This window comes from Pseudomonas graminis, assembly GCF_900111735.1.
GTDB classification, from domain to species: domain Bacteria; phylum Pseudomonadota; class Gammaproteobacteria; order Pseudomonadales; family Pseudomonadaceae; genus Aquipseudomonas; species Aquipseudomonas graminis.
This window is the reverse complement of record NZ_FOHW01000044.1, coordinates 1-41,987: the sequence shown is the minus strand read 5'-3', so window position 1 is coordinate 41,987 and position 41,987 is coordinate 1. Positions and strand designations below refer to the sequence as shown.

General features: G+C 61.4%; 42 protein-coding genes. 22 read left to right on the top strand and 20 right to left on the bottom strand.

The genetic code is table 11. The features are described 5' to 3' along the window. The coding region (locus BMY98_RS23275) for a transposase (RefSeq protein ID WP_139214484.1) at positions 1-245 on the bottom strand (245 nt) is incomplete at its 3' end. A gap of 206 nt (positions 246-451) precedes the next feature. Between BMY98_RS23275 and mpl the strand changes: the two genes are divergently transcribed. The 3 genes from mpl to BMY98_RS23260 are packed head-to-tail and all read left to right on the top strand — an operon-like array spanning position 452 to position 2,707. Further along, a complete protein-coding gene (mpl, locus tag BMY98_RS23270) occupies positions 452-1,801 on the top strand; it encodes a UDP-N-acetylmuramate:L-alanyl-gamma-D-glutamyl-meso-diaminopimelate ligase (RefSeq protein WP_074892729.1) in 1,350 nt (449 codons plus the stop codon). After that, positions 1,798-2,427: a flavin prenyltransferase UbiX gene (gene ubiX, locus BMY98_RS23265; protein ID WP_074892728.1), complete on the top strand. Its 630-nt coding sequence runs from the start codon at positions 1,798-1,800 to the stop codon at positions 2,425-2,427. The genes mpl and ubiX overlap by 4 nt, the downstream gene beginning before the upstream one ends. Continuing rightward, positions 2,420-2,707, top strand: a complete 288-nt coding sequence (locus BMY98_RS23260; protein WP_074892731.1) for a YceK/YidQ family lipoprotein — start codon at positions 2,420-2,422, stop codon at positions 2,705-2,707. Before ubiX ends, BMY98_RS23260 begins: the two co-directional genes overlap by 8 nt. 252 nt (positions 2,708-2,959) lie before the next feature. Here the strand turns inward: BMY98_RS23260 and BMY98_RS23255 are convergent, their stop codons facing one another. From BMY98_RS23255 to BMY98_RS23245, 3 genes are all read right to left on the bottom strand, one after another. Next, complete coding sequence (locus BMY98_RS23255; RefSeq protein WP_074892727.1) at positions 2,960-3,601, bottom strand: oxidoreductase; 642 nt, start codon at positions 3,599-3,601, stop codon at positions 2,960-2,962. Between the two features lie 236 nt (positions 3,602-3,837). Continuing rightward, positions 3,838-5,532 carry a C13 family peptidase gene (locus tag BMY98_RS23250; protein WP_074892726.1) on the bottom strand — a complete coding sequence of 565 codons (1,695 nt, stop codon included), beginning with the start codon at positions 5,530-5,532 and terminating at the stop codon, positions 3,838-3,840. 161 nt (positions 5,533-5,693) lie between these two features. Next, positions 5,694-6,149: a MaoC family dehydratase gene (locus tag BMY98_RS23245; RefSeq protein ID WP_074892725.1), complete on the bottom strand. Its 456-nt coding sequence runs from the start codon at positions 6,147-6,149 to the stop codon at positions 5,694-5,696. 287 nt (positions 6,150-6,436) lie between these two features. On the opposite strand from BMY98_RS23245, the gene BMY98_RS23240 reads away from it, so the two are divergent. The 3 genes from BMY98_RS23240 to BMY98_RS23230 are packed head-to-tail and all read left to right on the top strand — an operon-like array spanning position 6,437 to position 8,128. Then, positions 6,437-6,799, top strand: a complete 363-nt coding sequence (locus tag BMY98_RS23240; protein WP_074892724.1) for a CidA/LrgA family protein — start codon at positions 6,437-6,439, stop codon at positions 6,797-6,799. Between the two features lie 2 nt (positions 6,800-6,801). After that, complete coding sequence (locus BMY98_RS23235) at positions 6,802-7,512, top strand: LrgB family protein (protein WP_175514208.1); 711 nt, start codon at positions 6,802-6,804, stop codon at positions 7,510-7,512. 10 nt (positions 7,513-7,522) lie between these two features. Next, positions 7,523-8,128 carry an LON peptidase substrate-binding domain-containing protein gene (locus tag BMY98_RS23230; protein ID WP_074892722.1) on the top strand — a complete coding sequence of 202 codons (606 nt, stop codon included), beginning with the start codon at positions 7,523-7,525 and terminating at the stop codon, positions 8,126-8,128. Positions 8,129-8,207: 79 nt separating this feature from the next. Here BMY98_RS23230 and BMY98_RS23225 read toward each other — a convergent pair whose 3' ends face one another. Continuing rightward, positions 8,208-9,524: a bifunctional DedA family/phosphatase PAP2 family protein gene (locus BMY98_RS23225; RefSeq protein ID WP_074892721.1), complete on the bottom strand. Its 1,317-nt coding sequence runs from the start codon at positions 9,522-9,524 to the stop codon at positions 8,208-8,210. A gap of 4 nt (positions 9,525-9,528) precedes the next feature. Continuing rightward, positions 9,529-10,212, bottom strand: a complete 684-nt coding sequence (locus BMY98_RS23220) for a DNA-3-methyladenine glycosylase (protein ID WP_074892720.1) — start codon at positions 10,210-10,212, stop codon at positions 9,529-9,531. A 705-nt stretch (positions 10,213-10,917) separates the two neighbouring features. Here BMY98_RS23220 and BMY98_RS23215 point away from each other — a divergent pair. From BMY98_RS23215 to lipA, 12 genes are all read left to right on the top strand, one after another. After that, complete coding sequence (locus BMY98_RS23215; protein WP_074892719.1) at positions 10,918-12,192, top strand: glutamate-5-semialdehyde dehydrogenase; 1,275 nt, start codon at positions 10,918-10,920, stop codon at positions 12,190-12,192. 82 nt (positions 12,193-12,274) lie between these two features. Further along, complete coding sequence (gene nadD, locus BMY98_RS23210) at positions 12,275-12,919, top strand: nicotinate-nucleotide adenylyltransferase (RefSeq protein ID WP_139214564.1); 645 nt, start codon at positions 12,275-12,277, stop codon at positions 12,917-12,919. 66 nt (positions 12,920-12,985) lie between these two features. Next, positions 12,986-13,405 carry a ribosome silencing factor gene (gene rsfS, locus BMY98_RS23205; RefSeq protein WP_065988378.1) on the top strand — a complete coding sequence of 140 codons (420 nt, stop codon included), beginning with the start codon at positions 12,986-12,988 and terminating at the stop codon, positions 13,403-13,405. A gap of 9 nt (positions 13,406-13,414) precedes the next feature. Then, positions 13,415-13,882 (top strand): 23S rRNA (pseudouridine(1915)-N(3))-methyltransferase RlmH, encoded by a 468-nt coding sequence (gene rlmH / locus BMY98_RS23200; protein WP_074892717.1) that lies wholly within the window; start codon positions 13,415-13,417, stop codon positions 13,880-13,882. 31 nt (positions 13,883-13,913) lie between these two features. Beyond that, entirely contained in the window at positions 13,914-15,812 is a 1,899-nt protein-coding gene (gene mrdA / locus BMY98_RS23195; RefSeq protein WP_074892716.1) for a penicillin-binding protein 2, read from the top strand. Positions 15,813-15,843: 31 nt separating this feature from the next. Beyond that, on the top strand, positions 15,844-16,947 hold the full coding sequence (gene rodA, locus BMY98_RS23190; protein ID WP_065988478.1) for a rod shape-determining protein RodA: 1,104 nt from the start codon (positions 15,844-15,846) through the stop codon (positions 16,945-16,947). Positions 16,948-16,964: 17 nt separating this feature from the next. Then, a complete protein-coding gene (gene mltB / locus BMY98_RS23185) occupies positions 16,965-17,975 on the top strand; it encodes a lytic murein transglycosylase B (RefSeq protein ID WP_074892714.1) in 1,011 nt (336 codons plus the stop codon). Beyond that, positions 17,975-19,018 (top strand): septal ring lytic transglycosylase RlpA family protein, encoded by a 1,044-nt coding sequence (locus BMY98_RS23180; protein WP_074892713.1) that lies wholly within the window; start codon positions 17,975-17,977, stop codon positions 19,016-19,018. Before mltB ends, BMY98_RS23180 begins: the two co-directional genes overlap by 1 nt. A gap of 204 nt (positions 19,019-19,222) precedes the next feature. Continuing rightward, positions 19,223-20,383, top strand: a complete 1,161-nt coding sequence (locus tag BMY98_RS23175) for a D-alanyl-D-alanine carboxypeptidase family protein (RefSeq protein ID WP_074892712.1) — start codon at positions 19,223-19,225, stop codon at positions 20,381-20,383. A gap of 98 nt (positions 20,384-20,481) precedes the next feature. After that, entirely contained in the window at positions 20,482-20,757 is a 276-nt protein-coding gene (locus tag BMY98_RS23170; RefSeq protein WP_074892711.1) for a DUF493 domain-containing protein, read from the top strand. Continuing rightward, positions 20,757-21,404: a lipoyl(octanoyl) transferase LipB gene (gene lipB / locus BMY98_RS23165; protein WP_074892710.1), complete on the top strand. Its 648-nt coding sequence runs from the start codon at positions 20,757-20,759 to the stop codon at positions 21,402-21,404. The genes BMY98_RS23170 and lipB overlap by 1 nt, the downstream gene beginning before the upstream one ends. 79 nt (positions 21,405-21,483) lie before the next feature. Then, the gene (gene lipA, locus BMY98_RS23160; protein ID WP_167355787.1) at positions 21,484-22,467 is read left to right on the top strand and encodes a lipoyl synthase; all 984 of its coding nucleotides are present in this window, start codon (positions 21,484-21,486) and stop codon (positions 22,465-22,467) included. A 251-nt stretch (positions 22,468-22,718) separates the two neighbouring features. Here the strand turns inward: lipA and BMY98_RS23155 are convergent, their stop codons facing one another. From BMY98_RS23155 to leuS, 5 genes are all read right to left on the bottom strand, one after another. Continuing rightward, positions 22,719-24,056, bottom strand: a complete 1,338-nt coding sequence (locus BMY98_RS23155; RefSeq protein ID WP_074892708.1) for a lytic murein transglycosylase — start codon at positions 24,054-24,056, stop codon at positions 22,719-22,721. 86 nt (positions 24,057-24,142) lie between these two features. Then, entirely contained in the window at positions 24,143-24,301 is a 159-nt protein-coding gene (gene arfA, locus BMY98_RS23150; protein ID WP_037017982.1) for an alternative ribosome rescue factor ArfA, read from the bottom strand. Positions 24,302-24,397: 96 nt separating this feature from the next. After that, entirely contained in the window at positions 24,398-25,435 is a 1,038-nt protein-coding gene (gene holA, locus BMY98_RS23145) for a DNA polymerase III subunit delta (protein ID WP_074892707.1), read from the bottom strand. 42 nt (positions 25,436-25,477) lie between these two features. Further along, positions 25,478-26,083, bottom strand: a complete 606-nt coding sequence (locus tag BMY98_RS23140) for an LPS-assembly lipoprotein LptE (RefSeq protein ID WP_074892706.1) — start codon at positions 26,081-26,083, stop codon at positions 25,478-25,480. A gap of 88 nt (positions 26,084-26,171) precedes the next feature. Next, positions 26,172-28,778 carry a leucine--tRNA ligase gene (leuS, locus tag BMY98_RS23135; RefSeq protein WP_074892705.1) on the bottom strand — a complete coding sequence of 869 codons (2,607 nt, stop codon included), beginning with the start codon at positions 28,776-28,778 and terminating at the stop codon, positions 26,172-26,174. Between the two features lie 300 nt (positions 28,779-29,078). On the opposite strand from leuS, the gene BMY98_RS23130 reads away from it, so the two are divergent. The 3 genes from BMY98_RS23130 (at position 29,079) to BMY98_RS23120 (ending at position 31,590) form a co-directional block, all read left to right on the top strand. Further along, positions 29,079-29,450 (top strand): hypothetical protein, encoded by a 372-nt coding sequence (locus BMY98_RS23130; RefSeq protein WP_074892704.1) that lies wholly within the window; start codon positions 29,079-29,081, stop codon positions 29,448-29,450. Between the two features lie 85 nt (positions 29,451-29,535). Further along, positions 29,536-30,297 carry a YdcF family protein gene (locus BMY98_RS23125; protein ID WP_074892703.1) on the top strand — a complete coding sequence of 254 codons (762 nt, stop codon included), beginning with the start codon at positions 29,536-29,538 and terminating at the stop codon, positions 30,295-30,297. A gap of 816 nt (positions 30,298-31,113) precedes the next feature. After that, positions 31,114-31,590, top strand: coding sequence for an REP-associated tyrosine transposase (locus BMY98_RS23120; protein WP_074892702.1), 477 nt, complete (start codon positions 31,114-31,116; stop codon positions 31,588-31,590). Positions 31,591-32,016: 426 nt separating this feature from the next. Here the strand turns inward: BMY98_RS23120 and lnt are convergent, their stop codons facing one another. From lnt to miaB, 5 genes are all read right to left on the bottom strand, one after another. Further along, entirely contained in the window at positions 32,017-33,537 is a 1,521-nt protein-coding gene (gene lnt / locus BMY98_RS23115; protein WP_074892701.1) for an apolipoprotein N-acyltransferase, read from the bottom strand. Positions 33,538-33,564: 27 nt separating this feature from the next. Then, positions 33,565-34,407, bottom strand: coding sequence for a CorC family transporter (locus BMY98_RS23110; RefSeq protein ID WP_065988361.1), 843 nt, complete (start codon positions 34,405-34,407; stop codon positions 33,565-33,567). 5 nt (positions 34,408-34,412) lie between these two features. Beyond that, entirely contained in the window at positions 34,413-34,943 is a 531-nt protein-coding gene (ybeY, locus tag BMY98_RS23105) for an rRNA maturation RNase YbeY (RefSeq protein WP_074892700.1), read from the bottom strand. Next, complete coding sequence (locus BMY98_RS23100; protein WP_074892699.1) at positions 34,936-35,952, bottom strand: PhoH family protein; 1,017 nt, start codon at positions 35,950-35,952, stop codon at positions 34,936-34,938. Before BMY98_RS23100 ends, ybeY begins: the two co-directional genes overlap by 8 nt. A 263-nt stretch (positions 35,953-36,215) precedes the next feature. Further along, positions 36,216-37,544, bottom strand: a complete 1,329-nt coding sequence (gene miaB, locus BMY98_RS23095; RefSeq protein ID WP_175514207.1) for a tRNA (N6-isopentenyl adenosine(37)-C2)-methylthiotransferase MiaB — start codon at positions 37,542-37,544, stop codon at positions 36,216-36,218. 131 nt (positions 37,545-37,675) lie between these two features. Between miaB and BMY98_RS23090 the strand changes: the two genes are divergently transcribed. Further along, a complete protein-coding gene (locus tag BMY98_RS23090; protein ID WP_065988358.1) occupies positions 37,676-38,002 on the top strand; it encodes a DUF1820 family protein in 327 nt (108 codons plus the stop codon). Positions 38,003-38,008: 6 nt separating this feature from the next. Here BMY98_RS23090 and BMY98_RS23085 read toward each other — a convergent pair whose 3' ends face one another. The 4 genes from BMY98_RS23085 to BMY98_RS23070 form a co-directional block, all read right to left on the bottom strand. Further along, positions 38,009-38,575, bottom strand: a complete 567-nt coding sequence (locus tag BMY98_RS23085) for a tetratricopeptide repeat protein (RefSeq protein ID WP_074892697.1) — start codon at positions 38,573-38,575, stop codon at positions 38,009-38,011. A 401-nt stretch (positions 38,576-38,976) separates the two neighbouring features. Continuing rightward, positions 38,977-40,260 carry a glutamate-1-semialdehyde 2,1-aminomutase gene (hemL, locus tag BMY98_RS23080; protein WP_074892696.1) on the bottom strand — a complete coding sequence of 428 codons (1,284 nt, stop codon included), beginning with the start codon at positions 40,258-40,260 and terminating at the stop codon, positions 38,977-38,979. A 57-nt stretch (positions 40,261-40,317) separates the two neighbouring features. Then, positions 40,318-40,944, bottom strand: coding sequence for a thiamine phosphate synthase (gene thiE / locus BMY98_RS23075; protein WP_074892695.1), 627 nt, complete (start codon positions 40,942-40,944; stop codon positions 40,318-40,320). Between the two features lie 23 nt (positions 40,945-40,967). Next, positions 40,968-41,765 (bottom strand): hydroxymethylpyrimidine/phosphomethylpyrimidine kinase, encoded by a 798-nt coding sequence (locus tag BMY98_RS23070; protein WP_074892694.1) that lies wholly within the window; start codon positions 41,763-41,765, stop codon positions 40,968-40,970. Between the last annotated feature and the right edge of the window lie 222 nt (positions 41,766-41,987).

The following is a 41,987-nucleotide window of genomic DNA, read 5'->3' as shown; positions in this document are numbered from 1 at the left end:
TCCGTCTTGAGCTGCCGGTTTTCCTGCTCCAGCTGCCGAATGCGCTGCTGCTCAGCCGTCAGCGGGTTTCCTATCCCGGCCTGGCCCAACTGTTCAGCGTCGTATTGGCGGATCCACCGTCGCACGGCCGTCTCACCGAGATTCTGGTCCTGGCAAACCTGCGGAACGGTCAGGCCCTGATCCCTGACCATCTTCACGACTTCCAGTTTGTAGCTGTCATCAAACCTGTTGCGTTTTCTGGTCATGAAAAACTCCTCGATAAATGTATTTTCCACTTATCGAGGTGTCCGGGGAAATTAGACCACTGCACCATCAATCCTGCGCTGTGACGCCTGACGCCTTCCCGGCTAAAGCCGGTCCTACCATGGCGTTCACTCGCTCTCGGTAATTCCCCCGTGCGCATCCACCGCCTTGTACGCTAACCTGCGGCCCATGTTCTAAGAGGTCGGTCATGCACATTCATATTCTGGGTATCTGCGGCACGTTCATGGGTTCGCTGGCGGTGCTCGCCAAGGATCTGGGCCATAAAGTCACGGGCTCCGATGCCAACGTCTACCCGCCGATGAGCACGCAGCTCGAAGCGCAGGGCATTGAGTTGATGCAGGGTTACGACCCTTCGCACCTTGAGCCGGCACCAGATCTGGTGGTGGTCGGCAACGCCATGTCGCGGGGTAATCCGGCGGTCGAGTATGTCCTGAACAAGGGCCTGCCCTACGTTTCCGGCCCGCAATGGCTGGCCGATCACGTTCTTCGCGGTCGCTGGGTACTGGCCGTCGCAGGCACCCACGGCAAAACCACCACCAGCAGCATGCTCGCCTGGGTGCTGGAACACGCCGGCATGGCCCCGGGCTTCCTGATCGGCGGCGTGCCTCAGAACTTCGATGTCTCGGCGCGCCTGGGCGATACGCCGTTCTTCGTCGTCGAGGCGGATGAATACGACAGCGCCTTCTTCGACAAGCGCTCCAAGTTCGTCCATTACGGCCCGCGCACCGCCATCCTCAACAACCTGGAATTCGATCACGCCGACATCTTTCCGGATCTGCCGGCCATCGAGCGTCAGTTCCACCACCTCGTGCGCACCATCCCGAGCGAAGGCCTGGTCATTCACCCGACCACCGAGCCCGCCCTTGAGCGCGTGATTCAAATGGGCTGCTGGACGCCGGTGCAAACCACGGGCGAGGGCGGCCAATGGCAGGCGAACCTGCTTAGCGAAGACGGTTCAAAATTTGAAGTGCTGTTTGAAGGTGCGGTCCAAGGCGTCGTTGACTGGGGCATGACCGGCCAGCACAACGTGGCGAATGCCTTGGCGACCCTCGCCGCCGCCCGCCACGTTGGCGTCGTGCCGCAGCAGGGCGTCGACGCGTTGAGTGCGTTCAAGAGCGTGAAGCGGCGCATGGAAAAGGTCGCGGAAGTACGCGGCATCACGATTTATGACGACTTCGCCCATCACCCGACCGCCATCGCCACCACGCTGGACGGTCTGCGCAAAAAGGTCGGCGATGCGCCGATCATTGCCATCGTCGAGCCGCGTTCCAACTCCATGAAGCTCGGCGCCCACCGCGACGGTCTGCCGGAAAGCGTGGTCCAGGCCGATCAGGTGGTCTGGTATGCGCCGGCCAATCTGGGTTGGGATCTGGCGGCAACCGCTGCGCAGTGCGCCATTCCATCGTTGGTGTGCGACAGCCTCGACGGCATCATCGACCTTGTGAAAAGTCAGGCCCAGCCCGGCACCCACGTGGTCATCATGAGCAACGGCGGTTTCGGCGGCCTGCACGGCAAACTCGCGGAGGCCCTGCAATGAGCGGCCCTGAACGCATTACCCTGGCAATGACCGGCGCGTCAGGTGCGCAATACGGTCTGCGCCTGCTGGACTGTCTGGTGCGCGAAGACCGCGAAGTGCATTTCCTCATCTCCAAGGCCGCGCAGTTGGTCATGGCCACAGAGACCGACGTCAACCTGCCGCCCAAACCGCAGATGATGCAGGCCTTCCTTAACGAATACACCGGCGCGACGGCGGGCCAGATTCGGGTGTACGGCAAGGAAGACTGGATGTCGCCGGTGGCGTCCGGTTCCGGTTCGCCGAGCGCAATGGTGGTGGTGCCGTGTTCGACCGGCACCTTGTCGGCAATCGCCACGGGCGCCTGCAACAACCTCATCGAGCGTGCGGCAGACGTGACGTTGAAGGAGCGCCGGCAGTTGATTCTGGTGCCCCGCGAGGCGCCGTTTTCCAGCATCCATCTGGAGAACATGCTCAAGCTGTCGAACATGGGCGCGGTGATTCTGCCGGCGTCGCCCGGTTTCTATCACCAGCCGCAGACGATCGACGATCTGGTGGATTTCGTCGTGGCGCGGATTCTTAATCTGCTCAACGTCCCGCAGGACATGCTGCCGCGTTGGGGCGAGCATCATTTTGGCGCCGATGAATAAGCTCGTCGTCATTGCCCTGGGCCTGTTGCTGACGACGGGCTGCTCGACCGTGCGCACCCTCGACGCCAATCAGCCGGGCGCGCCAGTCGTGTACGCCGGTACTCGGCTGGATCTGTACGCGATACAAGGCGGCTGCTGCGAGAAGGATCGCTTCGGCACCGAGGCGCCGAAATACCCGATGCTCGACCTGCCCGGCAGCGCGCTGCTCGACACGCTGCTGCTGCCGTTGTCGATTCTGACGGCGCTGGGTGTGGGGTTTCAGGCTACAGGCGGAATGTAATGCGATCCCTGTAGGAGTGAGCTTGCTCGCGATTGCGACATGACTGGCCCTGTGAGGGTGACTGTCAGAACGCATTCGCGAGCAAGCTCACTCCCACAGTGTGGCGCGGTGTCGGGGCCGAACGCATTCCATGTAGGAGTGAGCTTGCTCGCGATTGCGACATGACTGGCCCTATAAGGGTGACTGCCAGAACGCATTCGCGAGCAAGCTCACTCCTACACAGTTTTTGCTGTCAGCTTGAGCAGCGCTCAGTCACTTCCCCAACCGCCGCAAATCATCCGACTCAACCACCCGCACGCCGTCCTGCTCTTCCAGCGCCAGGCGCCATAGCGCGCGGGCGAGGTTGCAGGCTTCGATGCCGCCGTATTTGCCGGGGATCAGCTTGGCGAGAGGCGCGGCCAACTGTTCCACAAACCGTTGATCCTGCCGCTCTCCAATCAATAGCGACGGCTGGGCGATGGTCAGTTGCGGCCAGCCCTGAAGCTTCAGCGCTTCTTCCATCTCGCCTTTCACGCGGCTGTAAAAGATGCTCGATTGCGGGTCGGCGTTTACGGCGCTGATCACCAGCAAATGACGCGCCCCCAACTCGCGGGCACGTTTGCCGAACGCCACGACCAGGTCGAAGTCCACGGCCCGGAACGCTTCCTGGGAACCGGCCTGCTTGATCGTGGTGCCGAGGCAGCAGAAAGCGATATCAACGGGGCCTTCCAGCGCGGGCAGCAGGTTTTGAAGCTCGCCGACCGGGTTTTCCAGGCGTGGATGTTCAGCCAGAGGACGACGGCTGGGGGCGAGAAGGCGGGTGACAGTGGGTTCGTTAAGCAGGCGGTCGAGCAAGTGCTCGCCAGTCAATCCGGTAGCTCCGGCAAGCAAAATGTGCTGAGGCGTCAAGTACATGATCTTTCTCCCTTGATACGCCACAAGCATAGGCGCTGTACCGGAACAGACTGCGGGCGCAGCGGGAGGGTTTCACAAAAACACATGAAATCTTGGCGCATCCCGCATTTGAGGGTGCATCACTGCGTAGGAGCCGGCTTGCTGGCGAACCCGATCGAGCATTCAACCTTGCAGCGCCTGAACGAATGCGTTTGCCAGTAAGCCGGCTCCCAGAGGTTCCGCGTCAACGGCGGCACTCAGCGCCGCACCGTATTCAATGCCCGCTCCGCCTGACTCTTGCGCAGCTGCCGCCAATGGTTGACCACGCCTTTAGGCGCCCACATCTGCGGCTCGGAGGCTTCGAAGCTTTCGTCCGTCTCGCGCTGGGCGACGATGTCTTTCGCCTCATTGAACGCTTGCACCAGATCATCGGTTTCCACCAGCGCCTTGCCGAACAGCGCCTCGCCGAAGTAGGTGAAATCAGCCTCTTCAGAACAGCCAAAAGACACCCGGTCCTCACGCGAGGCCGTAATCACCATTGTCCGCTCGTCCTTGATCGCCGGGATGAAACCGCCCGAATAGCACGCGGAAATCACCACCACCTTGTCGCGATTTTTCAGCGGTGCGAGCACGCCGGCCATCTCGTTGGCGGGCAGGTCGGACAGCTCCAGACGCGGCTGATCCAGCACCAACTCGTGTTCATGGGTGCCGTGGCTGGTGAGATAAATAAAGATCAAATCTTCCGGGCCGCTGCGCTTGGCCAGCGTCTGCACGGCGCGGCTGATGGTCTCGCGCGTGGCCAGCGGTCGATCGGCCATGTGGTCGCGATGGTTGACCAGCGTGATCTGCCCGAACGCACCGAAGCGCGTCGCGAGCAGCTTGTTGACGTAATCGGCCTCGCGCAGGAAAACGCTCTGCTTGCCATCGCCACCCACGACGAGGCTGTACAGCTCGATGGCCGGCGTGGAGGCGGGCACGGCGGCGAGCGCCTTCTCGACCAGGGCGCCCTGGGCGAGCAAGCCCATTTCCAGCGGATCCGGCAGCAGTTTGCCGGCGGCGTCGCGCACGCGCTGGCCGTTGGACCAGGTGCCGCTCTGGACTTCGCCGTCCGCCGTGGTCAGCACGCCGCTGCCGTGATAGTTGTCGTTCTCGAACTGGCCGATGTACACGCTGCCGTCCGGGAGCTTCAGGCTGCCTGAGCCTGCGAAGCGCCAGTTCTTGAAGTCCCCTTGATAGCGCGTGCCGTCGGAGCCAATCAGCTCGCCCTTGCCGGTAAACGCACCATCCTTGAACTGCCCCGACCAGACATCGCCATCGGCGTTTTCGTAGCGACCGCGACCATTGAGCTGGTTGTTATGGAAGCCGCCAACGTACTGATCGCCATCGGCGCTGTTGAAATTGCCCGTACCTTCAAGCTGGCCGTCGACGAACTTGCCGCTGAACTGGTTGCCCGCCGAGTCGTTGCGCTGGCCTTCGCCGTTGGGTTTGCCGTGGGCGAACTGGCCTTGATATTGGCTGCCGTCGTCCAGTTCCAGATGCCCGGCGCCGTCATACAGATCGGCCTTGAACTCGCCGCGATAACTCATGCCGTGCTCTTTCAGCGTGCCTTCGCCGTCGCGCCGCCCCAGCTTGTAGCCGCCGACGTAACTGCCGGCGCTGGTCGTCAGCGAGCCCTGGCCATGGAAAAGCCCGTCCTGAAAGCCACCGCGGTACACGTCACCGTTGCTGGCGTGCCACTCGCCCTGACCGTTCCATTGCCCACTCTTGAATTCCCCGGCGTACCAGCTGCCATTGGGGTAATCGATACGGCCTTTGCCCTGCAGCACGCCATTGATCACGTCGCCGCGATAGCGTCCACCGTCGGGCAGGCGAGCGTCCGGGGGCAGCAGCGATTCGCCGTCGCCGCAAGCGGTAAGAAGGAAGGTCAGGGCCAAAGGAGCAAACGCGCGCATGGTAAATCCCGAAAATAAGATGTTTCGGCGTGATCTGATCGCGTACGTGTATCGAGTCGCTCACACAGCCGCAGCGAGTATGCCGCAGCGAGGAACGCTCATGAAACAGTCTGTTACGACTGTTTCATGTTTCGGGAGGGTTAACGGAGGTGCGGCGGGGGTTACACGAAGCACAGCGAAAGCGGTTCAGCAACGAACGCAGGCTTGTCCAGGCCTTCGATTTCAAGCGTTGCAGTGGCTTTGAGCAGCCATTGGCCGGGCTTCTTTTCGGTCACTTCAGCCAGAGTGACTTTTAGACGAACGCGCGAATTCACTTTCACCGGCTGAATGAATCGCACGCTGTCCAGGCCATAGTTGATCGCCATCTGCATGCCTTCGGGCACGACCATCAAAGACTCCATCAGCTTGGGCATCAGCGAAAGCGACAGAAACCCGTGGGCGATGGTCGAACCGAACGGGGTTTGCGCTGCTTTGACCGGATCGACGTGGATGAACTGAAAGTCGCCGGTGGCCTCGGCGAACAGATTGATGCGCGCCTGATCGATGGTCAGCCAGTCGGAGCATCCCAGGTCCTTGCCTTCATAGCGTTTGAGTTCTGCAACGGGTACGTGGGGCATCGCTACTCTCCTTGCCAGTTATTGTTTTCGCGCGGGATCTTCACGGGCAGGCCCCCTGACACACCGCGCTCGCAGGTTTGCTGCCGCTTCGCGTCAGATCGCGAGCAAGCTCACTCCTACAGTTTGAACCGCAGTCGACGAGGTGGCGTCGGCGCTGTTATTGCTTGGCATTGCAGATCAGCACGCCGCACTGCGTGGGTCAACGTGCCCTCAACTGGCGAATACCACCCCATAGGCAGCGCGGGTGGCGTGTCTATAATGTCGCCGCGAATCTGCTGGAGTTTTCTATGTTGCTAAGAGGCCTGACCTGGCTGGTGCTGTTCCAACTGATCGGAACCGCGCTCAATCACCTGTTTCTGTCGATCCTGCCCGGCCCGATCATCGGGCTCGTGCTGTTGATGATCTACCTGATGACCCGGGGCGAAGTCAGCGAACCCATCAGCCTGGCCGCCAGCAGTCTGCTGCGCTACCTGCCGTTGCTGCTGGTGCCGCCCGCCGTGGGTGTGATGGTGTATGCCGACCAGATCGCCGAAGACTTCTGGGCAATCGTCGGCTCGCTGTTGATTTCCCTGATGGTCTCGCTGACCTTCGCCGGCTGGCTGATGCAGAAACTCATCGACCGTCAGGCCAGTCGCCGGGAGCCATCATGAGTCTGGACTGGCACGGCGCCTGGATGTCCGTGATCCATCACCCCTTGTTTGGCATCGCCATTACCTTGGGCGCTTATCAACTGGTGCTCGCAGGCTACGAGAAAACCCGTTGGGTGTTTTTGCAACCAGTGCTCATTTCGATGCTGGTGGTGATTGGCGTCTTGGTGAGCTGCGGACTGTCCTACGTCGAGTACCGCAAAAGCACCGAAATCCTCAGCATTCTGCTCGGGCCCGCCACGGTTGCGTTGGCCGTGCCGCTATATTTGAATCTGCGGCGCATCCGGCAACTGTTCTGGCCGGTATTGACTACGCTGGTGGTGGGCGGCGTGCTGGCCACCGGGCTGTGCGTCGCGCTGGGCTGGATGCTTGGCGCTAATCACATGATCCTGATGACCATGGCGCCCAAGTCTGTAACCTCGCCGATCGCCATGCTCGTCGCCGAGCAGATTGGCGGTGTGGCGGCGCTGGCGGCGGTGTTTGTGTTGATAACCGGCGTGATCGGCGGCATATTCGGCCCCGGCTTGCTGACCCTGGCGCGGGTAAATAGCCCGGAAGCCCGAGGCATGGCCCTTGGGCTGACGGCTCACGCGGTGGGTACGTCGGCGGCCCTGCAGGAAAGTGAGGAATGCGGCGCCTTCGCGGCGCTGGCAATGAGTTTGATGGGTGTCGCCACGGCCTTGTTCCTGCCGTTGGCGGTGTCTCTGGTTGCTTGAGGATGGGTTTATGTCGTTGCCGTTGTTTCCACTGCCACTGTTTCCACTGAACGCCGTGCTGTTCCCGGGGTGCGTGCTCGATCTGCAGCTCTTCGAGGCGCGCTACCTCGACATGATTAGCCGCTGCATGAAGCAGGGCGAAGGCTTTGGCGTGGTCTGCATCACTGAAGGCAGTGAGACGGGCGACGTACCGGACGGTTTCTCGATGATTGGCTGCGAAGCGCGGGTCACCGATTTCCAGAAGCAGGACAACGGCCTGCTCGGCATTCGGGTTGTGGGTGCCCGACGCTTTCGGGTGAAGGACTACAGCACCCAGCGCGACAACCTGCTGGTCGGCGAGGTCGAGTGGCTGGACGATCCTCAGGAGCAACCGCTGCAAGAAGAAGACGACGACCTGGTCGCGTTACTCGCCGCGCTGGCCGAACACCCGATGGTCGCCGCGTTGAACATGGGCCTCACCGCCAGCGGTCAGCACTCGCTGGCCAATCAACTGGCCTACCTGTTGCCGTTCGCGGAAGAAGACAAAGTCGAGCTGCTGGAGATCGAAGACGCCGAGGAACGGCTCGACGCGATTCAGGACCTGCTCGACGAGATGCAGGGCGACATGCAGGACTGACGGAGCGGCCCACGTCGCTGTCTCAGTCCAGCGACGTGCTAACGGTTGTCCTGCAGGCCGCGCTTCAACGCCTGACACTTTAGTACTGATAGCGGATCAAACCGTGCGGGAACGAGTGCAGCCCGAACCCGCCAAACAGCGCCACCATCGCCGGCAGCACCAGCCACCACACCTTGATCGGCAGCGCCTCCAGCGGCTTTTTGTTCTGCACGAACGCCAGGCTCGCGGCACAGGTGAAAAACGCCAGCAGCATCCCGGCAGTGACATCCGTCGGCCAATGCACGCCCAGGTACACCCGTGACATGGCGATCGCCAGCGCCGGAATCCCGCCCAGCAGCAGCCAGGTCAGACGCAGCCGCACCGGCTGACCGCGCCCGGCAAGCACCGCCAGCGACATGAACAGCGCAAACGAGGCCGAGGCATGCCCGCTCGGCATGCTGTAAGTCCCGAGGGCCTCCGTCAGTACCTCAGGGCGTGCCCGTGCGAAGGTGTATTTCATGCTCTGATTGATCAGCGCCGCGCCAAGGGTGGTGCCGATCACGAAGATCGCATGGCGCCATTTTCGCGTGACGATCAGCAGAACGGCCAGCAGGGCCGCGGCGCAGAACTGCGTGCGGAAATCCCCCAGGCCCGTGATCATCACTACGAAGTTCTCGGCCGCAGCGCTTCGGCTGGCCTGCACTACGGTCATGATGCCCTGATCGAAATCGGCCAGGTACGGCCAGCCCAAAAACACACTGCCCAGCAGGATGAAACACGTCAGGGCGATAACCTTGGTCGCGTAGGGTTTCTGCCTAAGGCTGCTCTGGATGCTGATGCCCAGCAGAATCGCCAGCCCGCCGCCTACCACGGCGGCCTGGGGCCAGAAATTTTCCGGCAGGGGCAGGCGGATGGCAGCACCGGTCGCCCAGCCCGGCAGAATGTAGGCCACCGACCAGCCGGCGGCTGCGATCAGGCTGACACCGGCAAAGCGCACGAACGGCATGTCGCACATCCCGGCCACCATCGGCAGCATCGGTCGCAGCGGACCGATGAAGCGCCCGACCAACAGGCTGGCGATGCCGTAGCGCTGAAAGTAGGTCTCGGCGCCGCCGATCCACTCCGGGTGATTGCGCAGGCCGGGCAATTGACGAATCCTCTGATGGAAGCGCCGGCCGAGGAAGTACGACACCAGGTCGCCCAGGATGCCGCCCAGAAAGCCCAGCAACAGCGCTTCGCTCAACGGCAGCACGCCGCTGCCGGCCAGTGCAGCGATCGCGAACAGCACAACCGTGCCGGGTACGACAATGCCGGCGATGGCCAGGCACTCGATGAACGCGACGATAAAAATCGCCGCGCCGAGCCAGGAAGGGTTGGCGCTTAGCCAGGAAGTGATGCTGTCGAGCCACGCGCCCATGGGTTCAGTTTCCTTGCTCGATGAAAATATAGTCGCGGCCTTCGACTTGCCCGCGTCTGAGAGGGTTCCGTGTGCAGAAGCGGGCATAGCTGGCATCAACAAACCGGTACATCAGGTGCTCGTCGCGACCGGTGGGGATACCCAGGCGCGTCGTTTGAATAATTCGCGGCGGGCGCTGACCCACGTCCTCGACGAAGAGTTGCTCTTCATCGAAACGCCTGGCGTCCCACATCGGCACTTTCAGGCCCAGCGCCTTGCACAGCAACGTCTGCCCGGCACACAGCCGTTCTGGCGTGCGTACGTTTCCGCTGGCACCGGGATTGTTGAGCAGCATGCGGGCGAGGGCGTTCTCATCGGACACGCCGTCGACCCAGGGGTAAGCCGATTTGATCAACACGGCATTGCCCGGACCCTCCGCACTGAAGTTCAACGAGTCACCGCCACGGGCGTAATACATATAAATGTGCCCGCCTTCCAGAAACAAAGCCTTCCGTTTTTCCGTGTAGCCGAGGGACGCATGACTGCCTTTCTCGGCGACGTAATACGCCTCCGTCTCAATAATCCGCGCCGACAACCACAACCCGTCGACCTTGTGACGAATGACCTTGCCGAGCAACTCCCGGGCAAGCGTCTGAGCGTCGCGATGAAAAAAACTGTCCGGCAGGGCGCGAGGTGATTGGGCGGGCATAAACAAAGGCAGTCAGAGAATGGACCGCGATCATATCAACATCGGCCTTAATTGGAGCTGAATGGGTGAGGGTGGGCGCGAAGCCGGGGACAGATTAATTTACGGTGAAGCGTTGTAAATAAATCAGTCCCCTACCAACGGGGAGCAGATCAACAATCTCATTGCCCACACGTGCGCCTTCCCGGCTAAAGCCGGTCCCACTAAAGCACCGTGTTCCCATAGTGGGACCGGCTTTAGCCGGGAAGCTCTTGATCTGCCTAAACGCGCTTTTGATCTTGATCTCCGTACACAAAGCGTCCACACACCGCCAAACGCGACTTGGGTGCAGGCTGAACGCAGGTGTCGCGGAGTGGGCCGAGCGGCATGGATGCCGCGAGAGCGCCGTCAGGACATGGATGTCCGTTCGGCGCGGGCCCACGGAGCGAGACCGGAGTGAAGGAACCCCGAGGCACGAGGGGCCAAACCAGGAGCAAAGCGTTTTTGGTTACTTTTGGGGCGCTCTTGCCAAAAGTGACCCGCCGTAAGGGCGGAACCATAATTCGTGACGCGGGAGATAACGGATATACCCTCGGTTGCACTACCGCCGTTCCGCCTTGAGAACAACAAAACGGCCTTATTCCGACCATCCGCCTGTCGCCGCTGTCGTTCAGCACGCCCGACAGCTATAATCCGCCGCTTTCCCATTTGCCAAGACCCCCGAGACCAATGACTGAGTCCGTTCTTGACTACATGACCCGCCTGGGTCGCGCCGCCCGCGAAGCCTCCCGCGTGATCGGTCGTGCCAGCACCGCACAGAAGAACCGCGCCCTCGCAGCCACCGCTGCCGCGCTGGACGCTTCCCGTGCCGAACTGACCGCCGCCAACGAACAAGACCTCGCTGCCGGCCGCGCCAATGGACTCGAACCCGCTCTGCTCGAACGCCTCTCCCTGACCCCGGCCCGCATCGACAGCATGATCGCCGGCCTGCGCCAGGTCGCCAGCCTGCCAGACCCCATCGGCACCCTGCGCGACATGAACTTCCAGCCCTCCGGCATACAAGTCGGCAAAATGCGCGTGCCACTGGGCGTCGTCGGCATCATCTACGAATCGCGCCCCAACGTAACCATCGACGCCGCCAGCCTCTGCCTCAAGTCCGGTAACGCCACCATCCTGCGTGGTGGCTCCGAAGCCATACACTCCAACCGCGCCATCGCCGCCTGCATCCAGCGCGGCCTCGATGACGCAGGTTTGCCGGCCGCCGTCGTACAAGTCGTCGAAACCACCGACCGTGCCGCCGTTGGCGCGCTGATCACCATGCCGGAGTACGTGGACGTCATCGTCCCGCGTGGAGGCAAAGGTTTGATCGAGCGCGTCAGCCGCGACGCCAAAGTCCCGGTCATCAAACACCTGGACGGCATCTGCCACGTCTATGTCAGCGCCCATGCCGACCTGGTCGCGGCTCAGCACATCAGCTTCAACGCCAAGACCTACCGGTATGGCATCTGCGGCGCGATGGAAACCCTGTTGGTCGATCAAACCATCGCCGCAGACTTCCTGCCGCCAATGGCCGCCCGGTTCCGCGAAAAAGGCGTCGAACTGCGCGGCTGTGAGCGCACCCGCGACCTGATCGATGTCTTGCCCGCGACCGAAGAAGACTGGCACACCGAGTACCTTGCGCCGATCCTGTCGATCCGCATCGTCACCGGTCTGGACCAGGCTATTGAGCACATCAATTACTACGGCTCGCATCACAGCGATGCCATCATCTCCGACTCCCAAGCCCAGACTCGCCGCTTCATGGCTGAAGTCGACTCGAGCTCGGTGATGGTCAACGCGCCCACCTGTTTTGCCGATGGGTTCGAATACGGCCTGGGTGCGGAAATCGGCATTTCGACCGACAAGATTCACGCGCGTGGTCCCGTGGGGCTCGAGGGCCTGACCTGCGAGAAATACATCGTCGTCGGCGATGGCACACAATTGCGCGGGCAGGGGCCGGTCTGACTTGGCCGACGTCGGTCAGGCTTCAGTGAGCGGCGCCCAGGCAGTGGCCGATCCGATTGTTGTTCCGCTGAACACTGCACGGGTGCCCCAGCGCATCGGCATACTCGGCGGCACGTTCGACCCGGTGCACATTGGCCACTTGCGTGGCGCACTGGAGGTAGCCGAGCTGCTGAAACTTGATGAGCTGCGTTTGACGCCCAGCGCCCGACCGCCTCATCGCGACACGCCAAGTGTCTCGGCGCAGGACCGTCTGGCGATGGTCCAGTGCGCAGTCGCCAGGGTGCCGCCGCTGACGGTGGATGATCGTGAGTTGCTGCGCGACAAGCCGTCGTACACGATCGACACGTTGGAATCGATGCGCGCTGAACTGGCCGCCGATGATCAGCTATTTTTATTGCTGGGTTGGGACGCCTTTTGCGGGCTGCCTTCCTGGCATCGGTGGGAAGAGTTGCTGGAGCACTGCCATATCGTGGTGCTGCAACGCCCGGACGCCGACAGCGAGTCCCCGGATGCGATGCGAAATCTGCTCGCGGGACGTGCCGTCAGTGATCCAAAGGCCCTCAAGGGGCCCGGCGGAAAGATTACGTTCGTCTGGCAGACGCCGCTTTCGGTGTCTGCCACCCAGATCCGTCAACTGCTGGCCAGCGGTAAGTCGGTACGTTTTCTGGTGCCAGACGCGGTACTGGCCTATATCGATACGCACGGGCTTTACCGTGCGTCGAACTGAAGGTGTGTTGCTACGCAGCCAAGTGCGCGAAGAAACGCCCAAACATACGAGTTGAAAGAGTTTTTTATGACTGACAAACGCGCTGTAAATCCAATCATCGAAGTGATCAGGGCTGCCCTGGAAGACGTCAAGGCCCAGGATATCCAGGTGCTGGACGTCCGTGACAAGCAGAGCATCACGGACTACATGGTCATCGCGACCGGTACCTCCAACCGCCAGATCAACGCGATGCTCGACAAGGTCCGCGAAGAAGTCAAAAAGCAGGGCCTCAAGCCGCTGGGTGAAGAAGGCAAGGGCGACAGCGACTGGGTGCTGCTGGACCTGGACATCGCCATTGTCCACATGATGACTGCCTCCGCTCGCCAGTTTTACGACCTTGAGCGTCTGTGGGCCGGTGCCGAGCAGAGCCGTTCGGCCAGCGCTGCACACCACAGCCCGGAAAACGCTCACGAGCATTTCGACAAGCTGAACAAAGACCAGGCCTAAGGCTTCGTTGTGCGTCTGCGTCTGATCGCTGTCGGTTCCCGCATGCCCAAGTGGGTGGAAGAGGGTTGGCATGAGTACGCCAAGCGTCTGCCACCCGAACTGGCGCTGGAACTGGTGGAAATTCCGCTCAACACCCGTGGCAAGAACGCCGACGTGGCACGCCTCATCCGTCAGGAAGGCGAGGCCATGCTGGCGAAGGTGCAGCCGGGTGAGCGGATCGTCACGCTTGAAGTGCATGGCAAGCCATGGAGCACCGAGCAACTGGCGGGCGAGCTTGATCGCTGGCGTCTGGATTCGCGCACGGTCAACCTGATGGTCGGCGGCCCGGAAGGGCTGGCGCCGGAAGTCTGTGCCCGGGCCGAGCAGCGTTGGTCGTTGTCGCCGCTGACGTTGCCGCACCCGCTGGTGCGCATTCTCATCGGTGAGCAGATTTATCGTGCCTGGACCGTGCTGTCCGGTCACCCTTATCACAAGTAGCGCTGCTGCCTTCACTGTGAACCTGCCCTAAATGTCTCAGCCGATTCGCCTGAAAGACCACGAAAAGGACGCACGCCTGGTGCGCAGCCGAGTCGTGGTCGGTGCAGTCGCGGTTGTCGTGCTGATCTGCGTGCTGATCGCGCGGCTATATTTCCTGCAGGTCATCCAGTACGAGTACCACTCGACGCTGTCCGAGAACAATCGCGTTCACGTGCAGCCGATCCCGCCGAGTCGCGGGCTGATCTACGACCGTAACGGCGTGGTAATTGCCGACAACCGGCCCAGCTTCAGCCTGAGCATGACCCGTGAACGTTCCGGTGACTGGACGCAAGTGCTGGACACCATCGTTCAGGTGCTTGAACTGACGCCGGATGACCGGATCATCTTCGAAAAACGCATGAAACAGGGGCGGCGGCCGTTCGAGCCGGTGCCCATTCTGTTTGAGCTGACCGAAGAGCAAATTGCCCGCATCGCCGTCAATCAGTTCCGTTTGCCGGGCGTTGAAGTGGTCGCGCAACTGGTTCGCCACTATCCGCAGGGCGAGCATTTCGCTCATTCGGTGGGTTACATGGGCCGGATCAACGAGAAAGAGCTGAAAAGCCTCGATCCGGTGAATTACAGCGGCACCCATCACATGGGCAAAACCGGCATCGAGCGCTTCTATGAGCCCGAGCTGCACGGTCAGGTCGGTTACGAAGAAGTCGAAACCAATGCCCGGGGCCGCGTCTTGCGCGTGCTGAAAAGAACCGATCCTGTGCCCGGCAAGGACATCGTCCTGAGCCTCGACATCCAGTTGCAGGAAGCCGCCGAAGCCGCGCTGGCAGGGCGTCGCGGTGCGGTGGTGGCGCTGGACCCAAGCACGGGAGAAGTGCTGGCGATGGTTAGCCAGCCGAGCTTCGACCCCAACCTGTTCGTCACCGGCATCAGCTTCAAGGCGTACTCCGAATTGCGCGATTCGGTCGACCGCCCGCTGTTCAACCGCATTCTGCGGGGCCTGTACCCACCGGGTTCGACCATCAAGCCAGCGGTGGCGATTGCCGGTCTCGATACCGGCGTGATCACGGCCAGCACGCGGGTATTCGACCCCGGCTACTACATGCTGCCGAACTACGACCACAAATACCGCAACTGGAACCGCACCGGCGACGGCTGGGTGGATCTGGACACGGCGATCATGCGCTCCAACGACACCTACTTTTACGATCTGGCCCACAAGGTCGGGATCGATCGGCTGTCGGCGTACCTGAACAAGTTCGGCATCGGCCAGAAAGTCTCGCTGGACATGTTTGAAGAATCCCCCGGCCTGATGCCGTCCCGTGACTGGAAGCGCGTCACCCGGCGGCAGGCGTGGTTCCCGGGCGAAACACTCATTCTCGGGATCGGCCAGGGCTACATGCAGGCCACTCCGCTGCAGTTGGCCCAGGCTACCGCGCTGGTGGCGAACAAAGGCAAATGGAACCGTCCGCACCTGGCCAGGACCGTCGAAGGGCAGAAGCCGGTGGACAACAACCCGATGCCGGACATCGTCCTTCGTGACCCGTCGGACTGGGCCAAGGTCAACCACGGCATGCAGCAAGTGATGCACGGCGCTCGCGGCACCGCGCGCAAAGCCGCGATCGGTGCGCAGTACCGCATCGCCGGCAAGAGTGGCACGGCCCAGGTCGTGGCCATTCGGCAGGGCGAGAAATACGACCGCTCGAAAGTCCAGGAGCGTCACCGCGACCACGCCTTGTTCGTCGGCTTCGCGCCGGCCGACAGCCCGAAGATCGTCGTCGCGGTGATGATCGAAAACGGTGAGTCGGGGTCGGGCGTTGCCGCGCCGGTGGTGCGGCAGGTGATGGACGCCTGGTTGCTTGATCCCCAGGGCCATCTGAAACCCGAATACGCCAGCAATGCACAGCCTCCGGAGAACGCGGCCCGTGAAGAGTAATTTCGACCGCATCCTGTCCAGCGAAGATGTGATGCGCCGTCGCGCCACGTTTCTGCAGAAGATCCACGTCGATGGCCCGCTGCTGATCCTGCTGCTGACGTTGGCGGCGGGCAGCCTGTTCGTGCTGTATTCGGCCAGCGGCAAGAGCTGGGACCTGCTGATCAAGCAAGCGACCTCCTTCGGCATCGGCCTGGTGTCGATGTTCGTCATCGCGCAACTCGAGCCCCGATTCATGGCCCGCTGGGTGCCCGCCGCCTACGTGATCGGCGTTCTGCTGCTGGTGGCGGTGGACGTCATGGGCCACAACGCCATGGGTGCGACGCGCTGGATCAACATTCCCGGGGTCATCCGTTTTCAGCCCTCTGAGTTCATGAAGATCATCATGCCGGCGACCATCGCCTGGTACCTGTCCAAGCGCACGCTGCCGCCGCACCTCAAGCACGTTGCGGTGAGTCTCGGCCTGATCGGCCTGCCGTTCATTCTGATCGTGCGTCAGCCCGACCTCGGCACCTCGCTGCTGATTCTGGCCTCCGGCACCTTCGTGCTGTTCATGGCCGGCCTGCGCTGGCGCTGGATCATCAGCGTGGTGGCGGCAGCGGTCCCGGTGGCGGTCGGCATGTGGTTCTTCTTCATGCACGACTACCAGAAGCAGCGGATCCTGACGTTCCTCGACCCGGAGAGCGATCCCCTCGGCACCGGCTGGAACATCATTCAGTCCAAGGCGGCGATCGGTTCGGGCGGCGTGTTCGGCAAAGGCTGGCTGATGGGCACCCAGTCGCACCTGGACTTCCTCCCTGAAAGCCACACCGACTTCATCATTGCGGTACTGGGCGAAGAATTCGGTCTGGTGGGGATTTGCGCCCTGCTGCTGATCTACCTGTTGCTGATCGGCCGCGGGCTGGTGATCACCGCTCAGGCGCAGACCCTCTACGGCAAGCTGCTCGCGGGCAGCCTGACCATGACCTTTTTTGTTTACGTTTTCGTCAATATCGGTATGGTCAGCGGTCTGCTGCCGGTTGTAGGCGTGCCGTTGCCCTTCATTAGCTACGGCGGAACTTCGCTGGTGACGCTGCTGTCAGCGTTTGGTGTTTTGATGTCGGTCCATACACATCGCAAGTGGATCGCTCAGGTTTGATTAAGGTGAAGAACTCAATGCAAGTAGTGCGTGGCTGGGCTGCTCGATATGCGCCGCTGGTCGGTCTGATGGGCATCTTCGGCTCAGTGCAGGAATCACTTGCCGGTGACTATGACGGCTCTCCTCAAGTCGCCCAGTTCGTCAGCGAAATGACCCGCGATTATGGTTTTGCGGGCGAGCAACTGATCGATGTTTTCCGCGATGTGCAGCGCAAGCAGGCGATCCTCGATGCCATTTCCAGGCCCGCCGAACGCGTCAAGCCGTGGAAAGACTATCGCCCGATGTTCCTCACCGACGCGCGCGTTGCCCGGGGCGTCGACTTCTGGCGTCAGCACGAGGCCTCCCTGGCGCGCGCCGAGAAAGAGTATGGCGTGCCGGCTCAGGTGATCGTTTCGATTATCGGCGTCGAGACGTTTTTCGGTCGCAACACCGGCAATTACCGGGTGATGGACGCATTGTCGACGCTGGCGTTCGACTATCCCCAGCGCGCCGACTTCTTCCGCAAGGAGCTGCGCGAGTTCTTGCTGCTATCCCGCGAACAGCAGGTCGATCCGCTGACGCTCAAGGGCTCGTACGCCGGAGCAATGGGTTTGCCTCAGTTCATGCCGAGCAGTTTTCGCGCTTATGCAGTGGATTTCGACGGCGATGGCCACATCAATATCTGGAACGACCCGGACGACGCGATTGGCAGTGTTGCCAGCTACTTCAAGCGCCACGGCTGGGTGGCCGGTGAGCCGGTTGTCAGTCGCGCGGACGTGCGCGGTGACCGCGTCGACGAAGGCTTGAGCCCCGGCATTGATCCGGTGAAGAACGTTGGGGAGTTGCGAGCGTTGGGCTGGGCGAGTCATGATGCGCTGCGCGACGACATGCCTGTCACCGCGTTTCGCCTCGATGGCGACAAAGGCCCTGAGTACTGGATGGGTCTGAAGAATTTTTACGCAATCACGCGATACAACCGCAGCGTGATGTACGCCATGGCCGTGCATCAGCTGTCCGAAATGCTTGTTCAAGCCCGGGACATCAAGTAATGCGGTCAATGCCGATGCAACAACCATTGAAACTGATGGCCTTCACGGCGCTGACTTTGCTGATCGTCAGCTGCTCAACCAGCCGCCCGACGACAACGACGCAGCGCCAGCAGGGCAACGTCATCCGTTCGCAGCCGGGGCTGGACATCAACAGGGCGCACAAAGACGGCGCGCCCTGGTGGGACGTTGACGTTTCGCGCATCCCCGACGCCATTCCGACCCTGCATACCGGCCCGTACAAGGCCAACCCGTATACGGTGCTGGGCAAGACGTATTTCCCGCTCAGCGATTCCAGGACCTATTCCCAGACGGGAACGGCGTCGTGGTACGGCACCAAATTCCACGGCCAGAACACCGCCAACGGCGAAGTCTATGACCTGTATGGCATGAGCGCGGCGCACAAGACCCTGCCGCTGCCCAGCTATGTTCGCGTGACCAACCTGGACAACAACCGCACGGTGATCCTGCGGGTCAACGATCGCGGTCCGTTCTATTCCGACCGCATCATTGACCTGTCCTACGCTGCGGCGAAGAAGCTTGGCTATGCCGAAAACGGCACGGCGCGGGTAAAAGTCGAAGGCATCGACCCTTCGCAGTACTGGGCGCAGCGCGGCAAACCGGCACCACTGATGCTGGATCAGCCGCAGGTGGCGAGCAGCAATCCACCGCCTCAGCAGCCAGCGGCGCCGGTGATTACCGCGTCAGCCGGCACGATTGAGCAATGGACGCCGCCGCCGCAGCAACATGCCGCTCCGGTCACGCCCGTGCCAATCGACGCAAAAAAAAACGCTTCCGGACAAGCGTCTGGGCTGTTTCTCCAAGTGGGAGCCTTCGCCAACCCGGACGCTGCGGAACTCCTGAGGTCGAAATTGAGCGGGATGGTCCGCGCGCCGGTGTTCGTGAGTTCGATCGCACGCAATCAACAGACGCTCTATCGCGTGCGGATGGGACCGGTCGACACGCCGGGTGAAGCCCAGCAACTGCAGAACAGCGTAAGGTCGGCCAATCTCGGCTCGCCAAGCGTCGTCACGTCGGACCAGTAACGCTTCCATAGGCTTTATCAGCGATACCCGCCCCGGTAACGGAGGCGGTTTTCGCGGCCTGACCGACGACCTGCCAGCCGGGTTTGTCGTTGTCAGCAGCTTTTCACGGCACGTTCTGTAGAATGTGAGCCCGTTTGCCGGGGTAGCCCGGCACCCGCTTTGCCCGCAAGGGCATGTTTGCCCATTAGCATTTTCGAGAGACGGATGAACATCACCAGCTTTGCAAAACGCCTTTGCCTGCTAATCCCGCTATTTACCACGCCTGCCGTGTTTGCGGTCGAACAGATGACGCCATCGCCACCGCAACTGGCTGCCAAGGCTTATGTGCTGATGGACGCCAACAGCGGAAACGTTCTGGTCGAAAACAATGGCGACCAGCGCCTGCCGCCGGCCAGTCTGACCAAGCTGATGACCGCCTACATCGCCACGCTGGAAATCCGTCGTGGCCAGATCGGCGAAAACGACCCTGTGACCGTCAGCGAAAACGCCTGGCGCACCGGCGGTTCGCGGATGTTCATCAAGGTGGGCAGCCAGGTCACCGTCAGCGACCTGCTGCACGGCATCATCATTCAGTCGGGTAACGACGCCAGCGTTGCGCTTTCCGAGCACATCGCCGGCAGCGAAGACGCCTTCGCCGACCTGATGAACAAGACCGCTGCCGATCTGGGCATGGTCAACAGCCACTTCATGAACCCGACCGGCCTGCCGAACCCTGATCACTACGCCACGGCCCATGACATGGCCCTGCTGGCGCGCGCGATCATCCATGAAGACCCGGCGCACTACGCGATCTACTCGCAGAAAGAGTTCTTCTGGAACGGCATCAAACAGCCAAACCGCAACCTGCTGCTGTGGCGTGACAAGACCGTCGACGGTCTGAAAACCGGTCACACCGAAGAAGCCGGCTACTGCATGGTGTCCTCGGCCGTTCGTGATGGCATGCGTCTGATTGCTGTGGTCTTCGGTACCAACAGCGAGCAAGCTCGTGCTGCCGAAACCCAGAAGCTGCTGACCTACGGTTTCCGCTTCTTCGAAACCCAGACCTTCTATCAGAAGGGCACCGAGCTGGCTCAGGCCCCAGTCTGGAAAGGCACAGAGCGTCAAGTCAAAGCCGGTCTGGCTGAAGACCTGACCATGACCATGCCAAAAGGCGAGCTGAAGAAGCTGGCGGCCAGCATGACCATGAATCCACAGCTGGTTGCGCCGATCGCCAAAGGCGACGTCATCGGCAAGGTTGAAGTCAAACTGGACGACAAGGTCGTGCACAGCGCCAACCTGATCGCTCTGGACGCCGTCGACGAGGGTGGTATCTTCCGCCGCCTGTGGGATAGCATCCGCTTGTTCTTCTACGGTCTGTTCAACTGATCAACGATTGATCAAAAGCTGACCGTTGCTCCGTACGCCCCCGTCGCTGACCGCGCCGGGGGCCTGTCCGTTTTCCGGCTTACGAGGCCGTTACTGCCATGACAGATACCGAAGTAAAAGCACCAAAAATCGAATTTCCCTGCGCCGACTATCCCATCAAGATCATCGGCGACACGGGTGTGGGCTTCAAAGACAGAGTCATCGAGATTCTCGAGAAGCACGCCACCGTCGACATGAAGACTCTGGCCGAGCGCCAGAGCAGCAACGGCAAATACACCACCGTTCAGCTGCACATCATCGCCACCGGTCAAGACCAGCTTTACGACATCAACAGCGAATTGCGGGCCACCGGCTTCGTGCATATGGTGCTGTGATGGGTCCGGTTCTGGGCTTTCGTGAACTCGGTCTGACCGACTACGAGCCCACCTGGCAGGCCATGAAACGCTTCACCGACGGTCGCGACCGCGACACCGCCGATGAGGTCTGGCTTGTGCAGCATCCGCCCGTGTTCACCCAGGGTCAGTCCGGCAAGCCCGAGCATTTGTTGCTGCCGGGGGATATCCCGGTGGTACAGGTCGATCGCGGCGGCCAAGTGACTTATCATGGCCCCGGCCAACTGGTCGCTTATTTGCTGCTGGACGTGCGCCGTCTGGGCTTTGGCGTCCGCGAGCTGGTCACCCGGATCGAGCACAGCCTGATCGATCTGCTGACCGGTTACGGTGTAAGCGCCGCAGCCAAGGCTGACGCACCGGGGGTTTACGTCGATGGCGCCAAGATCGCCTCACTGGGGCTGCGCATCCGCAACGGCTGTTCGTTTCACGGCCTTGCGTTGAACGTCGATATGGATCTGGACCCTTTTAAACGGATTAATCCCTGCGGGTATGCGGGGCTGGCGATGACCCAGCTGCGCGAACAGGCAGGTCCGATTGAATTTGCCGAGGTTAGTGCCCGGCTGCGTGCGCAGCTCGTCAACCACCTCGACTACGCTGAGCAGACGACCCTAACGGGCGGAATGGATTGATATGACTACTGCGTATGAGGCAGCTGACACTGTCTTGAATACAGAGAATGCCGTACAGACCCTGATCCCGACAGTAAGCGTGGCCACGCCTGAGCGTGTGGCTCGTCCGAAAGTGGAAGCCGGCGTGAAGCTGCGCGGCGCGGAAAAAGTCGCGCGCATCCCGGTGAAGATCATTCCGACGGTCGATCTGCCGAAGAAGCCAGACTGGATTCGCGTGCGCATACCGGTTTCGCCGGAAGTCGACCGCATCAAAGCACTGCTGCGCAAGCACAAGCTGCACAGCGTGTGCGAAGAGGCGTCTTGCCCGAACCTGGGTGAGTGCTTCTCCGGTGGCACAGCGACCTTCATGATCATGGGCGACATCTGCACCCGTCGCTGCCCGTTCTGCGACGTCGGCCATGGCCGTCCGAAAGCGCTGGACACCGATGAGCCGAAGAACCTCGCCGTTGCCATCGCTGACCTGAAACTCAAGTACGTCGTGATCACCTCCGTTGACCGCGACGACCTGCGCGACGGCGGTGCTCAGCACTTTGCCGACTGCATCCGCGAGATCCGCCTGCTGTCGCCAAACGTGCAGCTGGAGACCCTGGTGCCGGATTACCGTGGCCGCATGGACATCGCGCTGGAAATCACCGCCGCAACGCCGCCAGACGTCTTCAACCACAACCTGGAAACCGTGCCGCGCCTGTACAAGGCTGCGCGCCCGGGTTCGGATTACCAGTGGTCGCTGACCTTGCTCAAGCGTTTCAAGGAAATGGTCCCCCACGTGCCGACCAAATCCGGGCTGATGTTGGGCCTGGGCGAGACGGATGAAGAAGTCATCGAAGTCATGCAGCGCATGCGCGAGCACAACATCGACATGCTGACCCTGGGTCAGTACCTGCAACCGTCCCGTAACCACCTGCCGGTTCAGCGCTTCGTGCACCCGGACGTCTTCGACTGGTTCGCCGAAGAAGGCTACAAGATGGGCTTCAAGAACGTCGCCTCAGGCCCGCTGGTTCGCTCGTCGTATCACGCAGACGAACAAGCCAAGCTGGTCAAGTCGCTGCTCACGGCGGGTTGATCACAACGCTGTAGATGCGCAAAGCAAAACGGGCCGGATAGAAATATCCGGCCCGTTTTTTTGCGTGACGTTCACGGCGGTGTGGCCAACATGCATCGCCATAACCGCAAACGCATTCCGACGAGCCGGCTTGCTGGCGAACCCGGTTGCCCCGACGAACTTATGTCGTCTGACCTACCGCGTTCGCCACCGTCGTAACCTCCGGCAGCTCATACAGGTGGTGCGCTCGCCTGCGGATGCTGGCTGAACAGTTACGGCTTGCGCAGTTGCTCCAGCAATTCCTGGGTCGGATACCCGTCCGCCGGCCAGCCAAAGGATTGCTGTGCGCTGCGAATCGCCTTACGCGTGTTGGCGCCGATGATCCCGTCAGGGGCGCCTGCGTCGTACTGTCGGGCCGAAAGCAGCGTCTGCAACTCGATACGCTCGGTGCGGCTCAGCGGACGATCGCCACGTGGCCAGCTGCCCTGCACATAACCGCCGCCATTGAATCGCTCGGACAGCAAGCCGATCGCCATCGCATAGGACGACGAGTTGTTGTACTTCAGAATGGCGCGGAAGTTATCCATCACCAGAAAGGCCGGGCCTTTGTAGCCAGCGGGCAGCAGCAACGCCGCCTGCTGTTGCTGCAAATTGGCTGGCAGCGCAGAACCGTTCGGCAGCTTCAGCCCCAGCTGTTGCCATTCAACGATGGATTTGCGGGCTGAGGCGTCCGCCAGCGCGTAATCGAAACCCTGAGCCAGTTGCACTTCGAAGCCCCACGGCTGGCCTTTCTGCCAGCCGGAGCTTTGCAGGTAATGGGCGGTGGAGGCGAGGGCATCGGTGGGGGAGTTCCAGATATCACGGCGACCGTCGCCGTCAAAATCCACCGCATGGGTGTTGTAGGTTGTCGGTATGAACTGAGTCTGACCCATTGCGCCGGCCCACGAGCCCAACATGCTCGGCGCATCGATATCGCCGTGCTGAATGATCTGCAGGGCGGCGATCAACTGATCCTGGGCGAACTGTGGTCGGCGTCCCTCGTAGGCCAGCGTCGCCAGCGAGCGAATCACTGACTGAGTCCCCTGGAACTGGCCGAAGCTGCTTTCCATCCCCCATACGGCGACCAGTGCCTGGCGATCGACGCCATAACGCTGCTCGATGGCGCTCAGCGCATCGGCGTACTGGTTGAGCAGAGCCTGCCCCTTGCGCACGCGTACCGCCGACATGGCGCCGTCCAGGTATTCCCAAACCGGGCGGCTGAATTCCGGCTGGCTGCGATCGGCCTTGACCACGCTCATGTCCGGCGTGACGCCGGCAAACGCGTTATCGAACACCTCGGGGCGCACACCCGCGTTCAGCGCCAGAGCCCGGAACTGGCTCTGCCATTCGCTGAAACTCATCGCAGGCTGGATTTCAAAGTTGCCGTCGTCAGGCTGCGCAACAGCGCCTGAAGGCGTGGGCAAACTCTTGACGACTTGCGCCGCGGGTGTGGCCTGGAGCGGAGTGGCAACGGCAGCGGTAGGCTGCTCGGCACAGGCAACCAGCGCAAAGAGGCTGGAGGCGGCGATCAACTGGCGAAGGTGCCAGTGACGGGGAAAGCTTGGGGGCATTCTGGGGTCCACAGGGCTAAACCGGAAGGTGCAGACCTTAACATGCCGGCCCTGTTGGTGGGGCGTCAGTCAGTAACCTGAAGTTTTCAAGCCGCCATAACGGAAGAAGCCTCCCAGCTTTTAGACTGGAAGGCTTCGCGGCGGTAGCTGCCTTTGCCCTTGCCGGGTTGTTCCTGACGGCTGCGGAACAGTGGCTGGGCGATGATGGATTTGGCCTTGTTCGGCCGCTTTTTGGCTTTGCTCATGGCGTTCTCGCTCAAGTGGTGGGGTGCAGCAGCGGGGAATATTCTGCCAGTTCGGCGCCGCTGTCCAATTAACCTGAGCTATCGAAACGTTACAGATTATTCCGCCGGCAATGCCAGCCGTTGTCCCGCCATCAGCAGCGTCAGGCGACTCAGGCTGCTCCAGACCGAGCCTTGGGCCTGGCCTTTGATCTGCGCGTCGATGTGTTGCGCGTCCATCAACAGCTGGCCCCAGCGTCGCGCGGAGTGGCGTTGCAGGGCTTTGCTCATCAGCGGTTTGCGCTTGTCCCAGATGGGCGGGCGAGCCTGGCTGAAGGCTTTGTCCAGCGGGATGCCCTGACTGAACTGCAACGCCAGATTGGCCAGCACACGCAGTTCGCGGGACAGCGCCCAGAGAATGACCGGAGGCTCAACGCCTTCGCCGCGCAGGCCTTCCAGCATTCGCAGCGCGTGGGCCGCTTCGCCATTGAGGATGGCGTCAGTCAGACCGAAAACATCGAAGCGCGCGCTGTCGGCCACCGCCGCCTGCACGGTCTCGACGGTGATCTGGCCTTCTTCGGCCATCAGCTTGAGCTTTTCGATTTCCTGCGCAGCGGCCAGCAAGTTGCCTTCCACCCGCGCGGCAATCAGCTCGATGGCATCTGGCGTTGCCGCCAGGCCAGCCTGCGACAGCCGCTGACGAATCCATTGCGGCAGCTGGCTGGCGTCCACCGGCCAGATCTGCACGAACTGGGTCTGCGGGCCCTCGACCAGCGCCTTGCCCCATTTGGTCTTCTGTGCCGAGCCGTCGAGCTTGGGCAGGCTGATCAACAGCAGCGTGTCTTCAGCAGGACGGCCGCAGTATTCCAGCAGCGCGGCGGCGCCTTTGTCGCCGGGTTTGCCGGACGGCAGGCGCAACTCCAGCAGCCTGCGCTCGGCAAACAGCGACATGCTCGCGCCCGCCATAAGCAGGGTGCCCCAGTCGAAGCTCGAATCGGCGCTGAACACCTGGCGTTCGTCATAGCCTTGCTGGCGCGCAGCCGCGCGGATGGCGTCGCACGCCTCCTGACACTGCAGCGGGTCATCGCCGCTGACGATGTAGACGGGCACAAGGGTGCCTTGCAGGTGTTTGGAAAGCTGGGCGGGGGCGAGTTTCATGGGTCAGAAAAGATCAGGGCCGGCGAACCGGCCCCGATGCCGTCACTTGGACGGGATTTCGATAGGCGACTGCTGTGGCGTCTCGTCGCGAATGCGCTGAGCCGCGGCTTCGGCATCCGCCTGGGCGCGGGCGGCGGCGTCGGCTTTGGCCTGCATCTCGTCAAGGCGCTGAGGTGTCAGCTGCTGCAGACGTGCCAGCACTTTCTGCACGAGGTCAGTGCGCATTTCCTTGCGGATCTGATCGGCTTCCTGGTCAGAACCGATCAGGTTGTTGCCGTCATGGACGAAGATCTTCTGCGACTGAACGGAGTCGTCGAGCAGCAGAACGTCTTTACTGCCGTGGATTTCGTACTTGAGCACGGTGGTCAGCTCGTATTCGGCGGAGCGGCCGGAACCTGCGTAGCTGGCGGTGCGTTGAGTCTCGTCTTCACGGGCGATGAACAGCTTGTACTGCGCACCGGTGTAGACGTGCACGCCGCTGTTGGTCAGGGTCTGACGCAGCTGGGTGACAACGTCGCCGTAGGCGTCGCGCGCGCTCACGTCCAGTTCCTTGATCGACAGGGCATTGGTGCCAGTGCCGCGCAGCTGGAAACCGCAGGCGCTCAGCAGAACCGCGAGTCCCATTACCAGCAGATTGCGTTTGATCATCTTGTTGCTCCCTTGAATCCGTTAGAACCCGGCATCCCGGGTTCTTGAAATTGATGCGGCGCCTGCCTGCAGGCGCCCGATGATTGCGTTAGCTGGCGACGATATTAACCAGTTTGCCCGGCACTACGATGACCTTGCGGATCGTCAGACCGTCGATGAAACGCAGGACGTTTTCGTTGATCCGTGCAGCTGCCTCGACTTCCTCGCGGGTGGCGCTGGCGGGCATCTCGATGTGACCACGCAGTTTGCCGTTGACCTGAATCACCAGCTGCAACGTGTCCTGCACCAGTGCCGAGTCATCGACCACAGGCCAGCCGGCGTCGATGATCGGGCCGGAGTGGCCGAGTGCAGCCCACAGTTCGTGGCTGATGTGCGGGGTGATCGGGGCCAGCAGCAGCGCGACCGTCTCCAGACCTTCCTGCAACAGCGCGCGGTCCTGGGCCGAAACCTGCGGTGCTTTTTCCAGCACGTTCATCAGCGTCATCACTTGTGCGATGGCGGTGTTGAATTTGTGATGCTGCCCGACGTCCTGACCGGCCTGCTTGATAGCCAGGTGGATCGAGCGGCGAATGGCCTTCTGGTCGTCGTTCAGCGCGGTTTTGTCCAGAGCGCTTGCAGCGCCCGCCGTCACGTGGGCCTGAGCCAGGCGCCAGACGCGCTTGAGGAAGCGGTGCGAGCCTTCGACGCCGGAGTCAGACCATTCCAGGCTCATGTCAGGCGGCGAGGCGAACATCATGAACAGGCGGCAGGTGTCTGCGCCGTACTGGTCGATCATCGACTGAGGGTCGACGCCGTTGTTCTTCGATTTCGCCATCTTTTCGATGCCGCCGATTTCAACCGGCTGGCCATCGGCAATCAGTTTGGCGCCGATGATCTTGGCTTTGCTGTCCCGCTCGAACTCGACGTCCGCCGGGTTGAACCAGGTTTTGCTGCCGTTGGCTTCCAGACGATAGAACGTCTCGGCCACGACCATGCCTTGGGTCAACAGGTTCTTGAACGGCTCGTTGGAGCTCACCAGGCCTTCGTCGCGCATCAGCTTGTGGAAGAAGCGCGCGTACAGCAGGTGCAGGATCGCGTGTTCGATACCGCCGATGTACTGATCAACCGGCAGCCAGTGATTCGCGGCTTTCGGGTCGACCATGCCGCCTTCGTAGTGAGGCGAGGCATAGCGGGCGAAATACCACGAGGACTCGACGAAGGTGTCCATGGTGTCGGTTTCGCGCTTGGCCGGTGCGCCGCAGGTCGGGCAGCTGCATTCGTAGAACTCGGGCATGCGCGCCAGCGGTGAGCCCGCGCCGTCCGGTACCACGTCTTCAGGCAGCTTGACCGGCAGTTGATCTTCCGGGACAGGCACGTCGCCGCACGTGTCGCAGTGGATGATCGGGATCGGGCAGCCCCAGTAGCGCTGGCGGCTGATGCCCCAGTCGCGCAGACGGAACTGGGTGCGTGAGTTGCCCAGTTCTTTCTTGAGCAGCGCGGCTTCCATCGCATCGAAAGCACCCGCGAAATCCAGCCCGTCGAACTCGCCGGAGTTGATCAGTTGGCCGTGCTCGCCGTACGCGTCCTGCCAGGGCGCAGGGGTTTCATCGCCCGCGCTGGTGCGTACAACGGCTTTGATCGGCAGGCTGTACTTGGTGGCGAACTCGAAATCACGTTCGTCGTGTGCAGGAACGGCCATGACCGCGCCGTCGCCGTAATGCATCAGCACGTAGTTGGCGACCCACACCGGCAGCTTCTCGCCGGTCAGCGGGTGCTCGACGAACAGCGAGGTCGGCAGGCCTTTCTTTTCCTGGGTGGCCACGTCGGCTTCGGCCACGCTGCCGCTTTTGCATTCGTTGATGAACGCTTGCAGTTCGGGATTGTTCTGCGCAGCCAGGGTTGCCAGCGGGTGCTCGGCGGCAACGGCGACGTAGGTCGCGCCCATCAGCGTGTCGGGGCGAGTGGTAAAGACTTTCAGGGTGCCGGCTTCGCCGATGGACGCCTGGTCGTACGGGAACTGCACTTCCATGCCACGGGATTTGCCGATCCAGTTGCGCTGCATGGTCTTGACCTGTTCAGGCCAGCCCGGCAACTCGTCGAGGCTCTCCAGCAGCTCATCCGCGTAGGCGGTGATCTTGAAGTAGTACATCGGAATTTCGCGCTTTTCGATCACCGCGCCCGAACGCCAGCCGCGCCCGTCGATGACTTGCTCGTTGGCCAGAACGGTCTGGTCGACCGGGTCCCAGTTCACGGTGCCGTTCTTGCGGTAGATCACGCCTTTTTCGAACAGGCGAGTGAACAGCCATTGTTCCCAGCGGTAGTAATCGGGTTTGCAGGTGGTGATTTCGCGGGACCAGTCGATCGCCAGACCCAGGCTCTTGAGCTGGTTCTTCATGTAGGCGATGTTTTCGTAGGTCCACTTGGCGGGGGCGACGTTGTTCTTCATCGCGGCGTTTTCCGCCGGCATGCCGAACGCGTCCCAGCCCATTGGCTGCAGCACGTTTTTGCCTTGCATGCGCTGATAGCGGGCGATCACGTCGCCGATGGTGTAGTTGCGCACGTGACCCATGTGTAGCTTGCCGCTGGGGTAAGGGAACATCGACAGGCAGTAGAAGGTGTCCTTGCCTGGCTGTTCACTGACTTCAAAAGACTTTTGCTCGTCCCAGAAGGTCTGGGCGGCGGCTTCGATTTCGCGGGGCTGGTAGAGTTCGTGCATGGCTACTTTTGGCTGAAATGAGTGACCCTTGACCGCTTCTCGGCGTGACCGGATCAGGAGGCCTTCGCATGCCAGACGAGGCCGTCTGCATTGCGATGCATCCATGCCCGGTTGGGCGGAAGTGGATTTACAGGAAGCGCCGTAGCATACATGAGGCTACCAAGCCGAGGGAAACCCTGATTGCGTGCTCAAGACTCGGCATCTGCGGCATCCGCCGTTGGTCGCGGCATCGCGCCGGTTTTTGCAGTGGCGCTAAGCTCACTGACGGGGGTAAGTGTTTATCTTCAGTGAGGTGAGCGGATGGCAGAGCTGCAGCATGAAGTAGAGCAACCTGATGTGTATGACCGTCTGATCGATCGTCTGGGCCTGGCTCTGGACACAGCAAAAACAGCGGTGCGACTTCGAAACGAGTCACCTGCCGAGCTTGAACTGCGTGGTTTGAGTCACGCCGAGTTTCAGTTGATCGAGGCCTATCTGGGTAGAACCGAAGTCGTTTTCAAAGAAGATTCTCCGATCGTCACGAGGGGACGTTCCAGCACCTCACGGGAGCCTTCCGAGTCGATGCGAGCGCCGCATCCCCAAGCCAATGTCATCTGGCTCAAGGATCAGCGCCGAGCCAAGGTGTCGGCAAAGTTGAGTCGCTACAGTTCCACCAAACATTTCAAGCGTTAACTTCTGCGGGGGCTGACCCCGGCCAATCGAGCATTGCTGCTTAGCGTCATTGCTTCTAGGCTTCGGGCATCTTTGGAGATGCCCGATGCCCTTTCGTTATTTCATCAAAAACCTGCTGCTGCCTCCGGGCCTTTTCCTGTTGTTACTCGTGCTGGCCTGGTGGTTGAGAAATCGCCGGCCGGTGTTGGCGCGGGTGCTGTTTGTGATCGGCGTTGGCGGCATGACGGCGATGAGTCTGCCGATCGTGGTGGAGTGGTCGGCGAGGGGCATCGAAAGTATCCCGCCGCTGCCGCAAAGCGAGTGGGCGACGTTGGCCCAGCGTGCCGATGCCATCGTAATTCTCGGTTCCGGCCGCGAACGCAATGACCCGAGCTGGGGCACTGATATTCCCACGGGCGTTGCGCTGGAGCGCATGAGGTATGCCGCGCGTTTGTCGAAAGCGTCGGGTCTGCCGATCCTCACAACGGGCGGGCTGCATTACGGCGAGCCACCCAGCGAGGCGGCGATCATGGCTGACTCCCTGCGCGCCGATTTTGGTGTGAATGTCCGTTGGCAGGAAGGTGAAAGCCGCACGACCTGGGAGAACGCCAACATGACAGCCGCGATCTTGTTGCCCCAGGGCATCAAGCGCGTGGTTGTGGTGACCCAGGCCTGGCACATGCCGCGTTCGGTCTGGAGTTTTGAGAAGGCCGGGTTCAGCGTTGTTCCGGCGCCAGTGGGATTCCTGAGCGTAGACAACGCCCGCCCGTTCGGTGGCTGGACGCCGGAGGCGAGGGCAGTGTGGCAGAACGGGCAATTGATCAATGAAGCGGCGGGGCTGGTGGGGTATCGGTTGTTTTATCGATGACCTGAGCAGCAGGCTTCGGGACCCGCTGTCAACGCGCGTACCCCCTGACACCGCGCGCGCTGTTAGTGGGACCGGCTTTAGCCGGGAAGGCGTCAGGTGTCACACCGCAAATCTGATGGTGTTCATGATGGCCTCTTCCCGGCTGAAGCCGGTCCCACTAATAGACCGCATGCGTTCAGTCAGGCTGGAGCAACTCAATTGTGAGACTGCATGCATCCAGTCAGACCGGTGCTGCCCAATTGTAGGGTCGTATGCAGCAAGTGGGACTGGCTGCGGTTTTATAGTGGGACCGGCTTCAGCCGGGAAAGCGTCGGGTGTCACACCGCATATCTGATGGTGTTCAAAAGGGCCTCTTCCCGGCTGAAGCCGGTCCCACTAATGGTCCGCGTGCATTCAGTCGGGCGGGTGCTGCTCAATGGTGGGACCTGACTAAGTCAGCGCGATCTGCTGCGGTTTAAATTGTGGGACCGGCTTTAGCCGGGAAAGCGTCAGGTGTCACACCGCAAATGTGATGGTGTTCATGATGGCCTCTTCCCGGCTGAAGCCGGTCCCACTAATGGTCCGCGTGCATTCAGTCAGGCGGGTGCTGCTCAATGGTGGGACCTGACTAAGTCAGCGGGACTGGCTGCGATTTAATTGTGGGACCGGCTTTAGCCGGGAAGGCGTCGTGTGTCACACCGCAAATCTGATGGTCCCCAAACTAGCCTCTTCCCTAGGACGTCCTCATTTACCAGAAATCTCTCGATACCCAGTCGCTATAGGTAAAGCGGTTCACTGCTTTTACTGTTCGCGTTCACAGCGAGGGAGAGCGGCGAAATGCATGGAAGCAAACATGAACGGTCTTTGCGTATCGGTCGATATTCCCAACAGGGAAACGTCTATCTCGTTACCTCTGTAGTAAAGGATCGCAGCCCTCTATTCAGTGATGTTCAGACCGGTCGCCTGGTGGTTAAGGAGATGAAACGTCTGCACGACTCAGGCGTCGCGCACTCATTGGCCTGGGTGGTCATGCCTGATCATCTGCATTGGCTTTTTGAACTCAAGTCAGGATCGCTACCTGCGCTCATGCAAACTCTGAAGGGCAGAACCTCATTCGCAGTGAACAAGGCACATGGTGCAAAGAAAATGACATGGCAGAAGGGTTATCACGATCATGGGGTCAGGTCCGATGAGGACCTCGTTGAAATGGCTCGCTATGTCATCAACAACCCAATCCGGGCAGGGTTAGTGATGCGCCCGGGAGACTATCCACTGTGGGACTGCGAATGGATGCTTGAGTGGGACTGCCTTTAGCTGTCCCACTGACACACCGAGTGCTCTTAGTGGGACCGGCTTTAGCCGGGAAGGCGTCAGGTGTCACACCGCATATTTGATGGTGTTGATGCGGGCCTCTTCCCGGCTGAAGCCGGTCCCACTAATAGTCCGCGTGCGTCAGTCAGGCTGGTGCAGCTCAATTGTGAGACTGCATGCATCCAGTCAGGCTGGAGCTGCCCAATTGAGGGGCCGAGCGCAGTCAGCGGGGTTGGATGCGGTTCAAAATGGTGGGACCGGCTTTAGCCGGGAAGGCGTCGAGTGTCACACCGCATATTTGATGGTGTTCATGCGGGCCTCTTTCCGGCTGAAGCCGGTCCCACTAGTGGTCGGCGTGCATTCAGTCAGGCTGGTGCAGGCCGACTGTGGGACCGAGCGCAGTCAGCGTAGCTGGCTGCGCTCGAGGTATCACAATGCTTTCGCCATCCTGCCCGCAAAGAACGCCCAGCCTATCAACAGCAGGGACAGCACGATCAACGGCCACGAGCGCCAGTGCAGGTACGGCGTGAGGTTTTGCATTGGGGTGACTTCGCCGTACATCACGGCGCGCTCGAACTGCGGCACGGTGGTGGTGATTTCGCCGAACGGGTCGATCAGCGCGCTGACGCCGTTGTTGGTGGCGCGGATCATCCAGCGCCCGGCTTCCAGTGCGCGCATCTGCGCCATCTGCAAGTGCTGCAGCGGGCCGATCGAGGTGCCGAACCATGTGTCATTGCTCACCGTCAGCAGCAAATCGCTTTGCGCGGAAAGCCCTGCGGCGAACTCCGGATACACCACTTCATAACAAATGAACGGCGCGATCTCATAACCCTTCGCCTGCAACAGCGATTGTCCTGACGGCCCGCGCGCGAAATCGGACATCGGCAGGTTGAAAAAGGAAATCAGCCCACGCAACAGATCCTGCAACGGCACGTACTCACCAAACGGCACCAGCTTCTGCTTCAGATAAGTGCCATCGCCTTCGCCCGTTACGGTGATGGCGTTGTAGTAACGGTATTCCCCGTGAGTGCCTTTCTCACGCAGCGGCACGCCGGTGATCAGGGCCGAATCGCGCTCGGCCGCAAACTTGCCCATCATCGACAGGTAGCCTTCGACCGACTCCTTGAGCACCGGCACCGCCGTTTCCGGCCAGATGATCAGGTCAGCTTTTTTCGAGGTGAACGTCATGTCGCGGTACAGCGCGAGTTGCGCGTTGAGCGCCGCCGGGTCCCACTTCATGCTCTGCTCGACGTTGCCCTGCATGGCCGCGACGGTCAGCGGCTTGCCGGAAGGCTCGGTCCAGGCGTGATGTTTCAGCGCCAGCCCGGCAACCCACGGCGCCATCAGCAACACAATGCCTGCCGCCAACCTTGGCGCGCGTGTGCGTAAACGAGGCAGGTTGCACAGCAACGCGGCACTCAGCGCGAGCACAAAAGAGATCAGCCACATGCCGCCCAGCGGAGCGAGCCCTTTGAGCGGCCCGTCGAGTTGGCTGTAGCCGGAATAGAGCCAGGGGAAACCGGTGAGGAACCAGCCGCGAAACATCTCCTGGCCAAACCACAAAGCGGCAAAGGCCAGTGAATCGGCCAGCGGCGCTTCGTTACGGCGGATCCAGCGGGCCCAGATCCACGCCGGCAGGGCGAAGAAAAACGCCACCGCCGCGCAGAACAACACCATCAGGAAAGCCGCCAGCCAGACCGGCGCCTCGCCATAGGTGTGGATGCTGACGTAAATCCAGCTGGTACCGCCGCCAAATAGGCCAAACCCGTATGACCACCCGCGCCAGAGGGCTTGGCGCGGTGTGAGGTCGCGCAGACCGAGATAGAAAACCACCAGCGCGAGGATCGCCAGCGGCCAGATATCGAACGGTGCCAGGGCCAGGGTAATCAACGCGCCGGCCACCATGGCCAGCAGGTTACCGGGCCAGCCGGGGCGGGTGATCCAGCGCATTTACATTCCTTAAAACGGGTAGGGCGTTTACGTGCGGTTGATCGGGCTCAGGCGCAGCAAGTGAATACGACGGCTGTCGGCATTCAGGATGCGGAAACGGTACGCGCCGATTTCGGTGATTTCATTACGCTTGGGCAGATGCCCGAACGCGTTCATCACCAGACCGCCGACGGTGTCGAATTCGTCATCGGAGAACCCGCTGTCGAAGAACTCGTTGAAGCTCTCGATCGGGGTCAGCGCCTTGACCAGAAAGTCGCCACTGGGCAGCGGCTTGATGTAGCTGTCTTCCTCGACATCGTGCTCATCTTCGATGTCGCCGACGATTTGCTCGAGCACGTCTTCGATGGTCACCAGCCCCGCCACGCCGCCGTATTCGTCAATGACGATGGCCATGTGATTGTGGTTGGCGCGGAATTCCCGCAACAGCACGTTCAGGCGTTTGGATTCAGGGACGAAGGTCGCCGGACGCAGCAGGCTTTTCACGTCGCCGCTGCCACCGTCTTCCTTGAGAATAAGCGGCAGCAGGTCCTTCGCGAGCAATACGCCCAGCACGTCATCGTGGCTTTCGCCGATGACCGGGTAGCGCGAGTGCGCCGAGTCGATAACGGCCGGCAGAAATTCGCGTGGGGTCTGGCTGGCCTTGATGCTGATCATCTGCGAACGCGGCACCATGATGTCGCGCACCTGCAGGTCGGCGACCTGAATGGCGCCTTCTACGATGGCCAGCGCTTCACTGTCCAGCAGCTTGTTCTGATGGGCTTCGCGCAGCAGCTCCAGCAGCTCCTGGCGGTTTTTCGGCTCATGGGCAAATGCCTGGGTCAGTTTGCCCAACCATGACTTTTGCCCGTTGCTCGATCGGTCTTCGCTCATAGCCCTTACTCGTGATCCTTGGCTGATGTTTCTGAATGGGGTGTGTCGGAATTGGCCGCTTCTGGATGGAGAGCGTCGACAGATTCGTCGTCTGCGTAAGGATCCGGATAGCCAAGCTCTGCAAGCAACTCCCGTTCCAGCGCTTCCATCTCTTCGGCTTCGTCGTCATCGATGTGATCGTAGCCCAACAAATGCAGACAGCCGTGAATGACCAGATGCGCCCAATGGGCATCCAGTGACTTGCCCTGTTCAGCGGCTTCACGGGTGACCACAGGCACGCAGATGACCAGATCGCCCAGCAGCGGAATATCCAGCATCTCGTCGGGGACGTCGGCAGGAAACGACAGCACGTTGGTGGCGTAATCCTTGTGCCTCCACGTGTTGTTCAGCTCTCGGCCTTCGGCTTCGTCGACGAGGCGAATGGTCAGTTCCGAGTCGGCCGAACGCTGGCGCAGGCCCATTTCACACCAGAGGCGGAATTGGGCTTCGCTCGGGGCGCTGGCCTGACTCGCGAGTTGCAGATCCAGCTCAAGCATCGCGGTGATTGTCCCGTGAACCCTGGGGGGCGGCCGGAGTGTCGCTGCGTTCCTCGTAGCGTTCGTACGCTTCGACGATGCGCTGCACCAGCGGATGGCGCACGACGTCCTTGGGCTTGAAGTGGGTGAAGCTGATGCCCGGCACGTCCTTGAGCACGTCGATGACGTGGTTCAGACCGGATTTCGTGCCCTTGGGCAAGTCGATCTGGGTGACGTCACCGGTGATCACGGCCGTGGAGCCGAAGCCGATACGGGTCAGGAACATTTTCATCTGCTCGACGGTAGTGTTCTGACTCTCGTCGAGAATGATGAAGCTGTTATTAAGGGTACGACCACGCATGTAGGCCAGCGGCGCGACTTCGATCACCTGCTTCTCGATCAGCTTGGCGACGTATTCGAAGCCGAGCATTTCGTACAGCGCGTCATACAGCGGGCGCAGGTACGGGTCGATTTTCTGGGACAGGTCGCCGGGCAGGAAGCCGAGCTTCTCGCCCGCTTCTACGGCAGGACGCACCAGCAGGATGCGGCGAATGGTCTCGCGCTCAAGCGCATCCACCGCAGCGGCCACCGCCAGATAGGTCTTGCCGGTACCGGCCGGACCGATGCCGAAGTTGATATCGTTGGCGAGGATTTCCTTTACGTACCGCTGCTGATTCAAGCCGCGCGGGCGAATCATGCCTTTCTTGGTACGCAGAGCGACGCCGACTTCGGCAGCAGGGTGGTTGTCCAGCTCTTCGACGCCGGATTCCTGCAGGAACAGATGGACCATGTCCGGTGACAGCTCGGTCGCTTTCGTTTCCCGATACAGCCGGCGCAGCAGGTTCTCTGCCGAGGTGGTTTGTTTGCGCTCGCCGATCATCTCGAACTGGCCTCCGCGATTGCGGATCTCGATGTCCAGGCGCTGTTCGATCAAGCGCAAATGCTCGTCGAATTGCCCGCACAGATTGGCGAAGCGGTGAGCCTCGATAGGTTCGAGGGTAAAGCGATGTGGTTCGATAGGTGCGTTCAAAGTGGTTTTGGGCCGCCCGACGGCAATGTGAAGTGACGTGAAGGATAACCCCTGCAGGCAGTGTCCGGAAGGGTTCGCTCACTAATGGATAAATGAGCTGCGCAGACGCCCGGCAGGACACGCTCTAACAGACAGCCCGCCGGGCCCGCCAAGCGAATCGCGCGCCGGTGCAGCCGACGTATGGCGGCTGTCCGGCCCCTGATTCAACGCCCGGGCCTGCACACAAAAAAACATGCGTGGCGACTACATTGGGGCGCTTTGGCTTATTGCAACAACGACCCGCGCAGCGAGTGGGGTTGGGCGCTGTCGATGTAGACGTCAGTGAACTGGCCGATCAGCCGGGGGTTGTCGCAGCGGAAATTGACGATCCGGTTGTTCTCGGTACGGCCCTGCAATTCGCCGGGGTCCTTCTTCGAATAGTCGGTGACCAGAATGCGCTGCACGGTGCCGGCCATCTTGCGGCTGATGTCCAGGCCCTGACGGTTGATCAGGTCCTGGAGCTGCTTGAGGCGTTCTTTCTTCACTTCATCGGACGTGTCGTCGGCCAGATCGGCCGCGGGTGTGCCGGGACGTGCGCTGTAAACGAAGGAGTAGGAGAAATCCATGCCCACGTCTTCCACCAGCTTCATGGTTTGCAGGTGATCCTTCTCGGTTTCGCCCGGGAAGCCGACGATGAAGTCGGAGCTGATGCAGATGTCCGGCACCGCCGCACGCAGCTTGCGCAGGCGTGACTTGTATTCGAGCACCGTGTGATTGCGTTTCATCGCCGCGAGAATCCGGTCGGAACCTGATTGCACGGGCAAATGCAGATGCTTTACCAGCTCCGGCACTTCGGCGTGAGCCTGAATGAGGCTGTCGGAGAATTCCAGCGGGTGCGAGGTGGTGTAGCGAATACGGTCGATGCCGTCGATGGCGGCAACCACGCGGATCAGTTCGGCCAGGTCAGCGAGGCGCCCGTCGTGGGTCGTGCCGCGATAGCCGTTGACGTTCTGGCCCAGCAGGGTCACTTCACGCACGCCGTTCTCGGCCAGATGAAGCACCTCGTTAATGACGTCGTCGAACGGCCGGCTGACTTCTTCCCCGCGGGTGTAAGGCACCACGCAGAACGTGCAGTACTTGCTGCAGCCTTCCATGACCGACACATAAGCGCTCGGCCCATCGACACGGGGCTCGGGCAAGTGGTCGAATTTTTCGATTTCGGGGAACGAGACGTCGACCTGTGGCAGGCGCGTGATGCGGGCCGCGTCGATCATTTCCGGCAGACGGTGCAGCGTCTGGGGGCCGAACACCACGTCGACGTAAGGCGCGCGGTCGCGGATGGCCGCGCCTTCCTGACTCGCCACGCAGCCACCGACGGCGATGACCATCTCAGGGTTTGCCAGCTTCAATTCGCGCCAGCGGCCAAGCTGGGAGTACACCCGGTCCTGCGCCCGCTCGCGGATCGAACAGGTGTTGAGCAGGATGACGTCAGCGTCTTCCGCCCGTGCCGTGACTTCCAGTGCTTGATGTTCGCCCAGCAGATCTACCATGCGCGAGCTGTCGTACTCGTTCATCTGGCAACCGTGGGTTTCGATGTAAAGCTTCTTGGCCATGCGGGGGTTCATCAGGTGATTCAAAGAACCGCGCATTATAGGGATGCGGGCCCCGGCTTCCTAGCGTCGTCTAACCAGCGGCATGCTATAGTTCGCGCCCTTTTCAAAACGCTGACCACTGCCTGCCTGTTATGACCAAACGCGAAGCTCCAATCTACAAGGTGATTTTTCTCAACCAGGGACAGGTGTTCGAGATGTACGCCAAACAGATCTATCAGAGTGATCTGTGGGGTTTCCTGGAAGTAGAAGAATTCGTCTTCGGCGAGCGCACCACCGTCGTGGTCGACCCCAGCGAAGAGAAGCTCAAGGCGCAGTTCGATGGTGTGGTGCGCAGCTTCGTGCCGATGCACTCCATTGTGCGAATCGATGAAGTCGAGCGGATGGGCACAGCGAAGATCACCGAAGCGCGTCACACCGGCAACGTCATGCCGTTTCCGATGCCGATGCCGGACAAGTAATCCAGGTCAGGGCTTGGCGCTGTCATCAGGGAAGGGCGCAAACGGTGTGCGTCCTTCGGCCGTTTGCAGCTCCGCCAGGTATTTGCGGAAGATCTGCCCGAGCACCTGTGTGGCCACTTCCAGATCTTCGCGCTTCATTTGCGCGGATACTTCGTCCGCCTGATCCAGCGCATCTTCCGAACCGTTGACCGCGGCCATCTTCAGCACGATATACGCCTGAATGTTATTGGCCTGCACCCCTTCGCCACGAAAGAACATCAAGCCCAGTTGGTACTGCGCCTGGGCGTGCCCCTGCAACGAAGCTTTTTCGAAGTAGTTGAGTGCCTGGGGCAAGTCACGTGGCGCACTTTTGCCCTCGTAATAGAACTCCCCCAACTCGTATTGCGCCTGCGCATCCCCATCCTGAGCCGCCTGCTGACAAGCGGACAACGCTGCTGGCAGGTTGTCTGGCTGGGTATTGAGGGTGCAACGACCCACCGCTGGGATCAACAACGAGTTGCCACCTGCATTAGCCAGCAGGGGATGAAGAAGCAACAGGCAGCCCAATGCAAGGGTGCGGCCGGTGCGATTCATGGAAGTCGACTTACCTCTGAAAAAGGTGCGGGCATGCCCGTCCAGCTAAACGTGCTGGCTGCGCATTATGAAATAAGCGAGGGCAACCTTACAAAGTCTTTACTGATTTTCTGCTGCGCGGGCCTTACAACGCTGAATTCAGGAGGTTTTGCCGCTGCATAATGACGCTTTCGGGCCATGGCTGCTCCTGAAAACGCTGGCTGATGCACGTTTGCTGCCGCTACGCGCCAGATCGCGGGACAAGCCACGCTCCTACAAACCTTCCATTGCCCAGCATACGGATGCAGCGCAGCAAACACTGTGGTGTAGGAGCGTGGCTTGTCCCGCGATCGGCTGCGCAGCAGTCGTAACACCAGACGGCGCCGAGGCCCGGGCGGAATCCCTTCCGCCCGGTCTGCCCGTTACTTCAGCTGGACGAACGCCTTTTCTGCGGCGTCCAGCGTCTGCTGCAACTCTGCCTCGCCGTGGGCGATAGAGGTGAAGCCGGCTTCGAACGCGCTTGGCGCCAGGTACACGCCGCCTTCCAGCATCAGGTGGAAGAATTGCTTGAAGCGATTGGCGTCGCTGGTCATCACATCCTGGAAGGTGACGATTTCTTTGGCGTCGCTGAAGTACAGGCCAAACATGCCGCCCGCCTGGGTGGTCACGAACGGGATGCCGGCAGCGTCGGCGCGCTGTTGCAGGCCTTCCAGCAGGCGCGTGGTGAACGCACTCAGTTCGTCGTGGAAACCCGGGCGGCTGATCAGGCGCAGGGTGGTCAGACCCGCCGCCATCGCCAGCGGGTTACCCGACAGCGTGCCAGCCTGATACACCGGACCCAGCGGCGCGATGTGCGACATGATCTCGCGCTTGCCGCCGAAACAGCCGACCGGCATGCCGCCGCCGATGATCTTGCCGAACGTGCTCAGGTCCGGCTTAACGCCGTAGTAAGCCTGCGCCCCGCCGAGGGCAACGCGGAAACCGGTCATTACTTCATCAAAAATCAGCACCACACCGTGCTCGTCGCAGGCTTCGCGCAGGCCTTGCAGGAAACCCGGCGCAGGCGGCACGCAGTTCATGTTGCCGGCTACAGGCTCGACGATGATGCACGCCACTTCCTGGCCGACGTCAGCCAGCATCGCCTTGACCGCGTCGATGTCGTTGAACGGCAGGGTCAGCGTGTGTTTGGCGAAGGCCGCCGGCACGCCGGGCGAACTCGGCACGCCCAGGGTCAGCGCGCCCGAACCGGCTTTCACCAGCAGGCTGTCGGAGTGGCCGTGGTAGCAGCCTTCGAATTTGATAATGCTGTCCCGGCCGGTAAAACCTCGGGCCAGGCGGATCGCACTCATGGTCGCTTCGGTGCCGGAGCTGACCATGCGCACCATCTCCATCGACGGCACGATCGAGCAGACCAGATCGGCCATCTCGGTTTCCATCGCGGTCGGTGCGCCGTAGGACAGGCCGTGTTCCAGCTGCTTGCGCACGGCATCCAGCACGTCCGGGTGGCTGTGGCCCAGAATCATCGGGCCCCACGAACCGACGTAATCGACGTAACGCTTGTCGTCTTCATCGGTGACGTAAGCGCCGACCGCGTGTTTGAAGAACAACGGCGTGCCACCGACGCTTTTGAACGCACGGACCGGCGAATTGACACCGCCGGGGATGTGTTTCTGGGCATTGGCGAAGAGGGTTTCAGAACGGGACATGATGAGGTCTCTGTTTGAATCGGGAATGAATGAGTGCGTAACCGGCCTGATTCAGAATCAGGCGGGCTTGAACAAATCGTTGAAGGCGCGGGCGCGGCGGGTGACTTCCTGGGTGGTTTCCGCGCCGAAGAGCCCGTGCACGACGGCCAGCAGATCGGCGCCATGGGCCACCAGCGGCGCGGCGTTTTCCAGGGTGATGCCGCCGATCACCGCAATCGGCAGCTTGATGCGTTTGCGCGCCTGGCTGAGCAGGTCGAGGCTGCAGGTCGGTGCGCCGGGTTTGGTCTGGGAATTGAAGAAGCGTCCGAAGGCGACATAAGAGGCGCCGTCGGTCTTGGCCTTGTCGGCCAGCTCCAGCTGCGCGTGGCAGGTCGCACCGACAATGGCTTTGTGACCGAGCAGGGCGCGGGCGTCCGGCAGCGAGCCGTCGGTTTGCCCCAGATGCACGCCAACGCCCAGGCGCGCGGCCACTTCGGCGTCGTCGTTGATGATCAGGCGGGTCTTGTAGCGCTCGCACAGTTTGAGCAGCGCCGAGGCCTCGCGCAGGCGGCGGGTCTCGTCGCCGGATTTGTCGCGGTATTGCAGCAGGGTCACGCCGCCATCGAGGGCGGCTTCGACGTAAGACAGGAATTTGCCGGCCAACAGCTGGCTGTCGGTCACGGCATACAAGCCACGTAATCTCATCAAGGTGCCTCTTTTTCGTGGCGTTACGAGCAGAAATCCAGCGGCAGGCGGCGCGGAACAAATTGTCCCCGGCCCAGCTGTTCGGCATCGCGCAGCGTGCGCCAAGTGTAGTCCAGCGCCATTTGCACAGCACCGATCAGGTCCTGACCTTGGGCCAGTCTGCCCGCCAGTGCGCTGGCCAGTGTGCAGCCGGAGCCGTGATAGCTGCCCGGCAGACGCTGACAGGTAAAGGTGCGTGACTGACCGCCGCGGATGTACAGGCGGTTGTGAACTTCGTGCTCATCGCCATGGCCGCCGGTGATCAGCAAGTGCTCACAGAACGGCAGCAGCTTCTCGGCGCACTCGTCGGCGGTGCCCTCAGGGAGCTCCGCCAGAATGCGCGCTTCCGGCAGGTTTGGCGTGGCGATGGTGGCCAGCGGGAGCAGACGCTCGCGCATCGCGTAACCCACTTCGTCCTTGCCCAGACGCCCGCCGCCACCGGCGCGCAATACCGGATCGCAGACCATCGGCAGATGCGGATGTGCCGCCAGCAGTTCGACGACGGTGTCGACCATCTCCAGCGAACCCAGCATGCCCAGCTTCACTGCTGCGACGGTGGAATCGTTGAGCACGGCATTGGCTTGCGCCAGCACCCACTCGCGATCCAGCACGCGAAAGTCAGTGACGTTCACGGTGTCCTGAATGGTCAGGGCGGTGACGGCGGGAGCCGCGTGGCAACCCTGGGCGAGCAGGGCTTCGATATCTGCCTGCAAGCCGGCGCCGCCACTGGGATCGTGGCCGGAGAGACAGAGGACAACAGGGCGGGAGCTATAGATATTCATGGTGCGCGAGCTTACCACTAAAGTTTTTGCCGGTCCCACTGAGTGCGCGCCCTGCATTTAGTAGGACCGGCTTCAGCCGGGAAGCGCCAGTGCAAACCCCATCATTTTTGCGGCAGGACGCATGCTGTTAGTGGGACCGGCTTCAGCCGGGAAGGGGCCAGTGCGTACGCCATCAATTTTGCGGTGAGACATCTGACGCCTTCCCGGCTAAAGCCGGTCCCA

Coding starts and splice junctions, on each gene's coding strand:
- miaB (WP_175514207.1), bottom strand. CDS start 37,544: ATGGCCAAGAAGCTTTACATCGAAACCCACGGTTGCCAGATGAACGAG.
- BMY98_RS23180 (WP_074892713.1), top strand. CDS start 17,975: ATGCGGTCAATGCCGATGCAACAACCATTGAAACTGATGGCCTTCACG.
- mltB (WP_074892714.1), top strand. CDS start 16,965: ATGCAAGTAGTGCGTGGCTGGGCTGCTCGATATGCGCCGCTGGTCGGT.
- BMY98_RS23090 (WP_065988358.1), top strand. CDS start 37,676: ATGACCAAACGCGAAGCTCCAATCTACAAGGTGATTTTTCTCAACCAG.
- BMY98_RS23110 (WP_065988361.1), bottom strand. CDS start 34,407: ATGAGCGAAGACCGATCGAGCAACGGGCAAAAGTCATGGTTGGGCAAA.
- BMY98_RS23070 (WP_074892694.1), bottom strand. CDS start 41,765: ATGAATATCTATAGCTCCCGCCCTGTTGTCCTCTGTCTCTCCGGCCAC.
- BMY98_RS23175 (WP_074892712.1), top strand. CDS start 19,223: ATGAACATCACCAGCTTTGCAAAACGCCTTTGCCTGCTAATCCCGCTA.
- BMY98_RS23260 (WP_074892731.1), top strand. CDS start 2,420: ATGAATAAGCTCGTCGTCATTGCCCTGGGCCTGTTGCTGACGACGGGC.
- BMY98_RS23240 (WP_074892724.1), top strand. CDS start 6,437: ATGTTGCTAAGAGGCCTGACCTGGCTGGTGCTGTTCCAACTGATCGGA.
- BMY98_RS23085 (WP_074892697.1), bottom strand. CDS start 38,575: ATGAATCGCACCGGCCGCACCCTTGCATTGGGCTGCCTGTTGCTTCTT.
- BMY98_RS23125 (WP_074892703.1), top strand. CDS start 29,536: ATGCCCTTTCGTTATTTCATCAAAAACCTGCTGCTGCCTCCGGGCCTT.
- BMY98_RS23245 (WP_074892725.1), bottom strand. CDS start 6,149: ATGCCCCACGTACCCGTTGCAGAACTCAAACGCTATGAAGGCAAGGAC.
- holA (WP_074892707.1), bottom strand. CDS start 25,435: ATGAAACTCGCCCCCGCCCAGCTTTCCAAACACCTGCAAGGCACCCTT.
- BMY98_RS23255 (WP_074892727.1), bottom strand. CDS start 3,601: ATGTACTTGACGCCTCAGCACATTTTGCTTGCCGGAGCTACCGGATTG.
- hemL (WP_074892696.1), bottom strand. CDS start 40,260: ATGTCCCGTTCTGAAACCCTCTTCGCCAATGCCCAGAAACACATCCCC.
- BMY98_RS23215 (WP_074892719.1), top strand. CDS start 10,918: ATGACTGAGTCCGTTCTTGACTACATGACCCGCCTGGGTCGCGCCGCC.
- BMY98_RS23220 (WP_074892720.1), bottom strand. CDS start 10,212: ATGCCCGCCCAATCACCTCGCGCCCTGCCGGACAGTTTTTTTCATCGC.
- rodA (WP_065988478.1), top strand. CDS start 15,844: ATGCGCCGTCGCGCCACGTTTCTGCAGAAGATCCACGTCGATGGCCCG.
- BMY98_RS23225 (WP_074892721.1), bottom strand. CDS start 9,524: ATGGGCGCGTGGCTCGACAGCATCACTTCCTGGCTAAGCGCCAACCCT.
- thiE (WP_074892695.1), bottom strand. CDS start 40,944: ATGAGATTACGTGGCTTGTATGCCGTGACCGACAGCCAGCTGTTGGCC.
- ubiX (WP_074892728.1), top strand. CDS start 1,798: ATGAGCGGCCCTGAACGCATTACCCTGGCAATGACCGGCGCGTCAGGT.
- leuS (WP_074892705.1), bottom strand. CDS start 28,778: ATGCACGAACTCTACCAGCCCCGCGAAATCGAAGCCGCCGCCCAGACC.
- rsfS (WP_065988378.1), top strand. CDS start 12,986: ATGACTGACAAACGCGCTGTAAATCCAATCATCGAAGTGATCAGGGCT.
- BMY98_RS23120 (WP_074892702.1), top strand. CDS start 31,114: ATGCATGGAAGCAAACATGAACGGTCTTTGCGTATCGGTCGATATTCC.
- ybeY (WP_074892700.1), bottom strand. CDS start 34,943: ATGCTTGAGCTGGATCTGCAACTCGCGAGTCAGGCCAGCGCCCCGAGC.
- mpl (WP_074892729.1), top strand. CDS start 452: ATGCACATTCATATTCTGGGTATCTGCGGCACGTTCATGGGTTCGCTG.
- lnt (WP_074892701.1), bottom strand. CDS start 33,537: ATGCGCTGGATCACCCGCCCCGGCTGGCCCGGTAACCTGCTGGCCATG.
- BMY98_RS23130 (WP_074892704.1), top strand. CDS start 29,079: ATGGCAGAGCTGCAGCATGAAGTAGAGCAACCTGATGTGTATGACCGT.
- arfA (WP_037017982.1), bottom strand. CDS start 24,301: ATGAGCAAAGCCAAAAAGCGGCCGAACAAGGCCAAATCCATCATCGCC.
- BMY98_RS23140 (WP_074892706.1), bottom strand. CDS start 26,083: ATGATCAAACGCAATCTGCTGGTAATGGGACTCGCGGTTCTGCTGAGC.
- BMY98_RS23155 (WP_074892708.1), bottom strand. CDS start 24,056: ATGCCCCCAAGCTTTCCCCGTCACTGGCACCTTCGCCAGTTGATCGCC.
- BMY98_RS23170 (WP_074892711.1), top strand. CDS start 20,482: ATGACAGATACCGAAGTAAAAGCACCAAAAATCGAATTTCCCTGCGCC.
- BMY98_RS23250 (WP_074892726.1), bottom strand. CDS start 5,532: ATGCGCGCGTTTGCTCCTTTGGCCCTGACCTTCCTTCTTACCGCTTGC.
- lipB (WP_074892710.1), top strand. CDS start 20,757: ATGGGTCCGGTTCTGGGCTTTCGTGAACTCGGTCTGACCGACTACGAG.
- BMY98_RS23230 (WP_074892722.1), top strand. CDS start 7,523: ATGTCGTTGCCGTTGTTTCCACTGCCACTGTTTCCACTGAACGCCGTG.
- mrdA (WP_074892716.1), top strand. CDS start 13,914: ATGTCTCAGCCGATTCGCCTGAAAGACCACGAAAAGGACGCACGCCTG.